Annotated in this window: 53 protein-coding genes and 4 tRNA genes (1 of these 57 cut by a window edge); 18 read left to right on the forward strand and 39 right to left on the reverse strand. The window is 55.1% G+C overall.

Annotation, left to right across the window (positions count from 1 at the left end; all coding sequences use genetic code 11):
• Both bsmA and QZQ97_RS15855 read left to right on the forward strand, forming a co-directional pair.
• On the forward strand, positions 1-278 hold the 3' portion of the coding sequence (gene bsmA / locus QZQ97_RS15850) for a biofilm peroxide resistance protein BsmA (RefSeq protein ID WP_311994231.1). The gene continues 31 nt to the left of window position 1, outside the view; only the last 278 of its 309 coding nucleotides appear in the window; its start codon lies off the left edge, out of view; the stop codon is at positions 276-278.
• A gap of 111 nt (positions 279-389) precedes the next feature.
• Positions 390-665 (forward strand): DUF1471 domain-containing protein, encoded by a 276-nt coding sequence (locus tag QZQ97_RS15855; protein WP_311994232.1) that lies wholly within the window; start codon positions 390-392, stop codon positions 663-665.
• On the opposite strand, the gene QZQ97_RS15860 is transcribed toward QZQ97_RS15855, so the two are convergent.
• The 16 genes from QZQ97_RS15860 to nnr form a co-directional block, all read right to left on the reverse strand.
• Positions 662-1,060: a DUF350 domain-containing protein gene (locus QZQ97_RS15860; protein WP_013811247.1), complete on the reverse strand. Its 399-nt coding sequence runs from the start codon at positions 1,058-1,060 to the stop codon at positions 662-664. The two genes, QZQ97_RS15855 and QZQ97_RS15860, sit on opposite strands and share 4 nt — an antisense overlap.
• An 87-nt stretch (positions 1,061-1,147) precedes the next feature.
• Positions 1,148-2,776, reverse strand: coding sequence for an isovaleryl-CoA dehydrogenase (locus tag QZQ97_RS15865; protein WP_311994233.1), 1,629 nt, complete (start codon positions 2,774-2,776; stop codon positions 1,148-1,150).
• Positions 2,777-2,892: 116 nt separating this feature from the next.
• Positions 2,893-3,624 carry a 23S rRNA (guanosine(2251)-2'-O)-methyltransferase RlmB gene (gene rlmB, locus QZQ97_RS15870; RefSeq protein ID WP_311994234.1) on the reverse strand — a complete coding sequence of 244 codons (732 nt, stop codon included), beginning with the start codon at positions 3,622-3,624 and terminating at the stop codon, positions 2,893-2,895.
• A gap of 59 nt (positions 3,625-3,683) precedes the next feature.
• Complete coding sequence (gene rnr / locus QZQ97_RS15875; protein ID WP_311994235.1) at positions 3,684-6,179, reverse strand: ribonuclease R; 2,496 nt, start codon at positions 6,177-6,179, stop codon at positions 3,684-3,686.
• A 59-nt stretch (positions 6,180-6,238) separates the two neighbouring features.
• The gene (nsrR, locus tag QZQ97_RS15880; RefSeq protein ID WP_004952720.1) at positions 6,239-6,664 is read right to left on the reverse strand and encodes a nitric oxide-sensing transcriptional repressor NsrR; all 426 of its coding nucleotides are present in this window, start codon (positions 6,662-6,664) and stop codon (positions 6,239-6,241) included.
• A 231-nt stretch (positions 6,665-6,895) separates the two neighbouring features.
• Positions 6,896-8,194, reverse strand: coding sequence for an adenylosuccinate synthase (locus QZQ97_RS15885; RefSeq protein ID WP_311994236.1), 1,299 nt, complete (start codon positions 8,192-8,194; stop codon positions 6,896-6,898).
• A 97-nt stretch (positions 8,195-8,291) separates the two neighbouring features.
• Positions 8,292-8,492, reverse strand: coding sequence for a DUF2065 domain-containing protein (locus QZQ97_RS15890; protein ID WP_311994237.1), 201 nt, complete (start codon positions 8,490-8,492; stop codon positions 8,292-8,294).
• A 62-nt stretch (positions 8,493-8,554) separates the two neighbouring features.
• Complete coding sequence (gene hflC / locus QZQ97_RS15895; RefSeq protein ID WP_006317447.1) at positions 8,555-9,562, reverse strand: protease modulator HflC; 1,008 nt, start codon at positions 9,560-9,562, stop codon at positions 8,555-8,557.
• A 3-nt stretch (positions 9,563-9,565) separates the two neighbouring features.
• A complete protein-coding gene (gene hflK, locus QZQ97_RS15900; protein ID WP_311994238.1) occupies positions 9,566-10,825 on the reverse strand; it encodes an FtsH protease activity modulator HflK in 1,260 nt (419 codons plus the stop codon).
• 68 nt (positions 10,826-10,893) lie between these two features.
• Positions 10,894-12,174 carry a ribosome rescue GTPase HflX gene (gene hflX / locus QZQ97_RS15905; RefSeq protein WP_006317445.1) on the reverse strand — a complete coding sequence of 427 codons (1,281 nt, stop codon included), beginning with the start codon at positions 12,172-12,174 and terminating at the stop codon, positions 10,894-10,896.
• A 98-nt stretch (positions 12,175-12,272) separates the two neighbouring features.
• On the reverse strand, positions 12,273-12,581 hold the full coding sequence (hfq, locus tag QZQ97_RS15910; RefSeq protein ID WP_004952704.1) for an RNA chaperone Hfq: 309 nt from the start codon (positions 12,579-12,581) through the stop codon (positions 12,273-12,275).
• Between the two features lie 114 nt (positions 12,582-12,695).
• Positions 12,696-13,637 (reverse strand): tRNA (adenosine(37)-N6)-dimethylallyltransferase MiaA, encoded by a 942-nt coding sequence (miaA, locus tag QZQ97_RS15915; RefSeq protein ID WP_311994239.1) that lies wholly within the window; start codon positions 13,635-13,637, stop codon positions 12,696-12,698.
• A complete protein-coding gene (mutL, locus tag QZQ97_RS15920) occupies positions 13,630-15,504 on the reverse strand; it encodes a DNA mismatch repair endonuclease MutL (RefSeq protein ID WP_311994240.1) in 1,875 nt (624 codons plus the stop codon). Before mutL ends, miaA begins: the two co-directional genes overlap by 8 nt.
• Before the next feature lie 22 nt (positions 15,505-15,526).
• Positions 15,527-17,110 carry an N-acetylmuramoyl-L-alanine amidase AmiB gene (gene amiB, locus QZQ97_RS15925; RefSeq protein WP_311994241.1) on the reverse strand — a complete coding sequence of 528 codons (1,584 nt, stop codon included), beginning with the start codon at positions 17,108-17,110 and terminating at the stop codon, positions 15,527-15,529.
• 7 nt (positions 17,111-17,117) lie between these two features.
• Positions 17,118-17,588, reverse strand: coding sequence for a tRNA (adenosine(37)-N6)-threonylcarbamoyltransferase complex ATPase subunit type 1 TsaE (gene tsaE, locus QZQ97_RS15930; protein WP_311994242.1), 471 nt, complete (start codon positions 17,586-17,588; stop codon positions 17,118-17,120).
• A gap of 14 nt (positions 17,589-17,602) precedes the next feature.
• Positions 17,603-19,114 carry a bifunctional ADP-dependent NAD(P)H-hydrate dehydratase/NAD(P)H-hydrate epimerase gene (gene nnr, locus QZQ97_RS15935; RefSeq protein ID WP_311994243.1) on the reverse strand — a complete coding sequence of 504 codons (1,512 nt, stop codon included), beginning with the start codon at positions 19,112-19,114 and terminating at the stop codon, positions 17,603-17,605.
• Between nnr and queG the strand changes: the two genes are divergently transcribed.
• The gene (gene queG, locus QZQ97_RS15940) at positions 19,113-20,252 is read left to right on the forward strand and encodes a tRNA epoxyqueuosine(34) reductase QueG (RefSeq protein ID WP_311994244.1); all 1,140 of its coding nucleotides are present in this window, start codon (positions 19,113-19,115) and stop codon (positions 20,250-20,252) included. The two genes, nnr and queG, sit on opposite strands and share 2 nt — an antisense overlap.
• 309 nt (positions 20,253-20,561) lie before the next feature.
• On the opposite strand, the gene QZQ97_RS15945 is transcribed toward queG, so the two are convergent.
• The 5 genes from QZQ97_RS15945 to orn form a co-directional block, all read right to left on the reverse strand.
• Positions 20,562-20,637, reverse strand: a tRNA-Gly gene (locus QZQ97_RS15945).
• Between the two features lie 55 nt (positions 20,638-20,692).
• Positions 20,693-20,768: transfer RNA gene (locus tag QZQ97_RS15950), tRNA-Gly, on the reverse strand.
• Between the two features lie 328 nt (positions 20,769-21,096).
• A complete protein-coding gene (locus QZQ97_RS15955) occupies positions 21,097-24,615 on the reverse strand; it encodes an autotransporter outer membrane beta-barrel domain-containing protein (RefSeq protein ID WP_311994245.1) in 3,519 nt (1,172 codons plus the stop codon).
• Positions 24,616-25,152: 537 nt separating this feature from the next.
• Positions 25,153-25,228, reverse strand: a tRNA-Gly gene (locus tag QZQ97_RS15960).
• Positions 25,229-25,433: 205 nt separating this feature from the next.
• The gene (gene orn, locus QZQ97_RS15965) at positions 25,434-25,979 is read right to left on the reverse strand and encodes an oligoribonuclease (protein WP_311994246.1); all 546 of its coding nucleotides are present in this window, start codon (positions 25,977-25,979) and stop codon (positions 25,434-25,436) included.
• A 184-nt stretch (positions 25,980-26,163) separates the two neighbouring features.
• Here orn and rsgA point away from each other — a divergent pair, with 184 nt between their 5' ends.
• From rsgA to mscM, 3 genes are all read left to right on the forward strand, one after another.
• A complete protein-coding gene (gene rsgA, locus QZQ97_RS15970) occupies positions 26,164-27,213 on the forward strand; it encodes a small ribosomal subunit biogenesis GTPase RsgA (protein WP_004952676.1) in 1,050 nt (349 codons plus the stop codon).
• 76 nt (positions 27,214-27,289) lie between these two features.
• Positions 27,290-28,183 (forward strand): archaetidylserine decarboxylase, encoded by an 894-nt coding sequence (gene asd / locus QZQ97_RS15975; protein WP_311994247.1) that lies wholly within the window; start codon positions 27,290-27,292, stop codon positions 28,181-28,183.
• Between the two features lie 13 nt (positions 28,184-28,196).
• A complete protein-coding gene (mscM, locus tag QZQ97_RS15980; RefSeq protein WP_311994248.1) occupies positions 28,197-31,544 on the forward strand; it encodes a miniconductance mechanosensitive channel MscM in 3,348 nt (1,115 codons plus the stop codon).
• A gap of 60 nt (positions 31,545-31,604) precedes the next feature.
• Here the strand turns inward: mscM and epmA are convergent, their stop codons facing one another.
• Positions 31,605-32,582 (reverse strand): elongation factor P--(R)-beta-lysine ligase, encoded by a 978-nt coding sequence (gene epmA / locus QZQ97_RS15985; RefSeq protein WP_311994249.1) that lies wholly within the window; start codon positions 32,580-32,582, stop codon positions 31,605-31,607.
• A gap of 385 nt (positions 32,583-32,967) precedes the next feature.
• Between epmA and frdA the strand changes: the two genes are divergently transcribed.
• From frdA to frdD, 4 genes are read left to right on the forward strand one after another with little or no spacing between them, the layout of a single operon-like run.
• Entirely contained in the window at positions 32,968-34,764 is a 1,797-nt protein-coding gene (gene frdA, locus QZQ97_RS15990; protein ID WP_311994250.1) for a fumarate reductase (quinol) flavoprotein subunit, read from the forward strand.
• Entirely contained in the window at positions 34,757-35,491 is a 735-nt protein-coding gene (locus QZQ97_RS15995; protein WP_006322025.1) for a succinate dehydrogenase/fumarate reductase iron-sulfur subunit, read from the forward strand. Before frdA ends, QZQ97_RS15995 begins: the two co-directional genes overlap by 8 nt.
• Before the next feature lie 13 nt (positions 35,492-35,504).
• On the forward strand, positions 35,505-35,897 hold the full coding sequence (frdC, locus tag QZQ97_RS16000; protein ID WP_063202770.1) for a fumarate reductase subunit FrdC: 393 nt from the start codon (positions 35,505-35,507) through the stop codon (positions 35,895-35,897).
• Positions 35,898-35,909: 12 nt separating this feature from the next.
• Complete coding sequence (frdD, locus tag QZQ97_RS16005) at positions 35,910-36,269, forward strand: fumarate reductase subunit FrdD (protein ID WP_311994251.1); 360 nt, start codon at positions 35,910-35,912, stop codon at positions 36,267-36,269.
• A 188-nt stretch (positions 36,270-36,457) separates the two neighbouring features.
• On the opposite strand, the gene sugE is transcribed toward frdD, so the two are convergent.
• The 4 genes from sugE to efp form a co-directional block, all read right to left on the reverse strand.
• A complete protein-coding gene (gene sugE, locus QZQ97_RS16010; RefSeq protein WP_006323188.1) occupies positions 36,458-36,775 on the reverse strand; it encodes a quaternary ammonium compound efflux SMR transporter SugE in 318 nt (105 codons plus the stop codon).
• Positions 36,776-36,983: 208 nt separating this feature from the next.
• Positions 36,984-37,115: an entericidin A/B family lipoprotein gene (locus QZQ97_RS16015; RefSeq protein WP_006323187.1), complete on the reverse strand. Its 132-nt coding sequence runs from the start codon at positions 37,113-37,115 to the stop codon at positions 36,984-36,986.
• Between the two features lie 122 nt (positions 37,116-37,237).
• On the reverse strand, positions 37,238-37,369 hold the full coding sequence (locus QZQ97_RS16020; RefSeq protein ID WP_006323186.1) for an entericidin A/B family lipoprotein: 132 nt from the start codon (positions 37,367-37,369) through the stop codon (positions 37,238-37,240).
• Positions 37,370-37,440: 71 nt separating this feature from the next.
• Positions 37,441-38,007, reverse strand: coding sequence for an elongation factor P (efp, locus tag QZQ97_RS16025; RefSeq protein WP_004952647.1), 567 nt, complete (start codon positions 38,005-38,007; stop codon positions 37,441-37,443).
• A 43-nt stretch (positions 38,008-38,050) separates the two neighbouring features.
• Between efp and epmB the strand changes: the two genes are divergently transcribed.
• Complete coding sequence (gene epmB, locus QZQ97_RS16030) at positions 38,051-39,079, forward strand: EF-P beta-lysylation protein EpmB (protein ID WP_311994252.1); 1,029 nt, start codon at positions 38,051-38,053, stop codon at positions 39,077-39,079.
• Between the two features lie 78 nt (positions 39,080-39,157).
• Here epmB and QZQ97_RS16035 read toward each other — a convergent pair whose 3' ends face one another.
• The 4 genes from QZQ97_RS16035 to QZQ97_RS16050 all read right to left on the reverse strand — a co-directional run bounded on the left by QZQ97_RS16035 (position 39,158) and on the right by QZQ97_RS16050 (position 42,416).
• Positions 39,158-39,502: a DUF4156 domain-containing protein gene (locus QZQ97_RS16035; protein ID WP_006322050.1), complete on the reverse strand. Its 345-nt coding sequence runs from the start codon at positions 39,500-39,502 to the stop codon at positions 39,158-39,160.
• A gap of 246 nt (positions 39,503-39,748) precedes the next feature.
• Entirely contained in the window at positions 39,749-41,395 is a 1,647-nt protein-coding gene (gene groL / locus QZQ97_RS16040) for a chaperonin GroEL (protein ID WP_126527386.1), read from the reverse strand.
• A gap of 49 nt (positions 41,396-41,444) precedes the next feature.
• Positions 41,445-41,738 carry a co-chaperone GroES gene (locus QZQ97_RS16045; RefSeq protein ID WP_004952634.1) on the reverse strand — a complete coding sequence of 98 codons (294 nt, stop codon included), beginning with the start codon at positions 41,736-41,738 and terminating at the stop codon, positions 41,445-41,447.
• A gap of 186 nt (positions 41,739-41,924) precedes the next feature.
• Complete coding sequence (locus QZQ97_RS16050) at positions 41,925-42,416, reverse strand: FxsA family protein (RefSeq protein WP_004952631.1); 492 nt, start codon at positions 42,414-42,416, stop codon at positions 41,925-41,927.
• 349 nt (positions 42,417-42,765) lie between these two features.
• Between QZQ97_RS16050 and aspA the strand changes: the two genes are divergently transcribed.
• From aspA to QZQ97_RS16085, 7 genes are all read left to right on the forward strand, one after another.
• The gene (gene aspA, locus QZQ97_RS16055; protein ID WP_311994253.1) at positions 42,766-44,202 is read left to right on the forward strand and encodes an aspartate ammonia-lyase; all 1,437 of its coding nucleotides are present in this window, start codon (positions 42,766-42,768) and stop codon (positions 44,200-44,202) included.
• A 125-nt stretch (positions 44,203-44,327) separates the two neighbouring features.
• On the forward strand, positions 44,328-45,629 hold the full coding sequence (locus QZQ97_RS16060) for an anaerobic C4-dicarboxylate transporter (protein ID WP_004952626.1): 1,302 nt from the start codon (positions 44,328-44,330) through the stop codon (positions 45,627-45,629).
• 122 nt (positions 45,630-45,751) lie between these two features.
• A complete protein-coding gene (gene cutA, locus QZQ97_RS16065; RefSeq protein WP_311994254.1) occupies positions 45,752-46,075 on the forward strand; it encodes a divalent cation tolerance protein CutA in 324 nt (107 codons plus the stop codon).
• On the forward strand, positions 46,051-47,757 hold the full coding sequence (locus QZQ97_RS16070) for a protein-disulfide reductase DsbD (protein WP_311994255.1): 1,707 nt from the start codon (positions 46,051-46,053) through the stop codon (positions 47,755-47,757). Before cutA ends, QZQ97_RS16070 begins: the two co-directional genes overlap by 25 nt.
• Before the next feature lie 40 nt (positions 47,758-47,797).
• On the forward strand, positions 47,798-48,373 hold the full coding sequence (dicD, locus tag QZQ97_RS16075) for a division control transcriptional repressor DicD (protein ID WP_311994256.1): 576 nt from the start codon (positions 47,798-47,800) through the stop codon (positions 48,371-48,373).
• Positions 48,374-48,533: 160 nt separating this feature from the next.
• Positions 48,534-48,609: transfer RNA gene (locus tag QZQ97_RS16080), tRNA-Phe, on the forward strand.
• 179 nt (positions 48,610-48,788) lie between these two features.
• Positions 48,789-49,136 (forward strand): hypothetical protein, encoded by a 348-nt coding sequence (locus QZQ97_RS16085; protein WP_311994257.1) that lies wholly within the window; start codon positions 48,789-48,791, stop codon positions 49,134-49,136.
• A 418-nt stretch (positions 49,137-49,554) separates the two neighbouring features.
• Here the strand turns inward: QZQ97_RS16085 and QZQ97_RS16090 are convergent, their stop codons facing one another.
• The 9 genes from QZQ97_RS16090 to QZQ97_RS16130 form a co-directional block, all read right to left on the reverse strand.
• A complete protein-coding gene (locus tag QZQ97_RS16090) occupies positions 49,555-50,142 on the reverse strand; it encodes a LuxR C-terminal-related transcriptional regulator (RefSeq protein ID WP_311994258.1) in 588 nt (195 codons plus the stop codon).
• 47 nt (positions 50,143-50,189) lie between these two features.
• The gene (locus QZQ97_RS16095; protein ID WP_311994259.1) at positions 50,190-51,074 is read right to left on the reverse strand and encodes an MrpH family fimbial adhesin; all 885 of its coding nucleotides are present in this window, start codon (positions 51,072-51,074) and stop codon (positions 50,190-50,192) included.
• Positions 51,075-51,223: 149 nt separating this feature from the next.
• The gene (locus QZQ97_RS16100; RefSeq protein WP_311994260.1) at positions 51,224-51,721 is read right to left on the reverse strand and encodes a fimbrial protein; all 498 of its coding nucleotides are present in this window, start codon (positions 51,719-51,721) and stop codon (positions 51,224-51,226) included.
• 10 nt (positions 51,722-51,731) lie between these two features.
• Positions 51,732-52,319: a fimbrial protein gene (locus QZQ97_RS16105; protein ID WP_311994261.1), complete on the reverse strand. Its 588-nt coding sequence runs from the start codon at positions 52,317-52,319 to the stop codon at positions 51,732-51,734.
• Complete coding sequence (locus tag QZQ97_RS16110; RefSeq protein WP_311994262.1) at positions 52,312-52,926, reverse strand: fimbrial protein; 615 nt, start codon at positions 52,924-52,926, stop codon at positions 52,312-52,314. The genes QZQ97_RS16105 and QZQ97_RS16110 overlap by 8 nt, the downstream gene beginning before the upstream one ends.
• A 48-nt stretch (positions 52,927-52,974) precedes the next feature.
• Positions 52,975-53,724: a fimbria/pilus periplasmic chaperone gene (locus QZQ97_RS16115; protein WP_311994282.1), complete on the reverse strand. Its 750-nt coding sequence runs from the start codon at positions 53,722-53,724 to the stop codon at positions 52,975-52,977.
• A gap of 61 nt (positions 53,725-53,785) precedes the next feature.
• Positions 53,786-56,317, reverse strand: coding sequence for an outer membrane usher protein (locus QZQ97_RS16120; RefSeq protein WP_311994263.1), 2,532 nt, complete (start codon positions 56,315-56,317; stop codon positions 53,786-53,788).
• 29 nt (positions 56,318-56,346) lie between these two features.
• Positions 56,347-56,892: a fimbrial protein gene (locus tag QZQ97_RS16125; RefSeq protein ID WP_311994264.1), complete on the reverse strand. Its 546-nt coding sequence runs from the start codon at positions 56,890-56,892 to the stop codon at positions 56,347-56,349.
• Positions 56,893-56,980: 88 nt separating this feature from the next.
• Positions 56,981-57,541, reverse strand: coding sequence for a fimbrial protein (locus tag QZQ97_RS16130; RefSeq protein ID WP_311994265.1), 561 nt, complete (start codon positions 57,539-57,541; stop codon positions 56,981-56,983).
• Positions 57,542-57,671 lie beyond the last annotated feature (130 nt).

The raw sequence follows: 57,671 nt of genomic DNA on the forward strand, positions 1-57,671 counted from the left end.
CGCTGGCCGTATTGCTTTCCGCCTGCGGTATCATGACCACAACACCCAAAGCCCCGCCGCCGCCAACCGGCCAAGCCCAGGAGATCACCCGGGCACAAACCTCTGAGTTGGTAAAGATAGGCACCACCAGCGCTCTGGTTTACGGCAGCCCGATGGACGTGGAAGCGGAGATTAACAGGAAGGCTAACGCCAGCGGCGCACGCTATTACATGATTATCATGAACAGCGAAACCGTCGTTCCTGGCCAATGGTATTCGCAGGCGATCCTGTATCGGTAAACTGCGGCGTTTTAACCATATTTACAATGGCTTTGCACAGCCTGAAGTTGGATATTGCACACTGGCGGTCAACCTGCCGCAGCCTGCGGTCGTTCGACGAAGGGGAACGCCATGAAACGCTCCGCCGCACTCACCGCCCTCCTGCTCTCCGTGGGGTTGCTCAACGTCAGCGCCAAGTCTGCCGAACTGGCGCCCGCCGACCGTGTTACACCGCTCAGTGAAATTGCGCAGATCACCCTGGATAATCTTTCCGGCTCGCCGCAGGACGTCGAACAGGTCATAGCCCGCAAGGCTGATGAGCATGGAGCAAGCTATTACCGCATTCTGCGAATGGAAGAACAGGCGCATCAGCCCGGCTGGCGCGCCTCGGCGATTTTTTATCTTTAATAACTCATGCAGGCCGCATTTAACACGCCGCCGCTGATCGAAACGCCCCCCAGGAAAATCCCGGCGGCCAGGTGATTGGACTCAATCTTGTCGCTGATGCGCGGCATGTAGATTTTAACCGCCGCGAACAGCAACAGTTGCACCACCAGCGCCACTACGCCCCACAGCAAGTAGTCCAGCAGGCTGATCGAGTTGATCGCCGCGCTGGCCAACGGGATCACATACCCCAGGCAGGCACCGACGAATCCGAAGGCGGCAGACTGGTTGTCGGCCTTGATCAATGCCCATTCGTCATGCGGCGTAATGCGGGTATAGACAAACAAGAACACCAGAACCATGGCAAAGCCACTGAAGAAGTAAGAGGCGAATGCCGCCAACGCGCTGAGAATATCCATGTCATGTTTCCTGGTCAGAGGTCAGTATCCCTTACGGGCCAAGTGCTGAATTAAAAAGCTTTTTTTGTTGCGACGCCACTGTTTTCCCTAACCGCCCATCGCTCGGGCAAACAGCATATCGCACAACCGGTCAGGCAGTATCCGTTCGCCACGGGCGTCGAGCGTCATTTGGCACCAGGCTTCCGCCAACGGTGGTGAACTGTAGCGCAGAAGCTGCGCCGCCGCGAACAGATTGAATAACATGCTGGTGACTACGCGTCCCTGCTCCTCCTGGGGTTTACGCATCAGTTGGCTCAGCCGCCGCCACTGGTGGTCAAAATGTCGATTCTGCCCTTTAACTTCGCCAAGTTCAGGTTCCAGCGCTTCCTGTATTGCCGGCAATCTTCCCCAGGCTCGCATCACGTCCAGGCACATAATGTTGCCGGAACCTTCCCAGATGCTGTTTACCGGCATTTCACGATACAGCCGCGGCAGTTCGCTCTCTTCGCAGTAACCCAGGCCACCCAACACCTCCATGGCTTCGCCCACAAAAGGGATCCCTTGCCGGCAGACTTCAAACTTCGCCGCCGGGGTCAGCACCCGACACAATGCCTGCTCAAGAGGATCGCCGGCGTGGTCATAAGCACGCGCCAGGCGCATCAGCGCCGCCGTCTGCCCCTCCAGCCTTAACGCCATCCGCCCCAAGACCTGACGCATCATCGGTTGTTCGATAAGCGTTTTGCCAAATGCCTGCCGCTGCAGGGTGTGGTACAAGGCTACCGATAACGCACGCCGCATCAAGCCGTGGCTGCCCAACGCACAGTCAAAGCGCGTCAGGCCCCCCATCTTAAGGATATGCCGAACGCCATCCCCCTCCTCGCCCAACAGCCAGGCGGTGGCATCCTGGAACTCCACCTCACTACTGGCGTTGGAACGGTTGCCCAGCTTATCTTTCAGCCGCTCCAGCCGTATCGCATTGCGCGTACCGTCAGGCAAAATACGCGGCAGGAAGAAGCAGGACAGCCCGCCTTCTGTCTGCGCCAGCACCAGATGCGCATCGCTCTGCGGCACAGAGAAGAACCATTTGTGCCCCACCAACCGGTACGCCTCCCCAGAACCACGCGCCGTTAACGGGATGGCGGTCGTCGTGTTGCTCAACACATCGGATCCTCCCTGCTTTTCGGTCATTCCCATGCCAATCAGCAAACCGCGCTTTTGCCCGCCGGGTGACAAATGTGCATCGTATCGATCGGAAAGCAGCGGCGGTAGCCAGGAGTGAAATTCTAGAGGCAGTGAGCGTTGCAGCAGAGGAATGGCGCCAAAGGTCATCGTCACCGGGCATAAAGTGCCGGCTTCCACCTGCGCATGCAGCACAAAGCGAGCGGCGCGCGCCACGAAAGCACCGATACGGGCATCCTCCTGCCACGGCAGGTTATGCACCCGGTTGGCAATCAGCCCCTGCATCAAAATATGCCAGGCGGGATGGAAGCGAACGTCGTCCAGCCGCTGCCCGGTGGCGTCATAACGCAGCAGTTCCGGTGGATTGGCGTTGGCCAGCCGCCCCAACTCCAGCGATTCCTGAGTGCCCAACTGTTGGCCCAGCGAGGCGAGGACGTCAGCGTCCCAGCCAGCCTGCTCACGCTGTATCGCCTCACACAGCGGCGTATCGGACAGGAAAAGATTGCTGTTGCCCAGCGGCTTGGGTTGATTGAAAACGGTGTGCGTAGTCCAGACCATCGTCTTGCTCCCTGATTAAAGCGTCAGGAGTAATTATGGTCGGTAAGGAAATTTCTGCCGAAGGAGGGTTCACAAGATGGGAGATTGGCAGGGGCGCAAGCGCCCCTGTGGGTAAATCAGCTGCGCTGGCGCACCGCTTCGAACAAACAGATGCCGGTGGCGACCGAGACGTTCAGCGAAGAAACCGTCCCTGCCATCGGAATGCTGATCAACTCATCGCAGTGTTCGCGGGTCAGGCGGCGCATGCCTTCGCCTTCAGCGCCCATAACCAGCGCCATCGGGCCGGTCATTTTGCTCTGGTACAGCGTATGATCGGCTTCGCCGGCGGTGCCGACGACCCAGACGTTCATTTCCTGCAGCAAACGCAGGGTTCGCGCCAGGTTGGTGACGCGGATCAACGGAACATTTTCCGCCGCGCCACAGGCCACTTTCTTGGCGGTCGCGTTCAACTGGGCGGAACGATCGCGCGGAACGATGACCGCATGCACACCGGCCGCATCCGCGCTGCGCAGGCAGGCACCGAGGTTGTGCGGGTCGGTCACGCCGTCCAGTACCAGCAGGAATGGCGTATCCACGCTTGCAAGCAGGCTCGGTAAATCGTTTTCCTGATACTGACGCCCTTCGCGCACCCGGGCGATAATTCCCTGATGCACCGCGCCCTCGACTTTCTCATCCAGCCACTGGCGGTTCGCCACCTGGATAACAATGCCGGTCGCTTCCAGCTCGGCGATCAGCGGTTGCAGCCGGCGATCGTCGCGCCCTTTCAGAATAAACACTTCCAGGAAGCGCTGCGGATCGTTATCTAACAGGGCCTTGACGGCATGAATGCCGTAAATAATTTCGCTCATGATGCTCTTTTAACTGTGCGGCTGGCAAATGCCAGCCGGTGATAATGACGTGCGGCAGATTAAGCCTGCTCAGCACCTTTCTTCTTGCCGGCGCGTTTGGCTTTGGTCGCCGCCGCTATTTTCCGGGTTTTGTCAGACGCTTTCTTGGCTTTCGCCTTTTTGTCTTTCTTCACCTGGTCGGCCGGTTTGGCGTCGTCTTTTTTACGGAAGGCGCTGTCCGGCTCAAAGTTGGCCGGCGGCTTGCCACCACGACGCTTGTTGCGTTGTGATACCGGAGCACGGCCTGCGCCGGCACCGTCACGCAAGGTACGTTGGCCGCCGTTCTTGGCGCGGTCACGTTCGGTTTTACCTTCACCACGCGGTTTGCGGGTGCTGGAGACCAAAGCAAAATCAATCTTGCGCTCATCCATATGCACCGCTTCAACACGGATCTCCACCGTATCGCCCAGGCGATAAACCATGCCGGAGGATTCGCCGATCAGACGCTGGCCGATATTATCGTAGCGATAATAATCGTTATCCAGCGTTGATACGTGCACCAGGCCGTCGATAAACAGATCGTTCAAGCGCACGAAGAAACCGAAGCCGGTCACGCTGGCGATAATGCCGCTAAACACTTCACCGACGTGGTCCTGCATAAAGTCGCATTTCAGCCAGTCAGCTACGTTGCGCGTCGCTTCATCGGCACGGCGTTCGGCCATTGAACAGTGTTCGCCGAGCTGCAGCATTTCTTCGAACTCGCTGTGCCAGCCGCCGGTCGGCGTCCAGCGCTCTTTCGGTTGGCCGTGCTCTTTAGCCAGCAGATATTTGATCGCACGGTGCAACGCCAGGTCCGGATAACGGCGGATCGGTGAAGTAAAGTGGCCGTAAGAAGCCAGCGCCAGGCCAAAGTGCCCGCGGTTTTCCGGATCGTAGATCGCCTGTTTCATCGAACGCAGCAGCATGGTTTGCAGCATTTCGCGGTCAGGACGTTCGGCCACTTCATCCATCAGGGTGGCGTAGTCCTTCGGCTGCGGTTTGTTACCGCCGCCCAGCGTCAGGCCCAGTTCACCCAGCACGCTGCGCAGTGCGGTAATATGATCGTCGCTCGGACGATCGTGCACGCGGAACAGCGCCGGTTCGTTATGTTTCTCGACAAAGCGCGCTGCGGCGACGTTCGCCATGATCATGCACTCTTCGATCAGCTTGTGTGCGTCGTTGCGCACCGTTGGCTCAACGCGCTCAATACGGCGTTCGGCATTGAAGATAAACTTGGCTTCTTCGGTCTCGAAGGCGATGCCGCCACGTTCGGCTCGTGCCTGATCCAACACCTTGTACATGGCGTGCAGTTCCTGCAAGTGCTTGACCAGCGGGTGATAATGCTCACGCAGCTCCTGATCGCCCTGCAGAATATGCCAGACTTTATTGTAGGTTAAGCGAGCGTGTGAACTCATCACCGCTTCATAGAACTTGGATGTCGACAGGCGCCCCTGGGCGGAGATGGTCATCTCACACACCATACACAGACGATCAACCTGCGGGTTCAACGAGCACAGGCCGTTGGACAGCACTTCCGGCAGCATCGGGATAACCTGCGACGGGAAGTACACCGATGTCCCACGGTTGCGCGCTTCGTCATCCAATGCGGTGCGAGGGCGTACGTAGTAGCTGACGTCGGCAATCGCTACCCACAGGCGCCAGCCGCCGCCGCGTTTTTTCTCGCAGTAGACGGCGTCATCGAAATCGCGCGCGTCTTCGCCGTCGATCGTCACCAGCGGCAATTGACGCAGGTCAACACGGCCTTTCTTGGCGGCCTCCGGTACTTGTTCGCTGAGGTCGGCAACCTGTTTTTCCACCTGCGGTGGCCAGACATGCGGGATCTCATGGGTACGCAGCGCGATGTCCACCGCCATGCTGGTGCCCATTTTATCGCCGAGGATTTCAACGATCTTGCCTACCGCTTTGGTGCGGCGGGTCGGGCGTTGGGTCAGTTCAACCACCACCATAAAGCCCATGCGCGCACCGCTGACGGCCTCGGCGGGGATCAGGATATCAAAGCTGAGACGGCTGTCGTCCGGCACCACAAAGCCGGTTCCCGCGTCCATAAAGAAGCGGCCGACGATTTGACTGGTTTTCGGCACCAATACGCGCACGATACGCGCTTCACGACGGCCCTTGCGGTCCGCAGCCATCGCCTGCGCCAACACCACATCACCGTGGATCGCCATTTTCATCTGCTCAGCCGACAAATACAGGTCGTCTTTGCTGCCTTCAATACGCAGGAAACCAAAACCGTCGCGGTGACCGATAACGGTGCCGCGCAGCAGGTCCAGACGTTCCGGCAGCGCATAGCACTGGCGACGAGTGAATATCAATTGGCCGTCACGCTCCATCGCGCGCAGGCGGCGGCGTAACGCTTCTAGCGCCTCTTCACCGGTTAAATCCAGCTCTTTGGCCAGCTCTTCGCGGCTGGCCGGCGTTTCTCTTTTCGCCAGATGGGCCAGAATGAATTCACGGCTCGGGATTGGGGATTCATATTTTTCTGCTTCTCGTTCCAGGAATGGATCTTGTGACATTGCGGTTCCTCCGTTGTCATCAGCAGGGTGCCGCTGAGCCTTGTCTTCTCAGCGACGCTTTATTCGACAAGCAATAGCTTGTAGAGCGGTGGATTGTCTTCGACCATATCGGCCAGCGTGTGGCTATCCAGCTCTTCAAGGAAATTCTGTACGCCCTGGTGGAGCACCTGCTTCAGGCGGCAGGCAGGGGTTATGTGGCAAAAATCACTGTTGCAGTTAACCAACGAGAGCGGCTCCAGCGCCCTTACCACGTCTCCGAGGCGAATGGTTTCGGCAGGTTTGCCCAAACGGATGCCACCGTTCTTTCCGCGTACGGCGGTCACAAACCCAACCCGGCTTAACTGATTGATGATCTTCACCATATGGTTACGGGACACGCCGTAGACTTCGGTAACTTCCGAAATGCTGGTCATTTTGTCCGGTGGCAGCGAGGCCATGTAGATCAACGCCCGCAGGCCATAATCAGTAAAACTTGTTAACTGCACATCTACCTCTGGGTCTCTTTTTACCCGTCTGACAAGCCGATTTTCGGCATTATTCAAAAGATTACTTATTGGATAATAAACCAGCCGGAGAGTTCGCCGCTAATTATTTAGCGTATCTCAAGCTCTGGAGCGGGTTAAAGAAAGGATTTTTTGACGTGAAACCGCAATCGGGGAGAATAATGATAAAAACAAACCGGGACATGCCCGGTTTGTTTATTGCAGAAAGCCAGATTATGCGTCGAACGGGTCGCGCAGGATCATGGTCTCGCTACGATCTGGGCCAGTAGAGATAATATCTACCGGTACGCCAGTCAATTCTTCAATACGCTTGATGTAATCCAGCGCCGCCTGAGGCAACTTGCTGTGATCTTTCACGCCGAAAGTCGTATCGCTCCAGCCCGGCAAGGTTTCGTAGATTGGCTCAATGCCTTCCCAACCTTCTGCAGCCAGCGGCGTGGTGTCCATTTCGCGGCCGTCCGGCATGCGGTAACCCACGCAGATTTTCACTTCTTTCAAGCCATCCAGCACGTCCAGCTTGGTCAGGCAGAAGCCGGACAAGGAGTTGATCTGCACTGCGCGGCGAACCGCTACGGCGTCCAGCCAACCGGTACGACGACGACGGCCAGTGGTAGCGCCGAACTCGTTACCCTGTTTGCACAGGTATTCACCGGTTTCATCGAACAGCTCCGTAGGGAACGGGCCTGCGCCCACGCGGGTAGAGTAAGCTTTAACGATACCCAGCACGTAATCCACGTAACGCGGACCAATACCGGAACCGGTAGCAACGCCGCCAGCAGTGGTATTGGAAGAGGTTACGTACGGATAAGTACCGTGGTCGATATCCAGCAGAGTACCCTGAGCGCCTTCGAACATAATCAGATCGCCACGCTTGCGCGCGCCGTCCAGCAGTTCGGAAACGTCAACGACCATCGCGGTCAGGATATCGGCGATGGACAGTACGTAATCCAGAGTGGCCTGATAATCAACGGCTTCGACTTTGTAGTAGTTAACCAGCTGGAAGTTATGGTAATCGATGATTTCTTTCAGCTTAACGGCGAAGGTTTCTTTGTTGAACAGATCGCCAACGCGCAGACCGCGACGGGCAACTTTATCTTCGTAAGCCGGGCCGATACCACGGCCGGTGGTACCGATAGCTTTTGCACCGCGCGCTTTCTCACGCGCGTTATCCAGCGCAACGTGATAAGGCAGGATAAGCGGGCAGGCTTCGGACAGTAACAGACGTTCGCGTACCGGGATGCCGCGCGCTTCAAGTTCACCCATTTCTTTCATCAATGCGTCTGGCGCCAGAACTACACCGTTGCCGATGATGCTGGTCACGTTATCACGCAGAATGCCTGAAGGAATTAAATGAAGGACGGTTTTCTCACCGTTAATAACCAGAGTGTGGCCAGCGTTATGACCACCTTGGTAGCGCACAACATATTGAGCCCGTTCAGTCAGCAGGTCTACGACCTTGCCCTTACCTTCGTCACCCCATTGGGTGCCCAGTACGACGACGTTCTTACCCATTTTCAAAATCACCGGTTGCTTAAAAATGGATTCTACCACCGTAATTTTCGATTTTCAGCACTTTCAGCATACGATTGCGTCTTTTTTAGGCTAAACTTTAAAGGCCCGTGCGGCTACGCAACATGTAGTAGATCACACAGCCCGCAACCACTATTCCACCGCCAAATCGCCGCAACGTAGCATCAGGCAACTGAGTCATCGCCAATACCATTTTACGCCAGGCCTGTGGAAACAGCATCGGTCCCAGCCCTTCCAGCACCAAAACCAGCCCAAGCGCCAGCCAGATCGTTGAATTCATGCCTCACCCCAAAAAAGAAAGGGCCCGCGGTTAAACGGGCCCCAAAGATTTACCTGTCGCTGTTACTTACGCGTGGAATCAGGCGACTTCATGTAGCGGAAGAAATCGCTGTCCGGGCTCAGTACCATTACGTCCTGGTTGTTGCTGCTGAAACTGGTTTCATAAGCACGCAGGCTACGGATAAAGGCATAGAAGTCCGGATCCTGGCTGAATGCGGCAGCAAACAGTTTGGCGGCTTCCGCATCGCCATCACCACGGGTGATACGCGCCGTACGTTCAGCTTCCGCCAACGTACGAGTCACTTCGTAGTCCGCAGTCGCGCGCAGCTTCTCAGCTTCTTCCTGGCCTTGCGAACGGTGACGACGGGCTACCGCTTCACGCTCGGCGCGCATACGCTGGTAGATTGCGTCAGAGACTTCCGCCGGCAGGTTGATCTGCTTGATACGCACGTCGATCACTTCAATACCCAGTGCCGCCATGCTGTTCGGGTTAACCTTCGGCAATTTGCCGGTGGTTTCCTTCTCAACGCGGGCCGCAGCAGAAGCAATGGCATCATCAGCTTCGGTGGTTGCCACTTCTTCGCCATCACCAACGGTACCGGTGTTCAGCGCGTCACGTACGTCAGACATCAGCTTGCCGCGCGAGTCGGTCACGATGTCTTTCACATCCAGACGACCAATCTCGGAACGCAGACGGTCACTGAATTTACGTTTCAACAATACTTCGGCTTGTGAGACGTCACCGCCGCCGGTGGCCAGATAGTAACGGCTGAAATCACTGATGCGCCATTTCAGGTAAGAATCGACGATCAGGTCTTTCTTCTCGCTGGTCACGAAACGGTCAGCCTGGTTGTCCATGGTCTGGATACGCGCGTCCAGCGTTTTCACTGATTCGATAAACGGGATCTTGAAGTGCAGACCCGGCGCATACACCAGCGGTTTGTTGTCGCTGTCACGCAGTACCTTGCCGAAGCGCAGCACGATGCCACGCTGGCCTTCTTGCACCACGAACAGGGAGGCGTACAGCGCCACCAGCACCGCGAGGACGATAACTACAAAAGACTTACGCATTGATTACTCTCTCCCTACGCGAGTGGTGTCGTCACGCTGCGCATTCGCCCGGCGTTGGTCCATGACCGAGCCGCTGTTGCTACGCTGGCTGTTCGAGCTGGCGCCACTGTTGGCAGACGGAGCGGGGTTGAGACGAATCAGGCTGGTGTCTTTACTGCCGTCACCCGCCGCGCCGGCAGGGCCACGCAGCATTTGCTCAAGCGGTAACACCATCAGGTTGTTGCCTTTGTCATTCACCAGCACCTTGCGGGTGTGGCTCAGGACTTTTTCCATGGTTTCGATATACAGACGCTCACGGGTAATTTCCGGGGCGGACTTGTATTCCGGCAACAGTTTGGCAAAGCGCGCTACCTCACCCTGAGCTTCCAGGACGGTACGGTCTTTATACGCTTTGGCATCTTCCAGCAGACGCTGCGCCTGACCGTTAGCACGTGGCTGAACTTCGTTGGCGTAAGCTTCTGCCTCGCGGATGTACTGCTGCTCGTTCTCACGCGCGGCAATCGCATCGTCAAATGCGGCTTTCACCTCTTCCGGCGGACGGGCAGCCTGGAAGTTGACGTCCAGCAGAGTGATCCCCATGTTGTACGGACGAATGGTCTCTTCCAGTACGCGTTGGGTATCGCTACGCACGATAGTACGGCCTTCAGTCAGGATCTTGTCCATGGTGTACTTGCCGATAACGCCACGCAGGGCACTGTCGGTGGCCTGGCTCAAGCTGTCGTCGGCACTGGTCACGCTGAACAGATACGCTTCCGGATTGGTCACGCGGTACTGCACGTTCATTTCCACGCGCACCACGTTCTCATCGGAGGTCAGCATCACGCCGGAAGCCGCCAGTTCACGTACGGACTCCACGTTGACCGGACGAACTTCGTCGATGAAGGTCGGTTTCCAGTTCAGACCCGGTTGCACCAGGTGGCTGAACTTGCCAAAACGAGTCACTACGCCACGTTCGGCTTCCTTGATGGTGTAGAAGCCGCTGGCAGCCCAAATCACCACCACCGCAACCGCAGCGATGCCGATAATACGGCCACTGAAGCCCGGACCGGAGGTGCCGGTGCCGCCGCCGTTATTGCTGTTGGAACCTTTACCCCCGCCCAAGCCGCTCAGTTTCTTGCTCAGCTTGCGGAAGATATCGTCCAAATCAGGAGGTCCTTGCTCGCGACCGCCTTTGTTGTTACCGCCAGAGTTGCCGCCATTATTATTGCTGCTCCCCCACGGGTCGCGGTCCTGTCCGTTATTACCGGGCTGATTCCACGCCATGTTTTAGCTCCATATTCTGTGATTGGGTACTTCAGGCTTACGCGAAGCTCAAATGTAACAGGATATGATCATACTATAAAGTTAATCAGGTCCTGTTCCTGTTTACAGAGGCGACGCCATTCGACAATTGGCATACGAATCACCATGCCGATGCTGCCGTCTTCTTCGTTCCACTCTTTCTCAATTGCCTGAAGCTGGTAAAAACGGCTACGAAGACGGCCTGCCTGTGGCGGTAAGCGCAGCTCATATTGCGCGATTTCCCCCGATAAGCGCTCCGTCAACGCCTGATACAGCAACGGGATACCTTCACCGCTGGCGGCGGACAGCCACACCCGGATCGGTAAGTTTTCATCGTTGCGGTCGATACGCGGGACAAAATCATCCAGCATATCTATTTTGTTCATCACTAACAGTGTAGGGATCTCATCCGATTCAATCTCTGCCAGCACGGTGTTTACCGCTTCAATGTTTTCATCAACGCGGGTATCCGCGGCGTCGATTACATGTAACAGCAGAGACGCCTGGCGCGTTTCCTGCAGCGTCGCCTTGAAGGCGGCTACCAGATCGTGCGGCAGGTGCCGGATAAAGCCTACGGTATCCGCCAACACGGTATCGCCCACGTCCGCCACGTCAATACGGCGCAAAGTGGGATCCAGGGTGGCAAATAGCTGGTCCGCCGCATACACATCGGCAGACGTTATTCGGTTAAACAGAGTAGATTTGCCGGCGTTGGTGTAGCCCACCAGCGATACGGTCGGCACTTCAGCACGGGTACGCGCACGTCGACCCTGTTCACGTTGCTTGGCTACCCGCTCCAGGCGGCGTAAAATCAAGCTAATACGATCACGTAACAGACGACGGTCGGTTTCTAACTGGGTTTCCCCAGGCCCGCGCAGGCCAATCCCCCCTTTTTGGCGTTCAAGGTGCGTCCAGCCACGAACCAGACGCGTGGCGATATGACGCAATTGCGCCAGCTCTACCTGCAGCTTACCTTCATGGGTACGGGCACGCTGGGCAAAGATGTCTAGAATCAACCCGGTGCGATCGATCACACGGCATTCACACAGGCGTTCAAGATTTCTCTCCTGCGCCGGGGAAAGGGAATGATCAAACAGGACAACAGATGCGCCACTGGCTTTTACCGCATCTGCAATTTCTTCGGCCTTTCCTTCACCTACAAAGTACTTGGGATGTGGGGCTTTGCGGCTACCAGTAACCACTTGCAAAGCTTCAACACCCGCTGAGGACACCAGGGATTCGAACTCACTGAGATCTTCCGTATCTTTGTCTTGCGAGAAATAGATATGAACCAGGACGGCCTGCTCACCGGCTTCATAACGGTCAAACAAGCGTGCAACCTCTCAAACGGACATATACCGCGAGTTTGGGGGACATAAACAGCCCACGGCTGCTTATGCTCCCCGTCATGGTTGACTCGCAACGCGCTTTATTCAGCGTCATCGCTTTCCTGCTGCGGCTGTTGCGGCGCAGACGGGTTGTTACCATGGTGATAGTTACTGGTGCCGGCGCTCGGATTGTTGCTATGGTGCGAAACCGGGCGTGACGGAACAACGGTAGAGATAGCGTGCTTATAAACCATCTGGCTCACCGTGTTTTTCAACAGGATGACAAACTGGTCAAAAGACTCAATCTGGCCTTGCAGCTTAATACCATTCACCAAATAAATAGAAACCGGAACACGTTCACGACGCAATGCGTTCAGGAACGGATCTTGCAAAGATTGCCCCTTAGCCATTCTATCTTTTCCTTATTTGCTTGTTGTTTGTAACTAAGAACCTGTCGGCTCTAAAATAAACGACCTAAAAAATTTGCGCGCTGAATACTCATCAATTGTACACAATCACTCAACCTATGCACTAACAACCTGTATTACCGAGTCCAAAGCCTCTCCCGGCTTCTCGCTGTCCAGCCAATGTACCGAGTTCCAGCCCCGTAACCAGGTCATTTGGCGCTTGGCCAACTGACGCGTTGCGCAAATACCACGATAAACCATCTCATCGTAACTAATTTCGCCAGACAAATATGACCACATCTGGCGATAACCGACACAGCGAATGGAAGGCAAATCCGTATGCAAATCACCCCGTGCAAAAAGTGCACGCGCTTCCGTCTCAAAACCTGCCGCCAACATTTGATGGTACCGCAGCTCGATGCGTTGATGGATCAACTCACGGCTGGTCGGCGCTATCGCAAATTGGTGAACATGATACGGCAACGATTCACCCGAAATTTTAGTCAGTTCCGTTAAAGTTTTACCCGAAATAAAAAAAACTTCCAGTGCTCTGGACAGTCTCTGCGGATCATTCGGATGAATTCTCATTGCCGCAACCGGGTCAATCTCTTGTAACTGACGGTGCAAAACGTCCCAACCCTGCTCTGCCGCCTGCTGTTCGATGCGTTCTCGCACCGCCGGATCGGCGGACGGCAGCGGCGATAATCCTTCCAGCAGCGCCTTGAAGTAGAGCATGGTGCCCCCCACCAGCAGCGGGATGCGGCCTGCGGCGGTAATGGCGGCCATCTCTTTCAACGCATCGGCACGAAAATCCGCTGCGGAGTAGACTTCAACGGGATCGCGGATATCAATCAGCCGGTGCGGAGCCTGCGCCAACTCTTCGCCGCTCGGCTTGGCGGTGCCGATATCCATACCGCGATAAATCAGTGCGGAATCCACGCTGATCAGTTCCACAGGCAGGCGCTCACGCAGCGCGATCGCCAGAGCGGTTTTGCCGGAGGCGGTCGGCCCCATGATAAAAATAGCCGGGGGACGTGGTGTCATTTCAGTTTCAATCATGCTTAAGGGCTGTCAGTGCAGCCTGTAAATCAACAGGTTGTAAAAGTCCGCTCGGAGGTGATTTGACCAATTGCGGGCAAAGTCGTTCAACGTCGGTCAGCAATTGTATCGCTTGCGAGGTGTTCCACTGTTCGTGCTCGCTGCCTAAATGGCGGGCGATCCAGGTGGCTAACACCGCGGGCGACATCTCCTGATGCTCGGCCAGATAGCCTAACAGTTCAGGTATCAGTTTTTGTAAATTTTGTTGGCGTAATGGTAAAGGTACTGCGCGCAGCGTCACACGCCCATGATCTGACTGCAGATCCAGCCCCATAGTGACCAGCAGCGGCTGATGGCGCACGCAGGCGGCCGCCTCGTTTTTATTCAATGTCAGTTTAATGGGAATCAGCAGCGGCTGTGGCCGCAGGCCGTCTTCTGACGGGCTGAGCTGAGCCTGACGCAGCCAGCGTTCGGCCACCGGTAGGTTCAGCAACATAAGCTGTTGGCGGCTTTCAATCAGCGCATAGCACGGCGGATGAATCATCAGTACCCGACCAAAGCTGTGCTGGCTGCCCGCCAGTGGCGTTTCCTGCTCGATTTTCACCGGTGGGAACAGCGGCTGTTTCGGCGCTTCCTGGCGCGGCTCGGCGGCGGGAGCGGCCTGCAGCAGCTTGCCATACAGCTCCCCTTCACGCTTTTGATAACCGCTGCCCGCGTGATAGGCCGGCTGTGGCGCACGTTCACGTGCAGTGGCAGATTCAACCGGGGGAGGCTCGCGACGTGGTGCAGGCTGCGAGAAATGGTTGCCGCCGGCGGCGACGCGGTTTTCCTGCTGCCAGACCGGAGCTTGTTCCTGGGCCTGTTCATCCGCCAGCGGCAGCGGGACATTGCCAACCTGCTGCAGTACGGTGGTTACCGCCTGATAGATAAAATCGTGCACTAGCCGTGCCTGATGAAAACGCACCTCATGCTTGGCCGGATGAACGTTCACGTCCACCTGATGAGGATCTACCTCGAGATACAGCACATAAGCAGGCTGCTGATCGTCTTTCAATTGATCCTGATAAGCCTGGCGGATGGCGTGGTTGATCAGGCGATCGCGCATCATGCGGCTGTTGACGTAGCAATACTGCATTTCACCCAGTTGGCGGGCCCCGGCGGGATCGGCCACCCAACCGCGAATGGTCAGGTCCCCGTGCTGCCAGGAGATATTCAGCGCATGCTGCAAAAATGCCGGCCCACAAATACTGCCCAGACGGCGTTCATGCTGGCTCTCGTCTTTCGCGGCGCGGTATTGGCGGATCAATTTGCCATTATGGCTAAGGTTTATCGCCACATCGAAACGCGCCAGCGCAATGCGCCGCACGACTTCATCAATGTGACCAAATTCGGTTTTCTCGGTGCGCATAAACTTGCGGCGCGCCGGGGTGTTGTAGAACAAATCCAGCACTTCCAGCGTGCTGCCTATCGGGTGCGCCGCCGGCTTGACCGTCACCGCCTGATCGCGGCCTTCGGCATAGGCCTGCCAGGCTTCGCTTTGTTCTGCGGTGCGTGAGGTGAGCGTCAAACGGGAAACCGAACTGATGCTGGCCAGCGCTTCGCCGCGGAAACCGAGGCTGACAATCGCTTCCAAATCGTCGAGCGTACTGATTTTACTGGTGGCATGACGAGCCAGCGCCAGAGCAAGATCTTCCTTGCCAATGCCGCAACCGTTATCGCGAATGCGGATCAGCTTGGCGCCGCCGCGTTCAATATCGATATCGATGCGCGTCGCCCCGGCATCCAGGCTGTTCTCCACCAGTTCTTTCACCACCGACGCGGGCCGCTCGACGACTTCGCCGGCGGCAATCTGGTTGGCGAGCTGTGGCGGTAATACCTGGATGGGCATGCTGGCTCCTGTCATGTTGGCGCTAGGCCTGCGGGATGGTCAGCGTCCGATCCAGCGGCGCGACGTCCGACTTCAGTTTATTCACGCGCTTCAGGTCACCGACGCTGACACCATAACGGGAAGCAATGGATGACAACGTATCACCGCGCGTCACTTTATGTTTTGACGCTTTCTTCACGCTGGGTTTCGCTTTGGCGACCGAGCGAGCCGGGGCTGGGGTTTTAACCGCCGCTGCGACGTCCAGCGGGCGGTTTTCCACCTTTGGGTCGGCTTGTAGCGGATGCGCCAGGAAATAACTGCGCAGGCCATTGTGGATCGCCCTGGCAATTTTATCCTGATACGCGCTACTGCCCAGCAGCCGCTCCTCCGTGCTATTACTGATAAACCCTGTTTCCACCAGCAGCGATGGGATGTCCGGTGAACGCAGCACGCCAAGGCTGGCGTGTTCAGGACGGCGTTTATGCAATGAACCCACGCTCTGCAACTGCTGCAATACTTTTACCGCAACATCGTAACCCACTCGCTGCGAGTGGCCGAACTGCAGATCCAGCACCGCCTGGCTCAGGTAAGGATCGGCCTGGCTGTTAGCCAGCAAATCACCCGCACCGCCAAGCAGCTCAGACTGTTTCTCATGCTGTTCCAGCCAGCCTGCCATTTCACTGTTGGCGCGGCGGTTGGACAGCACCCAAACCGAGGCCCCGTTGGCGCTGCGGTTTGGCGCGGCGTCAGCATGAATGGAGACCAGTACATTGGCACCCTGTTTACGCGCCACGTCAGAACGCCCCATCACCGAGATGAAGTAATCGCCTGTACGCGTCAACACCGGTTTGAACTGCGGATCGGCATCCAACATGGCCTGCAAACGGCGTGCTATGCCGATGGTGACATTTTTTTCTTTCAGGCCGTTCGGGCCGATAGCGCCCGGATCCTGCCCACCATGGCCGGCATCAATCGCCACTACGACCCGATCGCCGGACCCTACGGAAACGCGGCTGCTGCGCGGCGTAATTTCCGATGCAGTGCCCGATACTACGCTTGGTTTATTGGTGAAAGGATTGGAACCACTCGGCGCTCTGCGCACCGGTTCAGGCTCAGGCTCGCTCATTACCGGCGTTTTGCGTACCGGTTCGCGGACCACTACAGGGGCCGGTGCAGGTGTAGCCACCGGGGTTCTGCGCACCACATTGGTGTTGGCGCTGCCCTCAGCGGCAATGGTAAATACGACGGTATAAGTGCTGCCATTCTGGCGCGTAGCGACGCGGGTCTTCGAACGCTGGGTCAGATCAAAGACCAACCGCACGCTCTGAGCATCTTTCGGCGTACTGGAACGGATGCTTTTTACCAGGTTCTGCCCGCTGAAATTCAGCGGGAGGCCGCCAACCTTGCCTTTCTGGTTAACATCCAGAACCACGCGGTCGGGGCCATGCAGCGGGAAGAAGGCATAATCCGGTGGACCATTGAAACTCACCGATACCGTGGCTTCTCGCTGAGCATTGGATACTTTGATGTCAGACAGCGACGATGCGGCCAGCACACTGGCCGCACCAAACGCCCCCAATACGGCGATCAGGGTGATTATGAGTAATTTTTTCAACGCATACGTCATTGCGGCGTCATTCCTGTGGCCCGTGGATACGGTCTAAAAGCTGGCTACCGTAGGCGGAAACCGCCTGAATTTTTGCCTCACGCCCCTGCTCCTGATAGCTGAGATGCAGCTCCAGATCCGGATCCGGCAACACGCCGGTCCCCTGCTGTGGCCATTCAACCAGGCAAATGGCATCCTGCGCAAAATAATCGCGAATCCCCATAAACTCGAGTTCTTCCGGATCGGCTAGCCGATACAGATCAAAATGGTATACCGCCAGTGGCTGCAGAGCATACGGCTCGACCAGCGTATAGGTTGGGCTTTTAACGTTGCCCTGATGCCCCAAAGCCTGCAGAAAACCACGGCTGAAGGTGGTTTTACCGGCGCCCAGGTCACCGTAAAGGTAAATTACGCTGGCGCGATCGCATGCCTTGGCCAAGGCGGCACCCAATGCGACAGTCGCTGCCTCATCCGGCAGGGGTAAAACGAGTTCTTTCATTCGATAGTTTCTATTTATGCCAACTCAGGATTAACGTAATAAGGGATTTCAGGCAATAAATCGCTCGCCAACATCCCTCTTGTTCCTTGTCTTGCCGCCACGCGGTCGGCAGCTGCGCCGTGCACTACACACCCCGCGCAGGCTGCATCATACAGCGAGAGCTTTTGCCCCAGCAAACCGCCAATAATGCCCGACAGCACATCCCCCATACCACCGGAGGCCATGCCCGCATTGCCGACATCCGCTATCGCCATCTCGCCCCGGTCATCGGCAATCAGCGTACCGGCACCTTTCAACACCGCCACGCCACCGTAAAGCACCGCCAGCTTGCGCACTGCAAGTAAGCGATCACTCTCAATATCGGCGGTACTGCACCCCAACAGGCGCGCAGCCTCCCCAGGATGCGGGGTTATCACGCGATTCTGACGCTTCTCGGGATTTAATGCCAGCAAGTTCAGCGCATCGGCATCCCATAACGCCGGTTTATCACTGGCTTGCAACACTTTCAGTGCATTCCGACCCCATTCGCCCTGGCCCAGCCCCGGTCCCACCACCAGAACATCCGCCCAATTGAGCGCCTGTTGCAGCGTATCGTCGCTCAGACGTTGCACCATCAGCTCAGGACGGGCGGTAAGCAGTGGACCGACATGCTCAATGTGAGTAAGTACTCGCACCAACCCTGCACCGCTGCGCAGTGCGGCCTCTGCCGCCATGCGTATGGCCCCGCCAAAACCGTGATCGCCGCCCACCAGCAGCAAACGCCCTTGCTCACCCTTGTGCGAACAAGGCCGACGCGGCTTCAGCCACTGGGGCAGTGAATCTGCGGTAACCCGATGAATCTGCGCCGGTTGCTTTGCCAGCCAGCCCGATAATCCTAGCCTACTCTGATGAAGTTGCCCGACCCAATCACGAGCCTGGCCGGTTAACAGACCCGGTTTGAGGGCAATAAAGGTGAGGGTATGCATCGCGCGGATGACCGCGCCGGGCGCAGCACCGCTTTCCGCCAACAGCCCGGAGGGGATATCAAGCGCGATAACCGGCGCTGAGCTGCGATTGGCAGCCTCAATCAAGGCATTGTAGGGTGACCGCGGTGCGGTATTCAGCCCGGTGCCGAGCAGGCCATCGATAATCAGATCGATACTTGCCGGCCAGCGGCTGTCAGCCGGATGAATTTCACCCCCGGCGTTCAGCCAGGCCTGCCGGGCGGCGGCGGCCTCAACGGGCAAGGGCCGCGAGCCCTCGCAGGCAATCAAGGTAATCTTTACGCCGGCTGCTGCAGCAAGTTTGGCGACCACGTAACCGTCGCCGCCGTTGTTACCGTGGCCGCACAGCACCAACCAGTGGCTGCCGGCCGGATATTCGTCGCGCGCCAGGGTATAAGCCGCCTCACCGGCACGCTGCATCAAATCGTAGAGTGAAATACCGAGCGAAGCGGCGGCGGCAGGTTCTGCCTGTCGGATCCAGTCCGCAGACCAGACAGAGTGTGATAAACTGTCGGTGTATTGTTTTTCACTGTGGCCCGTCATGACACACCCCCTCGATCTCAATCAACTCGCCCAACATATCAAGCAATGGGGGCAATCGCTAGGATTCCAGCAGGTAGGCATTTGCGATACCGACCTGAACGCCGAAGAACCCAAGTTGCAGGCTTGGCTGGACAAGCAATACCACGGCGAAATGGAGTGGATGGCGCGCCACGGCATGCTGCGTGCACGGCCGCATGAGCTGCTGCCCGGTACGCTGCGGGTGATCAGCGTGCGCATGAACTACCTGCCGGCGAAAGCGGCCTTTGCCAGCACCCTGAATAATCCGCAATTGGGTTACGTCAGCCGCTATGCGCTGGGGCGGGACTACCATAAATTGCTGCGCCAGCGGCTGAAAAAGCTCGGCGATCAGATCCAGGCCTACTGCGGCGAGCTGAACTTTCGTCCCTTTGTCGATTCGGCACCGGTGATGGAGCGCGCATTAGCCTCCAAGGCCGGCATTGGCTGGGTTGGTAAACACTCACTTATTCTCAATCGCGAAGCCGGTTCCTGGTTCTTTCTCGGAGAACTGCTGATCGATCTGCCGCTACCGGTGGATGAGCCGCAGCCGGAACAGTGTGGCCGCTGCGTCGCCTGCATCACCACCTGCCCAACCGGCGCGATTGTCGCTCCTTACACCGTGGACGCTCGCCGCTGTATCTCCTATCTGACCATCGAGCTTGAGGGAGTCATCCCGGAAGAATTTCGCCCGCTGCTGGGTAACCGCATTTACGGCTGTGATGACTGCCAGCTGATTTGCCCGTGGAATCGCTTTTCCCAGCTCACCGACGAAGATGATTTCAGCCCGCGCGCTGCGCTGCATGCGCCGCAGTTGATTGAACTGTTCGGTTGGACGGAAGAGAAATTCCTGCGCATCACCGAAGGCTCCGCTATCCGGCGTATCGGCCATTTGCGTTGGCTGCGCAATATTGCCGTGGCGCTGGGCAATGCTCCTTATCAGGATGCCGTAGTGATAGCGCTGCGCTCCCGGCGGCATCAAGACCCCATGCTGGACGAACATATTGACTGGGCGCTTGATCAACAATTGGCGCGACGTGACGCGCAGGGCATAGAAGTGCAAACAACGCAGAAAAAACGATTGATACGGGCTGTGGAAAAAGGATTACCGAGGGATGCTTAAAACCATTTCAGATCGGTCGTTCACTCCCCGATAGTCGCTCTGTGGATTTGTGCATAAAAATAAAAATGCTTTGTCTTTCAAGTGCAACAAAAAGAGCAAGTGATCGGTATAACGTTTTCCGATAAAAAAATATAGCTATAAATCAATGAGATATATATTTCATTTCTGTGGCGTTGATTTTTTGAACTGAGGGTATTATGAGCGTTACCTGTGGATAACTCTGTTCACAACATTTCGACAGGGTGTGTATGGGGAGGCAAAAAACCGCGCCGCTAAAGGCGTTAGGTTGAGATAAATCGAAGATAAAATTGGAGCGGGAAACGAGACTCGAACTCGCGACCCCGACCTTGGCAAGGTCGTGCTCTACCAACTGAGCTATTCCCGCATTGAGATGCTTTGAGCATCCGGCCATCAAACAACAACATGGCCTTTGAATTTTTTGGAGCGGGAAACGAGACTCGAACTCGCGACCCCGACCTTGGCAAGGTCGTGCTCTACCAACTGAGCTATTCCCGCGTCGCATGGGTACTTCTTGAAACTTTTTTATTCATCACGCCGCATAAGCAGCATTGTTGAATAGGCAATAAGAAATAAATTAACAATTTATTCCCTATCTTATTGATTTCAATGAATTTTTCAAGCATCAGTGAATCAATGGACTGCATTATGGACTAGTCATCGCTCCTTGGCAACCCCCCGTATAGCGAAAAAATGCAAATTAGGTGATGTTTGTTCAATTAGCAACCGACGGCGAGGTCGGCCAGCATGATTCCAACGTGTGCGGATATTTCTGGATTACCGTGCCCGCTCCTCTGACCGGGCACGGTAGACGTTCCGGCATTCTCTAAAAACGATAACGAGCGTTCAACATCCCTCCATAGCTCTGCTGACCATGATTACCCGCCAGCCCAAAGACATGGCCTGAAATTTGAAATTTTTGCCCCACGTCCCCCGCAGCGCCAAGCTTCATTTCTAGCATATTACGCGCCAGTGAGGCGTCCAGCATTGAACTTCCCATCTGCACCGATGCCTTTCCGGCCTGCAGCAAGACGTTGGTTTCCAAAAACGGACGTATACCCGTCTCATGCTGCGGGTAAATGCGCAAACCGACGCGCGCAAGCCAAGTCTTATCGGCTCCGTTCCTCATTCTCGTCCCTTGCAGCAGAGCATCCGAAGCGCGGTAATCGCTGTAAACGAATTGGGCGTTCGGTTCCGTCACCAGCCCCGCCAACGTGGAGCCGGCCGGGAATGAGTGCATCGCATAGCCAGACTCCAACGAGGCCGACCACACGTTCGAATAATAACGTGTTGACCCTAATTCACTGCCGATTTGGTTGGAATAACGGCCATATAGCAGCCAGGTATCCGCGTATGCACCTTGATGTGTCGCGTCGTCTTCATAAATGGTGGCGTATATTCCTGCCGTATACCCCGACATCTTGCCTTTCGCTTTCGCCCCCGCATGCCCGCCTCCCGCCAGCATCAGAGTAGAGGTGGAATACGTGCGTGCTTCACCATATCCACTCATAACCCCCACATAGGCCGCGCCTTTATACCCGAGAGGACGTTGGAGTATATCCCCACCCAATTGCAGAAGAGAGCTGTCTGATTTCATCTCGACGTTGCCCTGCACAAGACTCATCCCTTTATCATGCCGCCCCTGCGTGCGCATCCACAGCCCATGCTCGTCTGGCACGATATCGCCCTCACGGGAAACAGGGACACGATCGCGTAAATTATGAATAAATAGTCTGGTGCCAGCCAACTGATTGCCAATATAAGCGCCGCTTTCCGGTGAGACATTGCTCATACCCGGAACAATCGGGGGCGGTACCATTTCTGCGGGCGGTTCTACTGTCGGCGGCTGCACAGGAGGCTGTATAGGGGGCTGCACAGGGGGCTGTATAGGTGGTTGCACAGGCGGCTGAATGGGCGGTTGCACAGGTGGGGGCGCGACCGTGGGTGGAGTTATCGGTGGTTTAACGGGCGGCGTGTAAGTCGACGTCAGGTACCAGTCTTCCGGCACGCCATCATGTCCACCGCGTACCAGGCTGTAATCGTAGCCATTGACGGCCAGTGTAGCCGTTCCCGCCCGATAGCCCGTTGAACCGGCATCAAGCCGAAAAGCCTCCGCACTCGTTGTACCACCGTTCAACGTCTCCACCACACGAATACCTCGCTGTGTGCGTCCGCCAACGCCGCCGGCGTTGATAATGCGCAATCCGGTTTTGGCTTCCGTCGTCCCACCGTCAATCACTAAGCGGTCAGACGGTGAATCGTCATCACCGAGCTGGGTATTCAATACCAGCGTCCCATTTCCCCGGTAGTTGTTAACCGTAACGGTTTTAAAACCGTTAGCGCCCTCCGGTGCCAAAAAGGCCAGGGTACCGGCGTTTTCTAGCGTACTCAACGATGAGTTATTCCGTACCTGCCAACTGCTGCTCCCATCAAGCTGTAACATGCTGACCTGGCCGTGCTCGCGTTGGTTTATAGCCCCGGTCAGTTGAGATCCGGTAGCCAACGAAATACTCGCCGAACCGCTATCCATCAGGATGTCGCCCGTTAATTGGCTCTTCGTGGCATTCAAAAGGATCGTGCCGGTTTCAATCTCGCGGGTAACGCCATTGGCGGTAATGCTGACCGGCCTGGAATACAGCAATGCGCCCTGATCGTCAGCCCCTGCAGTTCGCGCCGTGATGCTGGAATTATCCAGAGTAAACGTATGGTTTCCGCCGCTGGCAAGCAGCCCGAAACCGTCTTGAGTATTGATGCGCGAGCCATTGGTGACAGTGACCGCATTACTGGCATCCGCCGAGGTAACATAGCTCCAAATACCGTGCGAGTTGGCGCCTTTGGTCACTAGCTGGACATTATCCAAACTGACCGTCGGGCTATTGCTCATGGACAAGCCAACGGCAGAGGCGCCAACCGTAGTGGCGGTGGAATTGAGCACGGTCAGGTTCGCACCGTTTCCGGTGGCATAAAGCGCCGGAGCATTGTCACCATGGGTCTTGATGGCCACATCTTCAAGACTGATCGAGGCCCCTGCAAACCGCACCAATGCACCGACGGCGCTGGCACCAAACGTCTCTATTTGCACATTTTTGGCTTCAGTGCTCGCCTGATTGTTGGCCAAGGTCGCCACATAAAGCGCATGGCCACTACTGCCTTCCGTCGTCAAAATGCCGTTATCCAACGAAACCGTTCCTGCGCGGTTATCTACACCGAGATAGCTGGAGCGAATGTCGAAAAGGTTTGCCGTCAGGCTAGTCCCCACCGAAGGTAACCAAACGCCGGTGCCAAAGGGACCTGACACGTTGATGTTCACGTTTTTAAGAACAGCGCGTGCATTTTTTGAATTGATGTTGATGCCGTAATTATAATCCCCCCTGGAAACCAGACTGGCGTTGCTGATGTTAGCCACGGGTGAAGGTCCGTTATAGAGAGATGTCATCCTCACCGCATCGCCCGTCGCAGTGAGTGAACCACCGTTCATGTCAAATACACCACTCTGAACGATTACAGCCGGTCCATTCATTGAAATAACATCGGTATCACGTAAAGCTATTAACGTGTTTGCTCCGCTAGCATAAACGGCTGCTTCAGATTGGCCTTTACCATTTATCTTTGATTCTTCAAGCTTAATGGAAGATCCCGGTCCGGCATAAACCCCATACTTCGTCGCTGAAATAGTCACATTTTTCGCGGTAATATTGGTTTTTGCGTCTTTCGCGTGCAAGCCATCGCTACCCTGCCCCTGCGTAGTGATCACCCCACCATTCAACACGATCGTTCCACCAGCCTGAGCCATTGCGCCGTGGGATGTTGTACCTTGCGTAGACAGCACCATTCCCGTGCCGGTAATCCGGCTGCCAGCATCTCTCGCGTGCAATGCATGAGCCTTAGAGCCGTCGCCGAGTGTCTCGACAGTGCTATTGCTCAAAAATACGCTCCCACCAGTACGCGTCAGCACACCTACGGTATCGCCGCTATCCGTAGCGTCCGCGCGCACAATTATCTTGTCACCGGTAACGCTATTGCCAGCCTGAGACACCATCATTGCGGGTCCCCTGCCAACGTGATTCACCGTATCGCCAGGCGTCAGAATAAACTGGGTATTACCCGTAGGATCGTTCACGTTGATAGGCCCGTACTCTGTCGCCAGGCTGAAACCGGAGCCAAACAACGTCACCATCAGGGTGCTGTAACGGAAGGAAACCTGGAGCAGGTTTCGGTATGAAGAGGATTCGGCCGCCGTTTTTCCACATTTGCAGCTACTGCTACCGCGCCTTGAAGTCAATTCCGAGACAACCTGGCATACCCGCAAAGCCGGGTTAAACACGATACGAAATATATGATTCATTACTATTTTCTCCAGCCTTCACAGCACGCTGGCATCGATTCAATCCGCATTAAATCGCTTCGAATCGGGCCGGAAGGTCGTCTAATAAAATCCATTTCATGACGCTCCGTATGCCGGGCACCAACGAAACCTGGTTTTAGCGCATTAGCCGCCACCAAAATAACGCGCAAAGCTGAATTTATAGAAACAAAATACGCCTTAAATTTGAAAAACAAGATCTGAATCCAACTTATTGAATATAAAAAATAAATTATTTATATGCTTTAAATTTAAAATATATTTATTTCTTATTTATTAAGTTTTTCGGAATGGGGAAAGACAAAGTTTTACGGGCTTAGCTAAGGCGGATACAAAAAGGCAGTGTGGCGCTGATACAAGAAGTGCGTCTGAATGAAAAAAATATGTGAAGGGGAAAGAAGTGGGCGGCTAGACATGATCTGCACAATGCCAGTACAGGAAACACAAAAACGAAAAAAGAGGCAAAAGCCCCTTTTTTCGTCATCTGCAGAACGCTGAACATTCTGCAGCGTATAATTTTGGAGCGGGAAACGAGACTCGAACTCGCGACCCCGACCTTGGCAAGGTCGTGCTCTACCAACTGAGCTATTCCCGCCCGGCGTATCGATGTCGGAACTAAACGAAATTCTTCATCGGTACGGGGTGCGCATTATACGAGAAATCCTTTTTGTCGCAAGCCCCTGAAAGCAAAAAAACGAGATTTTTGTTTGATTGCCGATTAAAGCGTCAAAATGGCTAATTAAGCGGCGGAATCGAAAGCTTTTCACAGTACAAGGCCCCCAAAGGGGCCCGAGCGAGCATCACAACTGGATGAAATGCTCGCGGTAATAGGCCAGTTCAGCCACAGACTCGCGGATATCATCCATGGCCTGATGGGTACCCTGCTTTTTAAAACCGCTGAGAATTTGCGGTTTCCAGCGGCGCGCCAGCTCTTTCAGCGTACTGACGTCCAGATAGCGGTAATGGAAGTAGGCTTCAAGTTCGGGCATATAGCGGAACAGGAAACGGCGATCCTGACCGATGCTATTGCCACAGATAGGCGATTTGCCCGCCGGTACCCATTGCTGGAGGAAAGCGAGGGTTTCCAGTTCAGCGGCGCGATCGTCGAAAAGGCTGGCCTTCACCCGTTCCACCAGCCCGCTGCCGGTATGGGTACGTACGTTCCAGTCATCCATCAGGCCGAGCTGTTCGTCGGATTGATGGACGGCGATTGTCGGCCCTTCAGCGAGAATGTTCAGATTGGCGTCGGTAACCAGCGTGGCGATCTCGATAATGCGATCGCGCTCCGGATCCAACCCGGTCATCTCCAGATCGATCCAAATCAGGTTGTTTTCGTTTCCTGTCATGATATTTCCTGCGTAAAAGCCGAAAGATAAACAAAGCGTGGGCAAGGCAGCGACCGTCGCTGGCAGTTTGCCGGCGGCGATACGCGGTGCGTAGCGGCTAACAACGGTTATTTAATATAAAATAGCGTGTATCATAGCCTTTTTGGTCGCCACGAGCGATAAAAGCCGATTCAAGTGAGGCGCAGTGACTAAGAACAAACTGTCCAAAGGTCAACAACGCCGCGTACAGGCGAACCATCAGCGTCGCCTTAAGCGCACTGATAACAAACCGGAACTGGATGATTCCCAACTGGGAGAGCCGCAAGACGGCATCGTCATCAGCCGTTTCGGCATGCACGCCGATGTTGAAGCCGCGGATGGCACCCAGCATCGCTGCAACATTCGCCGCACGTTGCGTTCGCTGGTAACCGGCGATCGCGTAGTGTGGCGCCCCGGCGTGGGGGCTCATGAAGGGGTCAAGGGCATCGTCGAGGCGGTACATGAGCGTACCTCGGTGCTGAATCGCCCCGATTTCTACGACGGCGTGAAGCCGATCGCCGCCAATATCAATCAGATCGTTATCGTTTCGGCGATCCTGCCGGAGCTTTCGCTGAATATGATCGATCGCTACCTGGTGGCGTGCGAAACGCTCGAGGTCGAACCGCTGATCGTTCTGAACAAAATCGATCTGCTGGATCCTCCGGCACGCAAGGTCGTCGACGGCATGATGGCGATTTACCGCCATATCGGTTACCGGGTGCTGGAAGTCTCCAGCCAGACGCGCGAAGGCATGGAAGCGTTTGAACAGGCTCTGGCCGACCGTATCAGTATCTTCGCCGGCCAGTCAGGTGTGGGCAAATCCAGCCTGCTGAACGCCCTGCTGCCGCCAAGCGATAAGCAAATTCTGGTAAATCAGGTTTCAGATGTCTCCGGCCTGGGGCAACATACCACCACCGCCGCGCGACTGTACCATTTCCAGCACGGCGGTGATGTGATCGACTCGCCGGGAGTCCGTGAATTTGGTCTGTGGCATTTGGATCCGGAACAAATCACCCAAGCCTATGTCGAATTCCGTGACTATTTAGGCGGATGTAAATTCCGCGACTGTCGCCACGACACCGACCCAGGTTGCGCCATCCGCGCGGCGGTGGAAAAAGGCGATATCGCAAAAGAGCGTTTCGACAACTACCACCGCATTCTGGAAAGCATGGCGCAGGTGAAGGTTCGCAAAAACCTCACGGACGCCGCAGACTGATCGTTGCGGGCGGGCGTTGACAGTGGCAGCGCCACCGTTACAATGCGCGCCCTTTACCCTGATTCAAGAGGTTAACGTGCTGGATAGCATCAAGATAAAATTGCAGTATTGGTTGCCGAAGCTGGCACTGACCCGTCTGGCCGGCTGGGGCGCAGACAAACAGGCAGGCTGGCTCACCCAGCTGGTGCTGAAGGGTTTCGCTCGCTACTACCGCGTGAATATGCAGGAAGCGCAACAGCCAGAGCTGACCTCCTACGCCACCTTTAACGAATTCTTCGTTCGCCCGCTGCGTGATGGCGCGCGTCCCATCATCGGCGAAGCCAACTGGCTGGCGCTGCCTGCCGACGGCGCTATCAGTCAGCTCGGCCCGATCCGCGAAGATCAAATTTTCCAGGCCAAAGGCCATCACTACAGCCTGGAAGCGCTGCTGGCCGGCAACTACATGCTGGCAGAACCCTTCCGCAATGGCCTGTTCGCCACCACTTACCTGGCCCCAAGCGATTATCACCGTGTCCATATGCCGTGCGCCGGCACGCTGCGTGAAATGATTTATGTGCCAGGTGATCTGTTCTCGGTAAATCCGCTGACCGCCGCCAACGTGCCGAACCTGTTCGCGCGCAATGAACGCGTGATCTGCGTATTTGATACCGCTATCGGGCCAATGGTACAGATCCTGGTAGGGGCCACCATTGTCGGCAGCATTGAAACCGTTTGGGCCGGCACCGTAACCCCGCCGCGCGATGGCGTCATCAAACGCTGGACCTATCCGGCAGAAGGCACCGAAGGTGCAATCGTACTGGAGAAAGGCGCCGAGATGGGCCGCTTCAAGCTCGGCTCCACGGTCATCAACCTGTTTACCCCAGGCAGCGTGCAGTTCGCTCCGCAGTTGAATAACGGCACCGTCACCCGCATGGGTGAAGCCTTTGCCGAAATCCCGGCTGTATCAGCCGCTGAAACGCCGCAGATCTAAAGGAATTGACGCCGTGCGCCTGATTATCACGCTACTGCTCGGTTGTTTACTGTCTCAACCGGTGCTGGCTGCCGCGGTGCCCACAGAGGCTCAGCTCAAGCAGGAGCTGAAACAGGCAGAGAGCAGCAAAAACACGCCTAATCAGGCGGAAACCACCGAGGCGCTGCAAAGCGCCCTCAACTGGCTGTCGGAGCGCCAGGAGTCGATGACGCGCTCCGAACAATATCAACGGGTGATCGACGATTTCCCGAAGATGACGCAGGAGCTGCGTCGTCAGCTGACGCTGGAAGACAACAAAATCCTGCCGAATGGCGATAACCTGCCGGCAAGCGATCTGGAACAACAGATCCTCCAGGCCAGCAGCCTGTTGCTGGAACAGGCGCGTCTGCTGCAGCAAGAACAGGAGCGCACGCGGGAGATCAGCGATTCGCTCGGCCAACTGCCGCAGCAGCAGACCGATGCACGCCGCTCGTTGACCGAAGTGCAGCGTCGTCTGCAAGCTCAGCCCGCCAACCCGACCACCCCGCACGCCCAGGCGGCTCTGGCGCTGTTGCAGGCGGAAGCCGCGGCGCGCAAAGCCAAGGTGGATGAGCTTGAACTGGCGCAGCTGTCGGCCAATAACCGCCAGGAATTGGCGCGAATGCGTGCCGAGGTGTACAAGAAACGCCACGAGAAGATCGACGTTCAGCTGCAGGCCCTGCGCAATAACCTTAACGCCCAACGCCAGCGTGAAGCCGAACTGGCGCTCGAAAAAACCGAGCAACTGGCCGAACAAAACGGCGACCTGCCGAAAAGCATCAGCCAACAGTTGCAGATCAACCGTGAACTGTCCGCTGCCCTGAACAATCAGGCGCAGCGTATGGATCTGATCTCATCGCAACAGCGTCAGGCCGCCGCGCAAACGCTGCAGGTACGTCAGGCGCTGAGCACCATTATCGAACAGGCTCAGTGGCTCGGTTCGTCGTCGGCGTTGGGGGAAACCCTGCGCGCCCAGGTGGCGACGCTGCCGGAAATGCCAAAACCGCAGCAGCTGGATGGCGATATGGCCCAGCTGCGCGTACAACGCCTGCAGTTTGAAAGCCAGCTGGAGAAACTGTCGCAGCGCGAGTTCAAACGTGACGACGGCAGCGAACTGACCAGCGCGGAGCGGCGTATCGTTGAAGCACAGCTGCGCACCCAGCGTGAGCTGCTGAATTCGTTGCTTTCCGGCTGCGATACCCAGATCCTCGAGCTGACCAAGCTGAAAGTGGCCAACACCCAGCTGATTGAGGCGTTGAACGAGATCAAGGACGCCACCCACCGTTATCTGTTCTGGGTCCCGGACGTCAACCCGATCACCCTGTCTTACCCGATTAACGTGGCGCACGATCTGACACGTCTGCTGTCGCTGGATACGCTGGCACAGCTGGGCGGTGCCTTCATGATGATGGTGACCAGCAAAGAAACGTTGATCCCGATCTTCGGTGCCCTGCTGCTGGTGATTTTCAGCATCAGCTCACGCAAGCACTATCACGCCTTCCTGGAACGCGCCAACAGCCGGGTCGGCAAGGTGACGCAGGACGAGTTCTTCCTGACGATGCGCACCGTATTCTGGTCGATTCTGGTGGCAATGCCGCTGCCGGTACTGTGGGCCGCGCTCGGTTTTGGCCTGCAAAGCGCCTGGAACTATCCGGTAGCAGAGGCGATTGGCAAGGGTGTCACCGCAACGCTGCCGATCCTGTGGATCTGTATGATCTGCGCCGCCTTCGCCCATCCGCAGGGGCTGTTTATCGTGCACTTCCGCTGGCCGGTGAAGCAGGTTTCACGCGCCATGCGTTACTACAAGATGTCGATCTGGCTGATCGTGCCGTTGATCATGGCGTTGATCACTTTCGACAGCCTGAAAGAGCGCGAGTTTGCCAACACGCTGGGGCGGCTGTGCTTCATCCTGCTGTGCCTGGCGCTGGCCATCGTTACCAACAGCCTCAAGCGCGCCGGTATCCCGCTTTATCTGGACAAGAAAGGCTCCGGCGAGAACATGGTCAATACCGCGCTGTGGGGGCTGCTGCTGTCGGCCCCGCTGCTGGCCGCGCTGGCCTCCGCCGTCGGTTACCTGACCACCTCGCAGGCGCTGCTGGCACGGTTGGAAACCTCGGTGGCGATCTGGTTCTTCCTGTTGGTGGTTTACCATATTATTCGCCGCTGGATGCTAATCCAACGGCGGCGCATCGCCTTTGACCGCGCCAAACAGCGCCGTGCCGATATCCTGGCCCAGCGCGCACGCGGCGAAGAAGAAACGCCGCATACGCCAAACAGCACCGAAGGCTCGATGGATGTGGATGACTCGGAGATCGACTTGGACACCATCAGCGCCCAGTCTCTGCGGTTGGTACGTTCGATCCTGACGATGATCGCGCTGGTATCGGTGATCGTGCTGTGGTCGGAGATCCATTCCGCCTTCGCCTTCCTGGAAAACATTTCCCTGTGGGACGTAACCTCGACGGTCAACGGGGTGGAAACGGCGCATCCGATCACTTTGGGCGCGGTATTGATCGCCATTTTGGTGCTGATCGTCACCATGCAGCTGGTGCGCAACCTGCCGGCACTGCTGGAGCTGGCGGTGCTGCAGCATCTGGATCTGTCGCCCGGCACCGGCTACGCCATCACTACCATTACCAAATATCTGCTGTTGCTGTTCGGCGCCATCCTCAGTTTTTCCTGGATCGGCATCGAGTGGTCGAAACTGCAGTGGGTGGTCACCGCGCTCAGCGTGGGGTTGGGCTTCGGCATGCAGGAGATTTTCTCCAACTTCATCTCCGGCCTGATCATTTTGTTCGAGAAGCCGATTCGCATTGGCGATACGGTGACGATCCGAAACCTGACCGGCACCGTCACCAAGATCAACACTCGCGCCACCACCATTTCTGACTGGGATCGCAAAGAGATCATCGTGCCGAACAAGGCGTTCATCACCGAACAGTTCGTCAACTGGTCGCTGTCGGACAACCTGACCCGTGTGGTGTTGACGGTGCCGGCACCGGGCGATGCCAACAGTGAAGAGGTGACCAAGATCCTTCTCAACGCCGCCGAGCGCTGCTCGCTGGTGCTGGACACCCCGGCGCCGGAGGTTTATTTGGTCGACCTGCAACAGGGCATTCAGATCTTCGAGATGCGCATCTATGCGGCCGAGATGGGCCATCGCATGCCATTGCGCCACGAGATCCATCAGTTGATTCTGGCCGGCTACCGCGAACACGGCATTACCCTGCCGTACCCGCCGTTCCAAGTCCGCAGCGAAACGCTGTCACGCTTGACCAGCAATGGCCGTACGCCGCCTTCCACCCCGCCGCCGAACACCAAGCGCGACTCCGGCGGCCTGTAAATAAAAAAGGGTGCAGTTCATTGTGAACTGCACCCTTTTGCTATCTGCAAATAGCGAAAGTTATGCGCGCCCTACCGGGAAGGCAAGCACTTCGCTCAGGCTCTCGGCGCCCAATGCCAGCATGACCAGCCGATCAACCCCTAACGCCACGCCGGAACATTCCGGCATACCGTGCTGCAAAGCGTCCAGCAGGTTGTTATCGATAGGGTGCTGCGGCAAACCGCGTTCCGCACGTTTGCGGTTATCCTGATCAAAACGCTGACGCTGTTCGCGACTGTCGGTCAATTCACGAAAGCCATTCGCCAGCTCGATCCCCTTGAAATACACCTCAAAACGCTCCGCCACGCGGTGATCTTCGGTACTGATCTCCGCCAATGACGCCTGGCTGGCAGGGAAGTGATAAACGAACGCCGGTTTGTCACGGCCAATGTACGGCTCAACGCCGACGGTGAACAGCAGCTGCAGCAGCGTATCGCGGTCTTCTTCAGTATCGGCAATGTTGCTCAGATCGAGCTTGGCCGCCGCTTCACGCAGTTGCGCTTTCTCTGCCGACAGCGGATCGATATCCAGGTGACGCAGGAAAGCCTGCTGATAGGACAAGGTTTCCGCACTGCCGCAATCCAGCACCTGCTGGAGCAAATCATCCACCTCATTCATCAGCCGGTACATGTCGTAATGCGGGCGGTACCACTCCAGCATGGTGAATTCCGGGTTGTGATGGCGACCGGCCTCTTCATTACGGAAACTGCGCCCCATCTGATAGATCGGGCCGCTACCCGCCGCCAGCAACCGCTTCATGTGATATTCCGGGCTGGTCATCATGTACAGCGTCAGGCCATCCGCCGCCCCCGGGCCGACAAAACGCGTCTGAAACGGGAAAAGGTGGATATCGGTAACCGTCGCCTGGCTCATGGTTGGCGTCTCAACTTCCAATACGCCACGATCGGCGAAGAAACGCCGGATCTCAGTCAGGATCGCTGCGCGCTTCAACAAATTGGCGATGGGTGCACTTGGTTGCCAGCTTGCCGTTTCGCTCATGGTAATTACTCCGAAATCAAACAGGGGATGCAGTCTACTCGTATCCAGGCATGCAAACAAATTCTTAACAGCCGGGCACCTTTGACGGTGATAATTCCTCACAAACGAGTAGCGATAAGGTTAATAAAAGGTGAAAAAACGTTAAATATCCCTTGAAGGCAATAATTCTTCCAGCCAATAGCTAAAAGACAAAACAATCGATCACATCAAATTTCTTCTACTTAACTTTAGGTATAGTTAATTCCACATAATTGGTGGGAGATATCTATCCTCAGTCTTTATGCAATATCAATCGGTTCAATTAGTTAGTGCCCGAAGCGTTTTTATAAATATTAAGCATAGATATTTAATTTGCCGTTCTTAACAAGAATATTGGAGGAATGCAGTGCAAACCTTTAACGCCGATCTTGCCATTATTGGGGCCGGGGGTGCTGGTTTACGTGCAGCAATAGCCGCAGCGGAAGCCAACCCTCAACTGAAAATCGCCCTGATTTCCAAAGTCTACCCGATGCGCAGCCATACGGTGGCCGCTGAAGGGGGCTCCGCCGCCGTCACTCAGGATCACGATAGCTTCGATTACCACTTCCACGACACCGTTGCCGGTGGCGACTGGCTGTGCGAGCAGGACGTGGTCGATCATTTCGTCCACAACTGCCCGCGTGAGATGGCTCAGCTTGAACAGTGGGGCTGCCCGTGGAGCCGTAAACCGGACGGCTCGGTCAACGTGCGCCGCTTTGGCGGCATGAAGATTGAACGTACCTGGTTCGCCGCCGACAAGACCGGCTTCCATATGCTGCACACCCTGTTCCAGACCTCGCTCAAATACCCGCAAATCCAGCGTTTCGACGAACACTTCGTGCTGGACATTCTGGTGGATGACGGCCAGGTCCGTGGCCTGGTGGCGATGAACATGATGGAAGGCACCCGCGTGCAGATCCGCGCCAATGCGGTGGTCATGGCTACCGGCGGTGCCGGGCGCGTATACCGCTACAACACCAACGGCGGCATCGTCACCGGTGATGGCATGGGTATGGCGTTCCACCACGGCATTCCGCTGCGTGATATGGAGTTCGTTCAGTATCACCCTACCGGCCTGCCGGGCTCCGGCATCCTGATGACCGAAGGTTGCCGTGGCGAAGGCGGCATTCTGGTGAACAAGGACGGTTATCGTTACCTGCAAGATTACGGCATGGGCCCGGAAACGCCGCTGGGCGAACCGAAAAACAAATATATGGAGCTCGGTCCGCGCGACAAGGTTTCGCAGGCCTTCTGGCACGAATGGCGCGCCGGCCGCACCATCGCCACCCCGCGCGGCGACGTGGTCTATCTGGATCTGCGCCATCTGGGGGAAAAGAAACTGCTGGAACGTCTGCCGTTCATCTGTGAACTGGCGAAGGCTTACGTCGGCGTCGATCCGGTGAAAGAGCCGATCCCGGTGCGCCCGACCGCGCACTACACCATGGGCGGCATTGAAACCGATCAGAACTGCGAAACCCGCATTAAAGGGCTGTTCGCCGTCGGCGAATGCTCCTCCGTCGGTCTGCACGGCGCCAACCGCCTCGGCTCTAACTCACTGGCGGAACTGGTAGTGTTCGGCCGCGTAGCCGGCGAGAACGCCGCCCGCCGTGCGCTGGAAAGCGGCCCGGCCAATGGGAGCGCACTGGATGCTCAGGGCCGTGATGTCGAAGCCCGGTTGAGCAACCTGATGAAGCAGGAAGGCAACGAAAACTGGTCAAAAATTCGCGATGAAATGGGCCTGTCGATGGAAGAAGGCTGCGGCATCTACCGCACGCCGGAGCTGATGCAAAAGACCATCGATAAGCTGGCGGAGCTGAAAGAGCGTTTCAAGCGCGTCAAAATCACCGACAGATCCAGCGTGTTCAATACCGATCTGTTGTACACCATCGAATTGGGCTATGGGCTGGACGTGGCCGAATGCATGGCGCACTCCGCCTTCAACCGCAAAGAATCGCGCGGCGCCCACCAACGTCTGGACGAAGGCTGTACCGAGCGCGACGACGTAAACTTCCTGAAACATACGCTGGCGTTCCACAACCCGAATGGCGCGCCGCGACTGGAATACAGCGACGTGAAGATCACCAAACTGCCACCGGCCAAACGTGTGTACGGCGCTGAAGCCGAAGCGCAGGATAAAAAGGACAAGGAGCAGGCAAATGGCTGAGATGAACACCCTGAAAATCGAGGTCATGCGGTATAACCCGGAACGCGACGCCGAGCCGCATTTCGAGACCTTTGCGGTGCCTTATGACGAGCAAACCTCGCTGCTCGATGCGCTGGGCTACATCAAGGATAACCTGGCGCCCGACCTCTCGTATCGCTGGTCATGCCGCATGGCGATCTGCGGTTCGTGCGGCATGATGGTTAACCGGGTGCCAAAACTGGCCTGCAAAACCTTCCTGCGCGAATACACCGGCGGCATGAAGGTGGAAGCGTTGGGCAACTTCCCGATCGAACGCGATTTGGTGGTCGATATGACTCACTTTATCGAAAGTCTGGAGGCGATTAAGCCCTATATCATCGGCAACAACCGCAAACCGGAAGATGGCCCTAACGTGCAGACCCCGGCGCAAATGGCCAAATATCACCAGTTTTCCGGCTGCATCAACTGCGGTCTGTGTTATGCCGCCTGCCCGCAGTTCGGTCTGAACCCGGAATTTATCGGCCCGGCGGCGATCACCCTGGCGCACCGCTACAACCTGGATAACCGCGATCACGGCCAGAAGCAGCGCATGGCGCAACTCAACGGCCAAAACGGCGTCTGGAGCTGTACCTTTGTCGGTTACTGCTCTGAAGTGTGTCCAAAGCACGTCGACCCGGCGGCTGCCATCCAGCAGGGCAAGGTGGAAAGCGCCAAAGATTTCATGATCGCCATGCTGAAGCCGCAATAAGGAGAGAACCGCAATGACAACACAACGTAAGCCTTATGTGCGCACCATGACGCCGACCTGGTGGCAAAAGCTCGGCTTCTACCGTTTTTATATGCTGCGTGAAAGCACCTCGGTGCCGGCGGTGTGGTTCAGCATCGTACTGATTTACGGCATTTTTTCTCTGAAAGGCGGTGTAGATAGCTGGGCCGGCTTCGTCGGTTTTCTGCAAAACCCGTTGGTGCTGCTGATTAACGTTATCGCCCTGCTGGCGGCGCTGCTGCATACCAAAACCTGGTTCGATCTGGCGCCGAAAGCCGCCAATATCGTGGTCAACAACGAGAAAATGGGGCCAGGACCGATAGTGAAAGCACTGTGGGCGGTGACGCTGGTCGCCAGCGCGATCATTCTGGCCGTAGCCTTGGTGTAACCCGGAGGAAATATGATAAATCAATCACCTAAACGCTCCGACGAGCCGGTTTTCTGGGGGTTATTCGGCGCAGGCGGCATGTGGGGAGCGATTGTCGCGCCCGCCATCGTGCTGCTGGTCGGAATATTGCTGCCGCTAGGCCTGTTCCCCGGCGACGCACTGGGCTATGACCGCGTGCTGGCATTTTGCCAAAGCCTGATCGGCCGCCTGTTCCTGCTGCTGATGATTATCCTGCCGCTGTGGTGCGGTCTGCACCGGATCCATCATGCGATGCACGATTTGAAAATTCACGTGCCGGCCGGTAAATGGGTGTTCTATGGCCTGGCTGCCATCCTCAGCGTGGTAACCCTGATTGGGGTAGTCACTCTGTAAGCCCCTTGGCGGCCAATGTTCGTTGGCCGCCTTTCTATGGGTCTATTAGTTCGATCAAATCGAGATACCCTATGTATTTCAAGTTGTAGCTAGGCGCCCAGCTCACTCATCCCCAGGAGCTTACTAAGGTAAGTGACTGGGGTTAGTGAGTGCAGGTAACAACGCTACAGCTTGAAAGACGACGGGTATCAGTGACTGCTGAACTTCAGGCCGAGTATCCCGACCACGATCAGACACAGGCTGAGAATGCGCGCGATATTGGTCGATTCGCCAAGCAGCACCATCCCCATAATTGCCGCCCCTACCGCGCCGATACCGGTCCAGACCGCATAAGCCGTGCCGGCAGGCAACGTTTTCATGGCATGCGCCAACAACAGCATACTGACCACCATGGCGGCGACAGTGATAATGCTGGGCGTCAGTCGGGTAAAACCGTGGGTGTATTTCAGGCCGATAGCCCACACCACTTCGAGCAAACCGGCAATAAGCAGAATAATCCAAGCCATGAACAGGCTCCGTTACGATGGGGTCGTCCCCGAAAGCTGATGCGTAAACAGGTCGTCCCGTTTAGCTTTGTGAAAAATGCCTGGGAATTATACCTGCGGCTGGGCAGGATAGCAGTACAAAGGTGGTGTTTACCGAGGTTCAGGGGTGAAGCGGTATCCCACGGTGGGGCTGTTTACGTGGAATACCACAAGAGGCAAAAAAGGCAGGTTATTCTGCACTGCGCTGGATGGCTTCCCCGCCGGCCTGCACGTCTTTACCTACGCCTTTGGTGGTATTGCATGCGGTCAATGAGGTCAGGATCATCAAAGAGAAAATCGCGATAATACTTTTCTTCAGCATATGAAAGTCCTTATTTGTCAGTGATGAAAAAGTACGGCTTTCTAAGTTTAGTAAATATTAACGAGAGTTGCTGTTTAAAACGCTTTTATTTCGCACAATTACATTATTGAAATTAATGTTTTCTAGCTGGCCGTTCGCGAAATAGCGCCGCCGAGGTGCTGAACATCCTCACCGAAACCGCGGAAAGTATTACAACCACTAAGGGACACAAGCAACAACAGGGAGATCACGGCCAACAGAGTTTTCTTCATCATGCTGAGTCTGCCAACGATATGCGAGAGGGGATAAAGCAAAGGAGCCACTCAGGGCTCCTTTGTTTGGAAACTTATTTTACGCGTGAAACGTATTCGCCAGAGCGGGTGTCAACACGGACAACTTCGCCAATCTGTACGAACAATGGCACTTTTACCACAGCGCCAGTGCTCAAGGTCGCAGGTTTGCCGCCGGTTCCGGCAGTATCGCCTTTCAGACCAGGATCGGTATCAGTGATTTCTGCTTCGATAAAGTTCGGTGGCTGAACGGCGATTGGGCGACCGTCCCACAGCGTGACGATGCATTCCGCGTTATCTTGCAGCCATTTTGCCGCGTCAGAAACGGTTTTTTCTTCAACCCCGTGTTGCTCGAAAGTCTCAGGGTGCATGAAGTGGTAGAACTCACCGTCGTTGTACAGGTAGTTCATGTTGGTATCTACAACGTCTGCGCCTTCGCAAGAGTCGGTAGATTTAAAGGTTTTCTCTACGCGGCTGCCGGTCAGCAGGCGGCGCATTTTAACACGCGCAAACGCCTGGCCTTTGCCCGGTTTAACGAACTCGCTGGATTCGATGGCATAAGGCTCGCCTTCGAACATGATTTTAAGACCCGGACGGAAATCGTTGCTAGAATAAGTCGCCATGATGGCCCCTCTGAATATTTAAACTGGTAGCTTAGCCAAAAAAATGGCACACATTATAACCCAAAATACGGCATATAGAGAAGATTGGTTGCATCAACTCGCCGATGTTATTACCGATCCCGATGAATTACTGCAGCTTTTATCACTGAATACGCATCCGGAACTGCCGCAGGGCCGCGAGGCCCGTCGATTGTTCGCGCTGCGCGTCCCTCGCGCCTTCGCAGCGCGCATGCGCCCCGGCGATGCCAACGACCCGCTGCTGCGCCAGGTGCTGACCGCCAGCGAAGAATTCATCAATGCGCCCGGCTTCACTACCGATCCGCTGGACGAACAGCGCAGCGTGGTGCCGGGCCTGTTGCATAAATACCGTAATCGCGCTCTGCTGCTGGTCAAGGGTGGCTGTGCGGTCAACTGCCGCTACTGCTTCCGCCGCCATTTTCCGTATCAGGATAACCAGGGCAACAAGGCCAACTGGCGCCAGGCGCTCGATTATATCCGCCAACACCCGGAACTGGATGAGATTATTTTCTCCGGCGGCGATCCGCTGATGGCGAAAGACAGCGAGCTCGACTGGCTGATCGGCGAGTTGGAAGCCATCCCGCATCTGAAACGCCTGCGCATCCACACCCGCCTGCCGGTAGTGATCCCGGCGCGCATTACGCCGGAGCTGTGCCGTCGGCTGTCCGCTTCGCGCCTGCAGGTGCTGATGGTGACGCACATCAACCACGCCAATGAAATTGACCGTGAATTGCAGATGGGTATGACGCAACTGCGTCTGGCAGGCGTTACGTTGCTGAATCAGAGCGTGCTGCTGCGCGGTATCAATGACAACGCCGACACGTTGGCGACGCTGAGCAACGCGCTGTTTGACGCCGGCATTCTGCCCTATTACATCCACGTACTGGATAAGGTTCAGGGCGCGGCGCACTTTATGGTCAGCGACGACGAAGCGCGCACGATTATGCAGGCGCTGCTGAGCAAGGTTTCAGGCTATATGGTGCCGCGTCTGACGCGTGAGGTCGGCGGCAAACCAAGCAAAACCCCCCTCGATCTGCATCTGATGCAAAGCTGATCGACCACCCGTTTCAGATACAAAAAGAGGCATGCCTGGGCATGCCTCTTTTTTATGTATACCCTGCACGTTACTGCTTTATGGGCACTTGTAAACCTGGCCAATCATTTTGCTGTCCAGCGGAGCAAAGCTTGAAAGCAGGTTCTGTGTCGGGCTGGTTGCGCCATAGATGACATTGCCACCCATCGCCGCTGCCTTGTTACGCAGATCGTTTGCCGCGCCGCGCATAGAGCTGCCTTCGCCGCCGTTACCGGACAACCAATTGCTCTGGGTGCCGGTCACTTCGCCCACCAGCTGACATTCAGCCGCCGGTTTGGTGTCGGTAAATTTGACCTGCTGGCCTGCGGCGGACAGTTCGTTGGTGCTGCTGCAACCTGCCAGCAGCATAGCTGCCGAAAGACCCAGTAAGGCTTTAATCCGCATCTTGTTCCCCATATGATATTGAGAATTCTGCACAAGCTTATCAGAAAGCGTTGCCATCTCTTAAGCATCCGTTGCCACGGGTACCGGGTCAACGCCTTGAGCGACAGCTGATGAAATATCAGTTTACCAGCTAAATCACCCCGGGCTGCAAAAATATCATCAAATACAGTGCGGCAAAGAGCACAGAATAAAAAAACCCCGGCCAATTGACCGGGGTTCTCAGCACACAGACAGTGTGGGGGATGATTACATCATGCCGCCCATGCCACCCATGCCGCCCATACCGCCAGCGCCGCCTAAATCAGGCGCATCGCTTTTCGGCAGGTCGGTCACCATGCACTCGGTGGTGATCATCAGGCCAGCCACAGAAGCCGCGTACTGCAGAGCAGAACGGGTCACTTTGGTTGGATCCAGGATACCCATCGCGATCATGTCGCCGTATTCTTCGGTCGCTGCATTGTAGCCGTAATTACCTTCGCCCGCTTTCACGGTGTTGGCAACAACAGATGGCTCTTCGCCGCAGTTCAGAACGATCTGACGCAGTGGTGATTCCATTGCGCGCAGCGCAACTTTGATACCCACGTTCTGATCTTCGTTCACGCCACGCAGTTCGCTCAGTTTGGACGCTGCGCGAATCAGCGCAACACCACCACCAGCAACTACGCCTTCTTCTACTGCAGCACGGGTTGCGTGCAGAGCATCTTCAACGCGAGCTTTCTTCTCTTTCATTTCAACTTCGGTAGCAGCACCGACTTTGATTACCGCAACGCCGCCAGCCAGTTTAGCTACGCGCTCTTGCAGTTTTTCACGGTCGTAATCAGAAGTTGCTTCTTCGATCTGCTGACGAATCTGGGACACACGGCCCTGAATCGCAGGTTCTTCACCATTGCCATCGATGATGATAGTGGTGTCTTTGTTGATAACGATACGTTTAGCAGTACCCAGGTCTTCCAGAGTCGCTTTTTCCAGCTCCAGACCGATCTCTTCAGAGATAACGGTACCGCCAGTCAGGGTAGCGATATCCTGCAGCATGGCTTTACGACGGTCGCCGAAACCAGGTGCTTTAACCGCAGCCACTTTCACGATGCCGCGCATGGTGTTGACCACCAGGGTAGCCAGTGCTTCGCCTTCAACATCTTCAGCGATGATCAGCAGCGGTTTGCCGGCTTTCGCCACGGCTTCCAGTACTGGCAGCATTTCACGGATGTTGGAGATTTTCTTGTCAGCCAGCAGGATGAACGGACTTTCCAGTTCGATAGAACCGGTTTCCGGTTTGTTGATGAAGTAAGGAGACAGGTAACCGCGGTCGAACTGCATACCTTCAACAACGTCCAGCTCGTCTTGCAGGCCAGTGCCTTCTTCAACGGTGATAACGCCTTCTTTGCCCACTTTCTCCATGGCTTCTGCAATCAGTTTACCCACGGTTTCGTCGGAGTTTGCAGAGATGGTGCCTACCTGAGCGATAGCTTTGGAGTCGGAGCAAGGTACGGACAGTTTTTTCAGCTCTTCAACGGCGGCGATAACCGCCTTGTCGATACCGCGCTTCAGGTCCATCGGGTTCATGCCGGCGGCGACTGCTTTCAGGCCTTCGGTGATGATGGATTGAGCCAGTACGGTTGCAGTGGTGGTGCCGTCGCCCGCAGCGTCGTTCGCTTTGGAGGCCACTTCTTTCACCATCTGCGCACCCATGTTTTCGAACTTGTCTTCCAGTTCGATTTCACGGGCTACGGATACGCCATCTTTAGTGATGGTAGGAGCGCCGAAGGATTTATCCAGCACTACGTTACGGCCTTTCGGGCCCAGGGTCACTTTTACTGCATCAGCGAGAACATTCACGCCGCGGAGCATTTTCACGCGAGCGTCATTGCCGAATTTTACGTCTTTAGCTGCCATTGGTATTTCCCTTCAACTCGTTTCGTTCAGTTCAGAAGATAAAGCGTAATTACGCTTCAACAATTGCCAGAATGTCGCTTTCGGACATGATCAACACTTCTTCATTGTCGATCTTCTCTGCTTTCACGCCGTAGCCGTCGTTGAAAATCACGATATCGCCAACTTTCACATCCAGCGGTTGGATGTTGCCGCTTTCCAGAACACGCCCTTTACCCACTGCCACAACTTCACCACGAGTAGATTTACCCGCTGCAGAGCCAGTCAGAACGATGCCGCCAGCAGATTTTGATTCAACTTCTTTGCGCTTGACGATAACGCGGTCATGCAATGGACGAATACTCATTGAACGCTCTCCTGTAAGAAGGTTTCTATCAGATTTAGGGTTGTCACCGGATTGTTATTACCGGCCTCGTGGGATTTGAAATGGGGGCATTCCATCCCCCTTCAAGGGGCCAGTCAAAAAAATTTTCGCTTTTGACGGCAATCCGGAGGGGACAAATGTGAAAAACGCGGCCGGGGCCGCGTTTTTTCAACGATCGTTACGCTTGTCATGATCGTCCGGCTGGTTTCCCAACGTATAACGATCGTCGTCCTTGCGCTGAAACTCGCCGTCGAAGGTGTTGCCGTTGGCGGCATCGCCGCCCTGGCTCCAGCCGCCGGGACGGTAGACCGAAAGGTGTGGCATCAGTTTCAGCGTCAGCGATTTCTGCACCGGCGGCAACAGCAGCAACAGCCCAAGAAAATCGGTGAAGAATCCCGGCACCAACAGCAGGAAGCCCGCCAGCACCAGCGAGACGCTTTTCACCATTTCTGCCGCCGGGCTTTCACCTGCGGCCAGTTTCTGTTGCATTTGCACGAAGGTTTTCATGCCCTGGTTGCGCACCAGCGAAATGCCGACGCAGGAGGTGAACACCACCAGCAACAGGGTTATCGCCACGCCCAATACGGCGGCGACCTTGATAAAGAGAGATATTTCGATGTAAGCCAACAGAAATATCAACAGTAACGGTAACCAGCGCACCTGGTTCTCCTATAGTAGCAGCACGCTCCCGCAGGGTGGCGGTAACGCGAAAAGAGGGGCCGGTAAAACGGCCGACATAATTACAATGGGGTCTTCCCGTCGCCATTTCAACCAAAGCCCTTTTTTTATTGCTAAAGTTAACAAACGTGAATGAGATCACAGAACGGGAAAAGCGTGATTCCAGAAGGCTCAGAAGGTGATCTGGATTCAGTCATTTATTACTAACCAGCATATGATCTGGGCTGCAACGGGCGCGATGGTTAATCGTTTCATGCCCCAAGCCTTCGGCAACATTATTTAGTTACCTGACAAATTTTTAATTCGGCAGCAACACATAGAGAAGGTTCTCATGTCAAACAACATTCGTATCGAAGAAGACCTGTTAGGAACACGTGAAGTCCCCGCAGAAGCCTATTACGGTGTTCATACCCTGCGTGCGATTGAAAATTTCTATATCAGCAACAGCAAAATCAGCGATGTGCCCGAGTTTGTCCGTGGCATGGTGATGGTAAAAAAAGCCGCAGCGCTGGCAAATAAAGAGCTAAAAACCATTCCGCGCAAAATCGCTGATGTCATCATCCAGGCTTGTGATGAAGTGCTGGATAAAGGCAAATGCATGGACCAGTTCCCGGTCGACGTGTTCCAGGGCGGCGCAGGTACCTCGCTGAACATGAACACCAACGAAGTGCTGGCGAATATCGGTCTGGAACTGATGGGCCATCAGAAAGGCGAATATCAATATCTGAACCCCAACGATCACCTTAATAAATGCCAGTCCACCAACGACGCTTACCCTACCGGTTTCCGCATCGCGGTATACGCCTCCAACCAGAAACTGATCGACGCCATCAACCAACTGCGTGAAGGTTTTGATCGCAAAGCGAAAGAGTTCGAAACCATTCTGAAAATGGGACGCACCCAGTTGCAGGATGCCGTGCCTATGACTCTGGGTCAGGAATTCCACGCATTCAGCGTGCTGCTGAAAGAAGAAACCCGTAACCTGCATCGCACGGCAGAACTGCTGCTGGAAGTGAACCTGGGGGCCACGGCGATTGGTACTGCGCTGAACACGCCGGAAGGCTACCAGCACCTGGCCGTACAAAAACTGGCGGAAGTCAGCAACCTGCCGGTAGTGCCGGCCGAAGACCTGATCGAAGCCACCTCCGACTGCGGCGCCTACGTGATGGTGCACAGCGCGTTGAAACGTCTGGCGGTGAAACTGTCCAAGATTTGTAACGATCTGCGCCTGTTATCGTCAGGCCCGCGCGCCGGCCTGAACGAAATCAACCTGCCGGAATTGCAGGCGGGCTCCTCCATCATGCCGGCCAAGGTGAACCCGGTGATCCCGGAAGTGGTCAATCAGGTGTGTTTCAAGGTGATTGGCAACGACACTTGCGTTACCATGGCCGCCGAAGCGGGCCAGCTGCAGTTGAACGTGATGGAGCCGGTGATTGGCCAGGCGATGTTTGAGTCAATCCACATCCTGACCAACGCCTGCTATAACCTGCTGGAAAAATGCATCAACGGCATTACCGCGAATAAAGAAGTGTGCGAACACTACGTGTTCAACTCTATCGGTATCGTCACCTATCTGAACCCGTTCATTGGCCACCACAACGGTGACATCGTCGGGAAGATCTGCGCCGAAACCGGCAAAAGCGTACGTGAAGTGGTGCTGGAACGCGGTCTGCTGACCGAAGCAGAGCTGGATGACATCTTCTCCGTGGAGAACCTGATGCACCCGGCCTATAAAGCCAAACGCTATACGGATGAAAATGAACAATAACAGATATACCCGGTAGCCCTAAAAGGCACGCTAAATCCTCTGGATAGCGTGCCTTTTTACTTTCTGTCGCCCACAAATTTTTAACTTTTCATTTTCAAATAATCTTATTTTAAGGAGTAGACACTATGTTAGCCGTAGAATTGGTTATCGTTCTGCTGGCCATTTTTTTAGGGGCCAGATTGGGCGGTATCGGTATCGGATTTGCTGGCGGATTGGGGGTTTTGGTCCTGGCGTTGATTGGCGTCAAGCCGGGCAGCATCCCTTTCGACGTGATTTCCATCATCATGGCGGTGATTGCCGCAATCTCGGCCATGCAGGTGGCCGGCGGTATGGATTATCTGGTCCAGCAAACTGAAAAACTGCTGCGCAAGAACCCCAAGCACATCACGATTCTGGCGCCGATCGTCACCTATTTCCTGACTATCTTCGCCGGTACCGGCAATATCTCGCTCTCCGCGCTGCCGGTCATCGCCGAAGTGGCGAAAGAACAGGGCATCAAGCCTTGCCGACCGCTGTCCACCGCCGTAGTGGCTGCGCAGATTGCCATTACCGCCTCACCGATCTCCGCCGCCGTGGTGTACATGTCTTCGGTGATGGAAGGTCACGGCGTCAGCTATCTGCATATGCTGATGGTGGTAATGCCTTCGACCTTCTGCGCCGTGCTGTTGATGTCGCTGCTGGTGTCCTGGCTGTTCGATTCCAAGCTGTCTGACGATCCGGTTTACCTGAAACGCCTGGAGGAGGGCCTGATCACCCTGCGCGGCAACAAGGCGATAGACATTAAACCGCGCGCCAAAGCCTCGGTGCTGCTGTTCCTTCTGGGCGTGGTCTGCGTAGTAGCCTACGCCATCATCAACAGCCCTGGGCTTGGGCTGGTGGCAAAACCCTTGATGAACACCACCAACGCCATTTTGATCATCATGCTGAGCGTCGCTACCCTGACCACTCTGCTGTGCCGGGTCGACACCGATATGGTGCTCAACTCCAGCACCTTTAAGGCCGGCATGAGCGCCTGTATCTGTATTCTGGGCGTGGCCTGGTTGGGCGATACCTTCGTACAGGCCAACATCGACTGGATCAAAGAAACTGCAGGTGCGGTGATCCAATCTCATCCATGGCTGCTGGCGGTGATTTTCTTCTTCTGTTCGGCACTGCTGTACTCGCAGGCCGCCACCGCCAAGGCGCTGATGCCGATGGCGCTGGCGCTGAACGTCTCGCCGCTGACCGCCATCGCGTCCTTCGCCGCCGTTTCCGGCCTGTTTATTCTGCCAACTTACCCAACGCTGGTCGCGGCGGTGCAGATGGACGATACCGGCACCACGCGCATCGGGCGTTTCGTGTTTAATCACCCGTTCTTTATCCCCGGCACCATCGGGGTAGTATTGGCGGTGCTGTTCGGTTTCCTGCTGGGCAGCGTGATGCTGTAATCTTTTTACCGGGGCTGCGGCCCCGGTTTCCCCTGAGTCCCCCCGTTGGTGATAAACTCGCCTTCTAGCCAACTCTCCTTCAAGGTATAGTGCCCCTGATAATCTGGATGAGAGGGCCGAAAATGTCTGATTGCGAAGCTGTCGTCATACTCTGCACTGCCCCCGATGAGGCCACCGCGCAAGACCTGGCGGCCCGGGTTTTGGGGGAAAAGCTGGCAGCCTGCGCCACGTTGCTGCCCGGCGTGACATCGCTCTATTACTGGGAAGGGAAACTGGAACAGGAATACGAAGTGCAGATATTGTTCAAAAGCGACCGCCGCCATCAAGACGCCCTGCTCGACACCCTGAAACAACATCACCCGTATCAAACGCCCGAGCTGTTGGTGCTGCCGGTGATGGCTGGAGATAAAGACTACCTGTTATGGATCAACGCCTCATTAAAGTAATATTCCTGCTCTGCAGCCTGTTTTTTTTACCGCAAGCAGCTCAGGCATCCTTGTTCGGCCAAAGCGGCGGCAGTCAGTTCGTGCCTGTCGATCAGGCATTCGCCTTTGACTTTAAACAACAGGATCACCAACTGGCCCTGAGCTGGCAAATTCGCCCCGGTTACTACCTCTATCGTCAACAGATCAAGCTGGTGCCGCAGCAAGCAACGCTAGGCACCTTTGAATTGCCCGAAGGACTGAGCCACAAGGATGAGTTCTTCGGTGAAGTCGCTATTTTCAAACAACAGCTCGCTCTGAACATTCCACTGCAACAGGCGGCCAACGGCGCCAGCCTGAGCGTAACCTATCAGGGTTGCGCGGAAGCCGGTTTCTGCTACCCGCCTGAGACGCGAGTGATCCCATTGGATGCGGCGAGCGCCGCCACAGCGCCACCCGTTGATGTGCCAACGGAACCCGCACCCGCCAACCTGCCGTTTTCGCCGCTTTGGGCCCTGTTGATTGGTATTGGCATTGCCTTCACTCCCTGCGTGCTGCCGATGTACCCGCTGATTTCCGGCATCATTCTGGGCCGTGAAAAACCGCACAGCAGCGGACGCATTCTGGCGCTGGCCGTGGTTTACGTACAGGGCATGGCACTCACCTATACCCTGCTCGGCCTGGTGGTGGCCGCCGCCGGGCTGCAGTTCCAGGCGGCGTTGCAGCATCCGTACGTGCTGATCGGCCTGTCGGTGCTGTTTATCGCGCTGGCGCTGTCGATGTTTGGCCTGTATTCGCTGCAGTTGCCTTCTTCGCTGCAAACGCGGCTGGCGGGCTGGAGCAACACCCAAAAGGGCGGCTCGCTGCCTGGTGTGTTCCTGATGGGTGCGCTGGCCGGGTTGATTTGCTCGCCCTGCACCACCGCGCCGCTGAGCGCCATCCTGCTCTACATCGCCCAGAGCGGCAATATGTGGGCCGGCGGCGGCACTTTGTATCTCTACGCATTGGGGATGGGCATCCCGCTGGTGCTGATAACCCTGTTCGGCAACCGCCTGCTACCGCGCAGCGGGCCGTGGATGCAGTATGTGAAAGAGGCCTTCGGCTTCGTGATCCTGGCCCTGCCGATATTCCTGTTGGAGCGGGTGATCGGCGACCTGTGGGGACTGCGGCTGTGGAGCCTGCTCGGCCTGGCGTTCTTCGGTTGGGCGTTCGCCCTGAGCCTGAAAACCTCGCGCGGCTGGGCGCGCGCATTACAGCTGCTGCTGCTGGCGGCGGCGGTGATCGCCGCAAGGCCGCTGCAGGACTGGGCCTTTGGCACCGACAATACGCAGCAGACTGCGATACCGCACCTGAATTTCTCGCGGATTAATAACGTCGAACAACTCAACCTGGCACTGCAACAGGCACAAGGCAAGCCGGTGATGCTGGATCTGTACGCCGACTGGTGCGTCGCTTGCAAGGAGTTCGAGAAATATACCTTCAGCGACGCGGCGGTTCAGGCTAAGCTGACCAACGTGGTGCTGCTACAGGCGGATGTCACCGCCAACAATGCCGAACACGCAGCGCTGCTCAAACACCTGAAGGTCCTTGGGCTACCGACTATTCTGTTCTTTAACGGTGCAGGCCGAGAGCTGACGGACCAGCGAGTAACCGGATTTATGGATGCTCCGGCGTTTAACGCGCATTTGCAGAAAGCGGTGCAATAAATAACACTGAAGTTCGGAACCGAATTTGGAGGGAGCACAAGTGCAACGTGAACACGTTCTTGATACGGCACTGGGGCTGTTGGAACAACAGGGCCTGGCGACCACCACGCTGGAAATGCTGGCAGAAAAACTCGAGGTGCAGCCCAGCGATCTCAAACGGTTTTGGCCGGATCGCGAAGCGCTGCTGTATGACTGCCTGCGCTACCACGGGCAGCAAATCGACACCTGGCGCCGCCAACTGCTGCTGGACGAAAGCCTGAGCCCGCAGCAAAAGTTGCTGGCGCGCTACGACGTACTGGCGGAATACGTACAGCACGATCGCTACCCCGGCTGCCTTTTTATCGCCGCCTGCAGCTTCTTCCCAGAAGTAGATCACCCGATTCATCAGCTGGCGGAACAACAGAAGCTGACGTCGCTGGAGCTGACCCGCGATCTGTTGCGCCAAATGGACGCCGACGACGCCGATATGGTGGCACAGCAAATGGAGCTGATTCAGGAAGGTTGCCTGAGCAAACTGCTGGTAAAACGCCAGCTCCAGGATGTATCCGTCGCTAAACGGCTGGCGGAAGATATCTTGCAGGTGGCGCAGTGCCGCAGAAACGGCGCTTTAGGCTGATTGAACGGCGAAAGGCCGGGCTGACGAGGCACTTTCGCAACCAAAATGGGCATACTTTTACGCTCCTTGCATGAAAAGTCAGCAACCGAATGCTTTTTCAGGTATTTCACGCATAAAGCCGTTGACGGCTCTCAGCCAATACGGTTTAATGCTGCGCGTTGCCCGGATAGCTCAGTCGGTAGAGCAGGGGATTGAAAATCCCCGTGTCCTTGGTTCGATTCCGAGTCCGGGCACCATATTTAGAAGAACCCGCCTATGGCGGGTTTTTTGCTTTTCAGGGACAGGACTCTCCATCGAACAAGTTCGATTATTCGGCCTGAAGGCCTCACCCTGCGGGCCAACGCTGAAGCGTTGTTCAACACGGCGCAGGCGCCGGTTGTCCGAGTCCGGGCACCATCTTTAGAGAACCCAGCCTATGGCTGGGTTTTTGCTTTTCAGGGACAGGACTCTCCATCGAACAAGTTCGATTATTCGGCCTGAAGGCCTCACCCTGCGGGCCAACGCTGAAGCGTTGTTCAACACGGCGCAAGCGCCGGTTGTCCGAGCCCGGTCGCCCTATTTAGAAGAACCCGCCTATGGCGGGTTTTTTGCTTTCTGGGATACGGACTCTCCATCGAACAAGTTCGATTATTCGGCCGGAGGCCTCACCCTGCGGGCCAACGCTGAAGCGTTGTTCAACACGGCGCAAGCGCCGGTTGTCCGAGTCCGGGCACCCTATTTAGAAGAACCCGCCTATGGCGGATTGAGGTTGGTGGAAAGGTGATGGGTTTGTTTTATTGGTAGGTGGAGAACACCTGGTTCGCCAAGAGTTTAATAGCGGGCGCCGTGTCCAACGCCCCAATGAAGGAAATCGGTGAGGTTTTTACGGCAGTCTGAGCCCAAATCAAAGACAGGTTTTTACTTTCTGAAGTGCTGACTCTCCATCGAATAAATCATTTTATTGTGCTCGGGTAAACCTTAAACCTCAGAATTAAAATAAAGCTCCTGCCCGATTATCGGCGCCATTTTCTCACTTTAAAACCCATCGTTCTTTTTTTTGAGTTCCGGAGATGAATCCCAAAAGAAATAAAACTGATAGAGAACAATGTTACAACCAATGCTAAATTAAGATACAATTCAATTGACATAGCGCCTCCTGGCTAAAAACATTAGCGTTTTATTTAAAAATTAACCTTTACTTTTCACTTACTGCGCATAAGCCAATGGATAAAATCATGCTTTTTCATCAGATCCATTTTCTTCATCGCCGATTGTTTATGTGTGTTAACCGTTTTCACGCTTAACTGCATCTGTTCGGCCGTTTCACCTTGAGAACAACCTCTGCGCATATGCTGCAATACCTCTTGTTCGCGACGGGTTAACTGGCTGCGTTCACATAACGGGCAGTTATTACCGAACCAAATCTTTGAGGTTGTCGCCAAAGCACGATCCAGCATGAGATAGATAGCCGAGCGGTCGTCATTGCGATAAAGCGTGCCAGCTTCCTGCCGGCAGGTCGGACGATGGCTCAGGCAACGCTCCGGTTTATTCCTGATAGAAAAAAATAACGTTCCGCCTGCAAGCTCCGAGGGAAAATCATGGCAATAACGTGCCCTTCTGGTTGACGCGCAAGCAGAAAAAACCAAATCTGCAGGCGTCAATTCAGAATAGGCGTTTATAAAATTTACGGGCATCCCTTTTTGATCAAAATAATCCTTAAGGGTATATCTAACACCCTCGGCAAAATAGTTATCCGTCTCGCAAATAGCGATAGTCAGAGTTTTTTTCATATTTACTCCTTCCGTACCTTTTGGGTTAAGGCGTGTTCACCCCAGAATTACGCAATTTCTACAATAGCCACTGCCGATGCGAAAAAAGGACCGGTATGTGAACTACCACTGTTTTTAAGTTCACTATCGATAACAATCTCCTGGCTACCTCCGGGCACCTTAATAAAGCTCTCTAAATCTGTCAGCCCTGGAATGGAATTTCTTACTTTTAAGCTAGCTCTGAGTTTTCCATCCTGACTCAAAGACATATCTGTGACACTTGATGCAAATTTAACCCGCATATAGGCTTCACCAGAACAGTTAACCCGGAAAGAGCCACTGGCTTTCCTGGTTACAACGTCATTACTGAACGACCCAAAATCAATTATGGCATTTGAATCAGCAATACTGCAGGTCGTTTTAACAGGTAACGTTGGGCCACAATCGTCAAACGACACCCCCCCCGAAACTGAAGACTGAACATAGGTCCTTATACAGCTTCTTACGCCTATTATATTGTTGCCTATGTGGACATTCCCTGTGGCCGTTTTTCCAAAAACCCCACTGAGTTTCATTAAAGGCACTAATTCACCAATAGTTTTAGCCTCGTTTATTGACTTACAATCAGGGCCGCCTGCTGGGTAACAAGATCCAAGGCCGTTGAGCCGCCTGGCTAATGGCGCAAAAACATAAGCATTCGACCCAACCGCCGTACCATTGGCATATATCCTCTGGAGGGATATAGATATATCACAGTCTAAATAGGTCGATGCTGAATAATAACACTGGTTAGGGAAGGGTGCTAAGGAGGATACGCTGATAGCCGTGATTGAATATTTATAGAATGACCCACCAGCAGGTTCAAGTTGTTGGACACTGGCCTCATGAAATACAGCATTGGCGCCAGTAGCGTATCCAAACAGTGTCGCTAAAATTAAAGAAAATATTTTCATATTATTACCTGCTGATTCAGTTTTGGTAGACTATTCCTTGAAAATTTATCATCTATGGTGCAATAATTTCCCGGCGTGAATTGTATTTAATGTTACTTAACACCATTATTATGGCCGGGGCGTTGCTTCCCCGGTGCAAGATATCGCTTTTACTCATACATGACGGTTAATGTTGCCCCGCCGCTGAAATCACCGGCAACCAGGCTGGCACCGGGCCGTGAAATAGGTATGGCATAGAGTTTAGTGGGGTTAGCTGCATCCCCAATAGCCAGTTTGGTTTTGCTGACGTAGGTGGTGTCCCCAGTCCCTTGCGTAATGCGCAATCCCAGGTTAGGAATACTGGACTGCAAGGGCTTGTAATCCCCCCAGGAAACCTCCATAAAGTCCATCATGACCTTTATCTGACCATAACCGGGATCTTTACCACAGGACACAGTGTAAGGGATCTCCATTTTCTTGTAGTTCGCACCATCAATCTTCTTAACGTCGATGGTGTCAAAATTAACGGCGATATCTTTACCTGCGTTAACGGTACACTCAGGCGCTTCCACCAGTTTGCCGGTAAATTGCACATTTACCGCCTGGGCTACCGTGCTGGTCAGTAACCCCATGCAGGCCAAGCCGACTATCCCTGGAAAATATCTCATGTTTCTCTCCTTATTGGACTTCTACTAGTAAAGTGGCGGAACCCGAAAAGTCCCCTCCTCGTAAAGTGGTGCCACTGCGTTTTATCGGTACGGCATATAACTCCGGCATATCAGGATAAGTAAAATTCAGCCATTCATTCAGTTTTAGCTGTTGGTTATTTCTCAACAACAGCTTAATCGCCAAATCGTTATTATCGGTACGCAGTAAACCCTCACCAAAACCCGGCGCTCCCCCCTGCAATGTTACCTTCATAAAACCATTGCTCCCGGAAGTATCGCCATTACAAATTACCTGATAAGGGATCTGTCTCTTGCCATAATTGACACCGTCAATATCTTTGGTATTCAGTTCACCAAAAAACACACCAATATCTTTGCCACCGTTGATTTCACATTTTGGCTTGGCGATGACCACACCTTGTACCGTGACGTTAACCGTAGCGGCCCAGACTGTTTGGCTGATAAACAGCACCGCAAACAAAGTTAATGCTGAGGTTGCGATCATGGTGGCCATCAGCACACAACACAGGCGAGCATATTCCACACCGCTCTGCCGTATATCTCTCCATTGGTCGCCCATTGCCTTCACCTCAGTCATAATTCATCCGAAAATCAATCGCAGCACGGTAAGTCCCCGCCAATAAAGGGGTACGCGTACGTTCCGCCACGACGTAAAACTGTAACGCTTCATCTCTCAGCGCCAACAATTGCAGCCTGCTACGGTCGCCCAATCGCACATCTCGTTTATCGCTATCCAGCAGACGCAGCCCTAACCCGCTGAGGCCCTGCACCTTCACTAACCCTGGGTTATCCGCATCCGGGAGCGCAGTAAAACTCACCGTTACCGCTGGCTGGTAGCCACGCCACAACCGATCCTTCTGTGGTGAATCCCTGAAGGATGCCCCGGTTCGCGTGCAATCGCGCAACCGGAGCTGAAAGGCTACCGGGGCTGCACGACTGCCCGCCTTCGCCAGGCTACCCACAGCCATTTCACCCAACCAGATATCCTGGTACGCCGAAGACATTTCCAAGAGGCAAGCGCTTTCCGTCAACGCGCCATGGATATAAAATATGTCGGCATCCCTTTTGTCCGCCTGAGCACCGTCAGTGAAAAACAGGGTCATTACCAGCGCGGCTGCATGGCCCAACCACGGTGTTAACAGATTTTTCCTTTGGCCAAGGCAACCAGTGTCGATTGTTTGCATTGTTGTTCCCTACCTGCTTCGACTGAAGAGCATGATGACTGGCCCCGTTTACCCTTTTGCCGCAGGCACAACCTGGCAATCGCCGCCGCCACACTTGAAGGTCAAATCTGGGCGACCGCCGTAATCATTGACATACGTCAGTACCGGGGCATTACCCAGGCCGGATGCACCCAGTGCCACACTGCCTTTCGGCGGCACCATCAGCGGTTCAAAACCGGCGGCGGTTTTACCGCCTGCGCCGCTACGGGCATCCACCAATGTGATATAGTAAGGCGTTGGATTGTTCACCTTAAAACCCTCGCCCTGCCGCGTGAGGGTCAGTTTCTCCTGCCACGGCGTGAACACGCTGCCTTTGCTCGGCGTGATCGCCGCCGGGCGGTAGAACAGCTTGATGCGCGTCTGCAAAGCGATTTGCAGCGTGTTGGCCTTATCACTTTTCGGCGGGATCTCGCGCAAATTAAAGTAGAACAGGCTCTCACGATCCTGCGGCAGTGCCTTGGCGGCCGGCAATGCCTGCACCTTGACCTGGCTTTGCGCCCCTGGCTCCACGCGTTGCACCGGCGGCAGCACAATCAACGGGCTGGTGATCTTGTCGCCATTCTCATTCTCCAGCCAGCCCTGAGCCAGATACGGCAGCTGAGTATTTTTATTGCTGATGGTCATGCTGACCGCATTTTCCGCACCGTTGAACACCACGCGGGTACGATCCAGCGCGATGGCGGCCTGAGCTTGCCCACTCAACAGTGTGGTGGCCAGCAGGCCAGCGACGGACAGCATTTTTACCGTGTTATTTCGCATAAACATAAATTGTTCCATTTCGTCAAAGTTGCATTTACGGGTTTGTTTAGGCAACTGCGGCCTATTTCCCCTGTTCCGCAGTTACCGGCCGGCATGGCAACAGCAGGTTGCTCAACGCGATATCTGTACGCAGTTCCGGCAGGTCTATTTCACATTGCGCCTTCCCTTCCCAATACACCGTCATTTTTTCGCCGGCACGTATCCCGCTCAGGTAAACGCTGCCGGCATCATTGACTAAACCGGTTTGTTGCTTACGATGGTTGAACACCTCTGCGCCAAACGGCGGCGTACTGCCGTCCGCCAGGCGGATCACCGCCATGGCTTTTTTACCGGAGATAACATTAAAGCGCCGGTAACCAATCGCGCCCTCGGTCAGTGTTGCCTGCACCACTGACTGTATAGCCTCGGCATCGTCCGATAAGTTATTCAGGTCAATACTCGCTCTGCTGCGGTAATAACTGCTGACGTCCGCCACCACCGCTTTACCGAACAGATTGGTGCGAGTCGTCGAGCCGAACCCTCGCACCGGCACCCCAGCCACCCCGTCTGTATCCAGCAACAACCGGGTGCCGCCAGCCGAGTTGCTCCGGTGCAGTGCTGCCCCTTTAGCGGTAAGGGTCGCCCCGCCCTGCAGGTTCATACCCAGGGAGGAGTACTGGCCACTCTGGTAGCTAACGTTACCGTCGATACGCATCATGTCGCCTTCGTGGCTGTAATAACCGCTGGCAGATTCTCCGTTACGTGACAGACCGGTGCTCAGTTGGTAATTGTTGTGCTCATCCAACCTTTCGTAATAGCCTACCCGGTGGCTGATATCGTTACGGTTCAACGAACTGCTGTAGCTGAGGTTAGAGTTAACCCCCCACGGCACCGACAGGCTCAGATACATACCATCGTCTTTGGTCGCGCTATTTTTATTGCGGTAGGCCGTTAACGACGTGCTTATATTTTTCACCGCCCCCAGGTCGAAATAGCGTGACAACGCCAGGCTATAACGTTCGCTGGTCGGCTTATCCCAGTAAGTCTGGTGGTCATAATTGATGTAAGCGGTGATACCCAGATCGCGAAACTGCTTGTTAAAGGTGATGGTGTACATCTCCCTGCTCTTGCCGTTTTGCAAGCCGTGGTAGCGCGCATCCAGGTATTCACTCATGGTCATAAAATCTTGCTCCGAAAAGCGGTAACCGGCGAAAGTGACCTGACTGTCGTATTCATCAAAGCTTTTCGAGTAGCTCAGGCGGTATGAACCGCCGCTTTTGGTGCCGTATTCGCGCGGCAACCTGGCCCGTGACTGGGTGGTGTCAAACGACAGTGCCCCAAATAGCAACAGGTCACGCCCCAACCCCATGGATAACGCGTTGTAATCACCACCAGCAATAGCCCCACCGTACAGCGACCAACCGTTGCTAACGCCCCATGAAAATTCCCCGGTAGTAAAGGCAGGCCCTTGCAGGTTGTGCTCCCAATTCGATGGTTTGCCCCCGGCCAGCTTGTAACGCACCATGCCAGGACGGGTGAGGTAAGGAATATTCGCCGTTTCCACCCTAAACTGCTGCACGCTGCCATCTTGTTCTTCTACTTTAACGTCCAGGCTCCCCATCACCGAATCGCTCAAATCCTGGATACGGAACGGCCCGGCGGCGACCTGCGCCTCATACAGCACCCGCCCCTGTTGGCTGATGGTGACTTTGCCGTTGGTTTTGGCTATACCCGTCACCTCCGGCGCATAGCCGCGCAGGTTGGGCGGCAACATGCTGTCGTCCGAATTGAGGCTGAAGCCGGTAAAGCGGAAGCTGTCAAACACGTTGGTCAGCAGGTAATCTTCGCCCAGCGTTAACCTTGCCCCCCATTGCGGCAGAGCGCGGAACGCATAATAACGGCTCCAGTCAAATGTCTTCTGGCCAGACCCAGCGGCCCCGGTCTGATGATCCAGGCTCGCTTGCCAATCTGCACGTAACCGCCAGGCTCCCAGGTTAGCGCCAGCTGTGCCATTTCCGCCCAACCGCTGCGTTTGGCCTCCGTTTTGTGTATTACGCTGCACCTGGCCGTTCAGGTTATAGTCCAGCAGCAGCCCGGGAATACCGTTATCCCAACGCGACGGCGGATCCCAATCCGGAGAGGAATACTCCAGATAAGCCTGCGGAATACTCAAGTACAACGCAGAGGTGGCCAGGTCCCCTCTTGCCTCAATACCGCTGAGGCTAGAAAGATCCAGGCATTGCTCGTCATGCCACCAGCGCAATTGCTTGATAAACTCTTCTTTAAACCCCACCAGATCAACCACCTGCGGTGAAATACACACCGCGCTACCTTTTGGATCACTTTCTGGCGGATAATAAGCTATCGGTTGCTCTTGCAATGATTGTTTGTTCATCAGCACCGACATGTTGTATTTCCCTGGCATAATAAAAGCACCATTGGAAAACCTACTGAGATCGATATTCTTTCTATCGTTCACATCCAGGATGTCGGTATTGAATTGAATCGCATCATCTGCCCGCCCCTGAAAAGACAGGCTGCACATTGTCAGAGAAATGCATACCCCTAATAAGCTTAACGGGAGAGCGCCCGATTGATATCTCTTCGAATTCATAATTCCGCCAACCTTTAACCTACTTACAATTAGTAATAATCCAATTTAAAATGAATGGCGGATCGGTAATCCCCTGCGTGCAATATCTGTTTATTAGCCACCAACTGCATTGAATCATTAAGACGAAAATCTTTTGTTATCGTATTTTTTATTGACATCGGCATCCCTTGAGACACTATATTTCCGATACTGTCGGAAATACGTAATGCAACCCCACGGGCATCTCCTATTACCCCAAAAGCTTTACCATCCGGTTTTCCGTCGAATATCATTCGAAAATGCTGACGGCCTGATATAACAGCATCATCTTCCGATAACCCGCAGTTGACCAATTGCAGGGCAAACGGACGGGTTAAGCCGTACCCATCCCGAGATATTTGTCCTACCGGTACTACTTTCATGTCGATGGTTTGATCGCGGCTTGCCGCCTCAATTGCACAAGCCGCGTTAACAATAGCACCTTCCATATTGACTCTTCCCCAGCCAATAACCGAGGCCGTTACCGGCATCGCCTGAGTCATAAAAAACGCGGCCAATAGGGAAGGCGCCACTAAACTTCTACCAATAGAGGACATACGCGTAATCCCTAACAAATATGAATCCATTTATGGGAAAAAAGCATGCGGAATACTCCGCATGCTGGTATTACGTGTGTAAAACTAATTACTCGTAGCTAAGAGCGAAGTTAACTACGCTGCTGAATGCCCCTGGGGTGATGGTGTTCAGGGTGCCGCCGTTACCTTTCAGGAATGCTTTAAAGTTCAGCTCTGCATCAGTATCACCAACTTTAATGATCTGACCGGTAGTGGCCTTGCCCAATTCAACCACGGCATCAGCGTTGGCGGTATCGGTAATTACGATACTTGCGCCTTTAGCTGTGCTGCCGCTCCCCAGACCAATCATTTTCTTGTTTGTGCCGTCAGCACCGCCGGCTTCACCGGTAAAGGTGGTTTTAACCATCTGCGCAGTAGCTGAAGTACAGTCTTCCAGAACAATTTTGAACGGCTCTTTTACTTCAGACTCGCGACCGTCTTTCAGGCTCAGGTTAGAAATCTGGCCCAAAGGAACGGTTTGGTCAATATTACCTGGGGCAATAGAGCATGGTGCATCAATAATTTCACCGGTAAAGGTTACAGAACCGCTGCCCTGATTCGCTGCCTGAGCCATCATAGAAGTTGCGCCGAAAGCCAGTACTGCTGCCATCATAATTTTGTTCAGTTTCATAAAAAGCCCTTACATTCCTTTATAAGAAGAGGATATCGATAATTAATCAAAAGTGAGTCACAAAGCAGAGATAGAGTGTTTCCTTCCTAACCTGTTTGTTGTTTCCGGCCATTCGTTGCCAGCCACACTA

Origin of the sequence: Serratia sp. root2 (assembly GCF_031931805.1) — a bacterium.
Taxonomy (GTDB): Bacteria; Pseudomonadota; Gammaproteobacteria; order Enterobacterales; family Enterobacteriaceae; genus Serratia; species Serratia inhibens.

Coding starts and splice junctions, on each gene's coding strand:
- QZQ97_RS15855 (WP_311994232.1), top strand. CDS start 390: ATGAAACGCTCCGCCGCACTCACCGCCCTCCTGCTCTCCGTGGGGTTG.
- QZQ97_RS15860 (WP_013811247.1), bottom strand. CDS start 1,060: ATGGATATTCTCAGCGCGTTGGCGGCATTCGCCTCTTACTTCTTCAGT.
- QZQ97_RS15865 (WP_311994233.1), bottom strand. CDS start 2,776: ATGGTCTGGACTACGCACACCGTTTTCAATCAACCCAAGCCGCTGGGC.
- rlmB (WP_311994234.1), bottom strand. CDS start 3,624: ATGAGCGAAATTATTTACGGCATTCATGCCGTCAAGGCCCTGTTAGAT.
- rnr (WP_311994235.1), bottom strand. CDS start 6,179: ATGTCACAAGATCCATTCCTGGAACGAGAAGCAGAAAAATATGAATCC.
- QZQ97_RS15885 (WP_311994236.1), bottom strand. CDS start 8,194: ATGGGTAAGAACGTCGTCGTACTGGGCACCCAATGGGGTGACGAAGGT.
- QZQ97_RS15890 (WP_311994237.1), bottom strand. CDS start 8,492: ATGAATTCAACGATCTGGCTGGCGCTTGGGCTGGTTTTGGTGCTGGAA.
- hflC (WP_006317447.1), bottom strand. CDS start 9,562: ATGCGTAAGTCTTTTGTAGTTATCGTCCTCGCGGTGCTGGTGGCGCTG.
- hflK (WP_311994238.1), bottom strand. CDS start 10,825: ATGGCGTGGAATCAGCCCGGTAATAACGGACAGGACCGCGACCCGTGG.
- hfq (WP_004952704.1), bottom strand. CDS start 12,581: ATGGCTAAGGGGCAATCTTTGCAAGATCCGTTCCTGAACGCATTGCGT.
- miaA (WP_311994239.1), bottom strand. CDS start 13,637: ATGATTGAAACTGAAATGACACCACGTCCCCCGGCTATTTTTATCATG.
- mutL (WP_311994240.1), bottom strand. CDS start 15,504: ATGCCCATCCAGGTATTACCGCCACAGCTCGCCAACCAGATTGCCGCC.
- amiB (WP_311994241.1), bottom strand. CDS start 17,110: ATGACGTATGCGTTGAAAAAATTACTCATAATCACCCTGATCGCCGTA.
- tsaE (WP_311994242.1), bottom strand. CDS start 17,588: ATGAAAGAACTCGTTTTACCCCTGCCGGATGAGGCAGCGACTGTCGCA.
- queG (WP_311994244.1), top strand. CDS start 19,113: ATGACACACCCCCTCGATCTCAATCAACTCGCCCAACATATCAAGCAA.
- nnr (WP_311994243.1), bottom strand. CDS start 19,114: ATGACGGGCCACAGTGAAAAACAATACACCGACAGTTTATCACACTCT.
- QZQ97_RS15955 (WP_311994245.1), bottom strand. CDS start 24,615: ATGAATCATATATTTCGTATCGTGTTTAACCCGGCTTTGCGGGTATGC.
- orn (WP_311994246.1), bottom strand. CDS start 25,979: ATGACAGGAAACGAAAACAACCTGATTTGGATCGATCTGGAGATGACC.
- epmA (WP_311994249.1), bottom strand. CDS start 32,582: ATGAGCGAAACGGCAAGCTGGCAACCAAGTGCACCCATCGCCAATTTG.
- QZQ97_RS15995 (WP_006322025.1), top strand. CDS start 34,757: ATGGCTGAGATGAACACCCTGAAAATCGAGGTCATGCGGTATAACCCG.
- frdC (WP_063202770.1), top strand. CDS start 35,505: ATGACAACACAACGTAAGCCTTATGTGCGCACCATGACGCCGACCTGG.
- frdD (WP_311994251.1), top strand. CDS start 35,910: ATGATAAATCAATCACCTAAACGCTCCGACGAGCCGGTTTTCTGGGGG.
- sugE (WP_006323188.1), bottom strand. CDS start 36,775: ATGGCTTGGATTATTCTGCTTATTGCCGGTTTGCTCGAAGTGGTGTGG.
- QZQ97_RS16015 (WP_006323187.1), bottom strand. CDS start 37,115: ATGCTGAAGAAAAGTATTATCGCGATTTTCTCTTTGATGATCCTGACC.
- QZQ97_RS16020 (WP_006323186.1), bottom strand. CDS start 37,369: ATGATGAAGAAAACTCTGTTGGCCGTGATCTCCCTGTTGTTGCTTGTG.
- efp (WP_004952647.1), bottom strand. CDS start 38,007: ATGGCGACTTATTCTAGCAACGATTTCCGTCCGGGTCTTAAAATCATG.
- epmB (WP_311994252.1), top strand. CDS start 38,051: ATGGCACACATTATAACCCAAAATACGGCATATAGAGAAGATTGGTTG.
- QZQ97_RS16035 (WP_006322050.1), bottom strand. CDS start 39,502: ATGCGGATTAAAGCCTTACTGGGTCTTTCGGCAGCTATGCTGCTGGCA.
- groL (WP_126527386.1), bottom strand. CDS start 41,395: ATGGCAGCTAAAGACGTAAAATTCGGCAATGACGCTCGCGTGAAAATG.
- QZQ97_RS16045 (WP_004952634.1), bottom strand. CDS start 41,738: ATGAGTATTCGTCCATTGCATGACCGCGTTATCGTCAAGCGCAAAGAA.
- aspA (WP_311994253.1), top strand. CDS start 42,766: ATGTCAAACAACATTCGTATCGAAGAAGACCTGTTAGGAACACGTGAA.
- QZQ97_RS16060 (WP_004952626.1), top strand. CDS start 44,328: ATGTTAGCCGTAGAATTGGTTATCGTTCTGCTGGCCATTTTTTTAGGG.
- cutA (WP_311994254.1), top strand. CDS start 45,752: ATGTCTGATTGCGAAGCTGTCGTCATACTCTGCACTGCCCCCGATGAG.
- QZQ97_RS16070 (WP_311994255.1), top strand. CDS start 46,051: ATGGATCAACGCCTCATTAAAGTAATATTCCTGCTCTGCAGCCTGTTT.
- QZQ97_RS16085 (WP_311994257.1), top strand. CDS start 48,789: ATGGCTGGGTTTTTGCTTTTCAGGGACAGGACTCTCCATCGAACAAGT.
- QZQ97_RS16090 (WP_311994258.1), bottom strand. CDS start 50,142: ATGAAAAAAACTCTGACTATCGCTATTTGCGAGACGGATAACTATTTT.
- QZQ97_RS16095 (WP_311994259.1), bottom strand. CDS start 51,074: ATGAAAATATTTTCTTTAATTTTAGCGACACTGTTTGGATACGCTACT.
- QZQ97_RS16100 (WP_311994260.1), bottom strand. CDS start 51,721: ATGAGATATTTTCCAGGGATAGTCGGCTTGGCCTGCATGGGGTTACTG.
- QZQ97_RS16105 (WP_311994261.1), bottom strand. CDS start 52,319: ATGACTGAGGTGAAGGCAATGGGCGACCAATGGAGAGATATACGGCAG.
- QZQ97_RS16110 (WP_311994262.1), bottom strand. CDS start 52,926: ATGCAAACAATCGACACTGGTTGCCTTGGCCAAAGGAAAAATCTGTTA.
- QZQ97_RS16115 (WP_311994282.1), bottom strand. CDS start 53,724: ATGCGAAATAACACGGTAAAAATGCTGTCCGTCGCTGGCCTGCTGGCC.
- QZQ97_RS16120 (WP_311994263.1), bottom strand. CDS start 56,317: ATGAATTCGAAGAGATATCAATCGGGCGCTCTCCCGTTAAGCTTATTA.
- QZQ97_RS16125 (WP_311994264.1), bottom strand. CDS start 56,892: ATGTCCTCTATTGGTAGAAGTTTAGTGGCGCCTTCCCTATTGGCCGCG.
- QZQ97_RS16130 (WP_311994265.1), bottom strand. CDS start 57,541: ATGAAACTGAACAAAATTATGATGGCAGCAGTACTGGCTTTCGGCGCA.